The sequence below is a fragment of the Pantoea sp. Mb-10 genome (genome assembly GCF_021272205.1).
GTDB lineage: Bacteria > Pseudomonadota > Gammaproteobacteria > Enterobacterales > Enterobacteriaceae > Pantoea.
In genome coordinates this window covers 1-57,124 of sequence record NZ_JAJSDX010000006.1, presented here as the reverse complement: position 1 = coordinate 57,124, position 57,124 = coordinate 1, and the positions used below count along the sequence as shown (strand labels likewise).

At 53.4% G+C, this 57,124-nt stretch carries 55 protein-coding genes; 36 read left to right on the top strand and 19 right to left on the bottom strand.

Annotated features, from left to right (window positions below; translation table 11 throughout):
• Nucleotides 1-404: 404 nt before the first annotated feature.
• The 5 genes from LU196_RS13520 (at nucleotide 405) to LU196_RS13500 (ending at nucleotide 5,634) form a co-directional block, all read left to right on the top strand.
• Complete coding sequence (locus LU196_RS13520) at nucleotides 405-860, top strand: flagellar protein FlhE (RefSeq protein WP_232760166.1); 456 nt, start codon at nucleotides 405-407, stop codon at nucleotides 858-860.
• A gap of 152 nt (nucleotides 861-1,012) precedes the next feature.
• On the top strand, nucleotides 1,013-1,705 hold the full coding sequence (locus LU196_RS13515) for an ABC transporter ATP-binding protein (protein ID WP_232760165.1): 693 nt from the start codon (nucleotides 1,013-1,015) through the stop codon (nucleotides 1,703-1,705).
• Between the two features lie 126 nt (nucleotides 1,706-1,831).
• Complete coding sequence (locus LU196_RS13510) at nucleotides 1,832-2,935, top strand: ABC transporter permease (RefSeq protein ID WP_232760164.1); 1,104 nt, start codon at nucleotides 1,832-1,834, stop codon at nucleotides 2,933-2,935.
• Entirely contained in the window at nucleotides 2,925-4,391 is a 1,467-nt protein-coding gene (locus tag LU196_RS13505; protein ID WP_232760163.1) for a TolC family protein, read from the top strand. Before LU196_RS13510 ends, LU196_RS13505 begins: the two co-directional genes overlap by 11 nt.
• Nucleotides 4,381-5,634 (top strand): HlyD family secretion protein, encoded by a 1,254-nt coding sequence (locus tag LU196_RS13500; protein ID WP_232760162.1) that lies wholly within the window; start codon nucleotides 4,381-4,383, stop codon nucleotides 5,632-5,634. Before LU196_RS13505 ends, LU196_RS13500 begins: the two co-directional genes overlap by 11 nt.
• A 61-nt stretch (nucleotides 5,635-5,695) precedes the next feature.
• Here the strand turns inward: LU196_RS13500 and flgE are convergent, their stop codons facing one another.
• The gene (gene flgE / locus LU196_RS13495; protein ID WP_232760161.1) at nucleotides 5,696-6,904 is read right to left on the bottom strand and encodes a flagellar hook protein FlgE; all 1,209 of its coding nucleotides are present in this window, start codon (nucleotides 6,902-6,904) and stop codon (nucleotides 5,696-5,698) included.
• A gap of 441 nt (nucleotides 6,905-7,345) precedes the next feature.
• Between flgE and LU196_RS13490 the strand changes: the two genes are divergently transcribed.
• Entirely contained in the window at nucleotides 7,346-8,095 is a 750-nt protein-coding gene (locus LU196_RS13490; RefSeq protein WP_232760160.1) for a MerR family transcriptional regulator, read from the top strand.
• A gap of 624 nt (nucleotides 8,096-8,719) precedes the next feature.
• On the top strand, nucleotides 8,720-8,980 hold the full coding sequence (locus LU196_RS13485; protein ID WP_232760159.1) for a hypothetical protein: 261 nt from the start codon (nucleotides 8,720-8,722) through the stop codon (nucleotides 8,978-8,980).
• Nucleotides 8,981-9,284: 304 nt separating this feature from the next.
• Here the strand turns inward: LU196_RS13485 and ycgZ (LU196_RS13480) are convergent, their stop codons facing one another.
• The gene (gene ycgZ / locus LU196_RS13480) at nucleotides 9,285-9,524 is read right to left on the bottom strand and encodes a regulatory protein YcgZ (protein ID WP_255697868.1); all 240 of its coding nucleotides are present in this window, start codon (nucleotides 9,522-9,524) and stop codon (nucleotides 9,285-9,287) included.
• A 496-nt stretch (nucleotides 9,525-10,020) separates the two neighbouring features.
• On the opposite strand from ycgZ (LU196_RS13480), the gene ycgZ (LU196_RS13475) reads away from it, so the two are divergent.
• The 3 genes from ycgZ (LU196_RS13475) (at nucleotide 10,021) to LU196_RS13465 (ending at nucleotide 10,977) form a co-directional block, all read left to right on the top strand.
• Entirely contained in the window at nucleotides 10,021-10,263 is a 243-nt protein-coding gene (gene ycgZ / locus LU196_RS13475) for a regulatory protein YcgZ (protein ID WP_232760158.1), read from the top strand.
• Nucleotides 10,264-10,369: 106 nt separating this feature from the next.
• Nucleotides 10,370-10,600 carry a hypothetical protein gene (locus tag LU196_RS13470; protein WP_232760157.1) on the top strand — a complete coding sequence of 77 codons (231 nt, stop codon included), beginning with the start codon at nucleotides 10,370-10,372 and terminating at the stop codon, nucleotides 10,598-10,600.
• Between the two features lie 113 nt (nucleotides 10,601-10,713).
• Complete coding sequence (locus LU196_RS13465; protein ID WP_232760156.1) at nucleotides 10,714-10,977, top strand: biofilm development regulator YmgB/AriR family protein; 264 nt, start codon at nucleotides 10,714-10,716, stop codon at nucleotides 10,975-10,977.
• A gap of 53 nt (nucleotides 10,978-11,030) precedes the next feature.
• On the opposite strand, the gene LU196_RS13460 is transcribed toward LU196_RS13465, so the two are convergent.
• The 4 genes from LU196_RS13460 to LU196_RS13445 form a co-directional block, all read right to left on the bottom strand.
• Nucleotides 11,031-11,228 (bottom strand): hypothetical protein, encoded by a 198-nt coding sequence (locus LU196_RS13460; RefSeq protein ID WP_232760155.1) that lies wholly within the window; start codon nucleotides 11,226-11,228, stop codon nucleotides 11,031-11,033.
• A 90-nt stretch (nucleotides 11,229-11,318) separates the two neighbouring features.
• Nucleotides 11,319-11,585, bottom strand: a complete 267-nt coding sequence (locus LU196_RS13455; protein WP_232760154.1) for a hypothetical protein — start codon at nucleotides 11,583-11,585, stop codon at nucleotides 11,319-11,321.
• A gap of 113 nt (nucleotides 11,586-11,698) precedes the next feature.
• A complete protein-coding gene (locus LU196_RS13450; protein WP_232760153.1) occupies nucleotides 11,699-11,947 on the bottom strand; it encodes a hypothetical protein in 249 nt (82 codons plus the stop codon).
• Between the two features lie 258 nt (nucleotides 11,948-12,205).
• Nucleotides 12,206-13,363 carry a diguanylate phosphodiesterase gene (locus tag LU196_RS13445; protein ID WP_232760152.1) on the bottom strand — a complete coding sequence of 386 codons (1,158 nt, stop codon included), beginning with the start codon at nucleotides 13,361-13,363 and terminating at the stop codon, nucleotides 12,206-12,208.
• Nucleotides 13,364-13,878: 515 nt separating this feature from the next.
• Between LU196_RS13445 and LU196_RS13440 the strand changes: the two genes are divergently transcribed.
• From LU196_RS13440 to LU196_RS13430, 3 genes are all read left to right on the top strand, one after another.
• A complete protein-coding gene (locus LU196_RS13440) occupies nucleotides 13,879-14,103 on the top strand; it encodes a hypothetical protein (protein ID WP_232760151.1) in 225 nt (74 codons plus the stop codon).
• A 517-nt stretch (nucleotides 14,104-14,620) separates the two neighbouring features.
• Nucleotides 14,621-14,851: a YgdI/YgdR family lipoprotein gene (locus LU196_RS13435; RefSeq protein ID WP_232760150.1), complete on the top strand. Its 231-nt coding sequence runs from the start codon at nucleotides 14,621-14,623 to the stop codon at nucleotides 14,849-14,851.
• 15 nt (nucleotides 14,852-14,866) lie between these two features.
• Nucleotides 14,867-15,097, top strand: a complete 231-nt coding sequence (locus LU196_RS13430) for a YgdI/YgdR family lipoprotein (RefSeq protein ID WP_232760149.1) — start codon at nucleotides 14,867-14,869, stop codon at nucleotides 15,095-15,097.
• 283 nt (nucleotides 15,098-15,380) lie between these two features.
• On the opposite strand, the gene LU196_RS13425 is transcribed toward LU196_RS13430, so the two are convergent.
• On the bottom strand, nucleotides 15,381-15,587 hold the full coding sequence (locus tag LU196_RS13425; RefSeq protein ID WP_232760148.1) for a DUF3606 domain-containing protein: 207 nt from the start codon (nucleotides 15,585-15,587) through the stop codon (nucleotides 15,381-15,383).
• Between the two features lie 330 nt (nucleotides 15,588-15,917).
• Here LU196_RS13425 and LU196_RS13420 point away from each other — a divergent pair, with 330 nt between their 5' ends.
• The gene (locus LU196_RS13420; RefSeq protein WP_232760147.1) at nucleotides 15,918-16,145 is read left to right on the top strand and encodes a transcriptional regulator; all 228 of its coding nucleotides are present in this window, start codon (nucleotides 15,918-15,920) and stop codon (nucleotides 16,143-16,145) included.
• A 421-nt stretch (nucleotides 16,146-16,566) separates the two neighbouring features.
• Here the strand turns inward: LU196_RS13420 and LU196_RS13415 are convergent, their stop codons facing one another.
• Both LU196_RS13415 and LU196_RS13410 read right to left on the bottom strand, forming a co-directional pair.
• A complete protein-coding gene (locus tag LU196_RS13415) occupies nucleotides 16,567-16,743 on the bottom strand; it encodes a biofilm development regulator YmgB/AriR family protein (RefSeq protein ID WP_232760146.1) in 177 nt (58 codons plus the stop codon).
• A gap of 358 nt (nucleotides 16,744-17,101) precedes the next feature.
• A complete protein-coding gene (locus tag LU196_RS13410; protein WP_232760145.1) occupies nucleotides 17,102-17,719 on the bottom strand; it encodes a TetR/AcrR family transcriptional regulator in 618 nt (205 codons plus the stop codon).
• 422 nt (nucleotides 17,720-18,141) lie between these two features.
• On the opposite strand from LU196_RS13410, the gene LU196_RS13405 reads away from it, so the two are divergent.
• Nucleotides 18,142-18,459, top strand: coding sequence for a hypothetical protein (locus LU196_RS13405; RefSeq protein WP_232760144.1), 318 nt, complete (start codon nucleotides 18,142-18,144; stop codon nucleotides 18,457-18,459).
• A gap of 422 nt (nucleotides 18,460-18,881) precedes the next feature.
• On the opposite strand, the gene LU196_RS13400 is transcribed toward LU196_RS13405, so the two are convergent.
• Entirely contained in the window at nucleotides 18,882-19,274 is a 393-nt protein-coding gene (locus LU196_RS13400; RefSeq protein ID WP_232760143.1) for a YgiW/YdeI family stress tolerance OB fold protein, read from the bottom strand.
• Between the two features lie 228 nt (nucleotides 19,275-19,502).
• On the opposite strand from LU196_RS13400, the gene LU196_RS13395 reads away from it, so the two are divergent.
• Nucleotides 19,503-19,724 (top strand): hypothetical protein, encoded by a 222-nt coding sequence (locus LU196_RS13395; protein ID WP_232760539.1) that lies wholly within the window; start codon nucleotides 19,503-19,505, stop codon nucleotides 19,722-19,724.
• Nucleotides 19,725-19,766: 42 nt separating this feature from the next.
• Here the strand turns inward: LU196_RS13395 and LU196_RS13390 are convergent, their stop codons facing one another.
• Nucleotides 19,767-20,021 carry a hypothetical protein gene (locus LU196_RS13390; protein WP_232760142.1) on the bottom strand — a complete coding sequence of 85 codons (255 nt, stop codon included), beginning with the start codon at nucleotides 20,019-20,021 and terminating at the stop codon, nucleotides 19,767-19,769.
• Between the two features lie 248 nt (nucleotides 20,022-20,269).
• Between LU196_RS13390 and LU196_RS13385 the strand changes: the two genes are divergently transcribed.
• A complete protein-coding gene (locus LU196_RS13385) occupies nucleotides 20,270-20,923 on the top strand; it encodes an NAD(P)-binding oxidoreductase (RefSeq protein WP_232760141.1) in 654 nt (217 codons plus the stop codon).
• Between the two features lie 155 nt (nucleotides 20,924-21,078).
• On the opposite strand, the gene LU196_RS13380 is transcribed toward LU196_RS13385, so the two are convergent.
• On the bottom strand, nucleotides 21,079-22,722 hold the full coding sequence (locus LU196_RS13380; protein WP_232760140.1) for a methyl-accepting chemotaxis protein: 1,644 nt from the start codon (nucleotides 22,720-22,722) through the stop codon (nucleotides 21,079-21,081).
• A gap of 779 nt (nucleotides 22,723-23,501) precedes the next feature.
• On the opposite strand from LU196_RS13380, the gene LU196_RS13375 reads away from it, so the two are divergent.
• The 4 genes from LU196_RS13375 to LU196_RS13360 all read left to right on the top strand — a co-directional run bounded on the left by LU196_RS13375 (nucleotide 23,502) and on the right by LU196_RS13360 (nucleotide 27,159).
• On the top strand, nucleotides 23,502-25,421 hold the full coding sequence (locus tag LU196_RS13375; protein ID WP_232760139.1) for a methyl-accepting chemotaxis protein: 1,920 nt from the start codon (nucleotides 23,502-23,504) through the stop codon (nucleotides 25,419-25,421).
• A 223-nt stretch (nucleotides 25,422-25,644) separates the two neighbouring features.
• A complete protein-coding gene (locus LU196_RS13370) occupies nucleotides 25,645-25,833 on the top strand; it encodes a YjfB family protein (protein ID WP_232760138.1) in 189 nt (62 codons plus the stop codon).
• A gap of 219 nt (nucleotides 25,834-26,052) precedes the next feature.
• Nucleotides 26,053-26,577: a cytochrome b561 gene (gene cybB / locus LU196_RS13365; RefSeq protein WP_232760137.1), complete on the top strand. Its 525-nt coding sequence runs from the start codon at nucleotides 26,053-26,055 to the stop codon at nucleotides 26,575-26,577.
• A 93-nt stretch (nucleotides 26,578-26,670) separates the two neighbouring features.
• Complete coding sequence (locus LU196_RS13360) at nucleotides 26,671-27,159, top strand: DinB family protein (protein ID WP_232760136.1); 489 nt, start codon at nucleotides 26,671-26,673, stop codon at nucleotides 27,157-27,159.
• A gap of 93 nt (nucleotides 27,160-27,252) precedes the next feature.
• Here the strand turns inward: LU196_RS13360 and LU196_RS13355 are convergent, their stop codons facing one another.
• Nucleotides 27,253-28,599, bottom strand: a complete 1,347-nt coding sequence (locus LU196_RS13355) for a D-serine ammonia-lyase (protein ID WP_232760135.1) — start codon at nucleotides 28,597-28,599, stop codon at nucleotides 27,253-27,255.
• An 85-nt stretch (nucleotides 28,600-28,684) separates the two neighbouring features.
• Entirely contained in the window at nucleotides 28,685-29,587 is a 903-nt protein-coding gene (locus tag LU196_RS13350; protein WP_232760134.1) for an alpha/beta fold hydrolase, read from the bottom strand.
• A 194-nt stretch (nucleotides 29,588-29,781) separates the two neighbouring features.
• On the opposite strand from LU196_RS13350, the gene LU196_RS13345 reads away from it, so the two are divergent.
• Nucleotides 29,782-30,255 (top strand): anti-virulence regulator CigR family protein, encoded by a 474-nt coding sequence (locus LU196_RS13345; RefSeq protein WP_232760133.1) that lies wholly within the window; start codon nucleotides 29,782-29,784, stop codon nucleotides 30,253-30,255.
• 66 nt (nucleotides 30,256-30,321) lie between these two features.
• On the opposite strand, the gene glgX is transcribed toward LU196_RS13345, so the two are convergent.
• From glgX to proP, 4 genes are all read right to left on the bottom strand, one after another.
• Nucleotides 30,322-32,397 (bottom strand): glycogen debranching protein GlgX, encoded by a 2,076-nt coding sequence (glgX, locus tag LU196_RS13340; RefSeq protein ID WP_232760132.1) that lies wholly within the window; start codon nucleotides 32,395-32,397, stop codon nucleotides 30,322-30,324.
• A gap of 47 nt (nucleotides 32,398-32,444) precedes the next feature.
• Nucleotides 32,445-34,928, bottom strand: a complete 2,484-nt coding sequence (gene treY / locus LU196_RS13335; RefSeq protein ID WP_232760131.1) for a malto-oligosyltrehalose synthase — start codon at nucleotides 34,926-34,928, stop codon at nucleotides 32,445-32,447.
• On the bottom strand, nucleotides 34,925-36,712 hold the full coding sequence (treZ, locus tag LU196_RS13330) for a malto-oligosyltrehalose trehalohydrolase (RefSeq protein ID WP_232760130.1): 1,788 nt from the start codon (nucleotides 36,710-36,712) through the stop codon (nucleotides 34,925-34,927). The genes treY and treZ overlap by 4 nt, the downstream gene beginning before the upstream one ends.
• A 256-nt stretch (nucleotides 36,713-36,968) precedes the next feature.
• Nucleotides 36,969-38,441: a glycine betaine/L-proline transporter ProP gene (gene proP, locus LU196_RS13325; protein ID WP_370641005.1), complete on the bottom strand. Its 1,473-nt coding sequence runs from the start codon at nucleotides 38,439-38,441 to the stop codon at nucleotides 36,969-36,971.
• A gap of 418 nt (nucleotides 38,442-38,859) precedes the next feature.
• On the opposite strand from proP, the gene LU196_RS13320 reads away from it, so the two are divergent.
• A complete protein-coding gene (locus LU196_RS13320; RefSeq protein WP_232760128.1) occupies nucleotides 38,860-40,197 on the top strand; it encodes an MFS transporter in 1,338 nt (445 codons plus the stop codon).
• A gap of 38 nt (nucleotides 40,198-40,235) precedes the next feature.
• On the opposite strand, the gene LU196_RS13315 is transcribed toward LU196_RS13320, so the two are convergent.
• Nucleotides 40,236-40,955, bottom strand: a complete 720-nt coding sequence (locus LU196_RS13315; RefSeq protein ID WP_232760127.1) for an IclR family transcriptional regulator — start codon at nucleotides 40,953-40,955, stop codon at nucleotides 40,236-40,238.
• 166 nt (nucleotides 40,956-41,121) lie between these two features.
• Here LU196_RS13315 and LU196_RS13310 point away from each other — a divergent pair, with 166 nt between their 5' ends.
• From LU196_RS13310 to LU196_RS13250, 13 genes are all read left to right on the top strand, one after another.
• Nucleotides 41,122-41,814, top strand: coding sequence for an RraA family protein (locus LU196_RS13310; protein WP_232760126.1), 693 nt, complete (start codon nucleotides 41,122-41,124; stop codon nucleotides 41,812-41,814).
• Entirely contained in the window at nucleotides 41,814-42,764 is a 951-nt protein-coding gene (locus LU196_RS13305) for a hydroxyacid dehydrogenase (RefSeq protein ID WP_232760125.1), read from the top strand. Before LU196_RS13310 ends, LU196_RS13305 begins: the two co-directional genes overlap by 1 nt.
• Before the next feature lie 712 nt (nucleotides 42,765-43,476).
• Nucleotides 43,477-43,974, top strand: a complete 498-nt coding sequence (tssB, locus tag LU196_RS13300; RefSeq protein ID WP_232760124.1) for a type VI secretion system contractile sheath small subunit — start codon at nucleotides 43,477-43,479, stop codon at nucleotides 43,972-43,974.
• A 52-nt stretch (nucleotides 43,975-44,026) separates the two neighbouring features.
• Nucleotides 44,027-45,574, top strand: coding sequence for a type VI secretion system contractile sheath large subunit (tssC, locus tag LU196_RS13295; protein ID WP_232760123.1), 1,548 nt, complete (start codon nucleotides 44,027-44,029; stop codon nucleotides 45,572-45,574).
• Between the two features lie 17 nt (nucleotides 45,575-45,591).
• Complete coding sequence (tssK, locus tag LU196_RS13290) at nucleotides 45,592-46,932, top strand: type VI secretion system baseplate subunit TssK (RefSeq protein WP_232760122.1); 1,341 nt, start codon at nucleotides 45,592-45,594, stop codon at nucleotides 46,930-46,932.
• Nucleotides 46,929-47,618 carry a type VI secretion system protein TssL, short form gene (tssL, locus tag LU196_RS13285; protein ID WP_232760121.1) on the top strand — a complete coding sequence of 230 codons (690 nt, stop codon included), beginning with the start codon at nucleotides 46,929-46,931 and terminating at the stop codon, nucleotides 47,616-47,618. Before tssK ends, tssL begins: the two co-directional genes overlap by 4 nt.
• A complete protein-coding gene (locus LU196_RS13280) occupies nucleotides 47,615-49,321 on the top strand; it encodes an OmpA family protein (RefSeq protein WP_232760120.1) in 1,707 nt (568 codons plus the stop codon). Before tssL ends, LU196_RS13280 begins: the two co-directional genes overlap by 4 nt.
• A gap of 4 nt (nucleotides 49,322-49,325) precedes the next feature.
• Nucleotides 49,326-49,817 carry an Hcp family type VI secretion system effector gene (locus LU196_RS13275; protein WP_232760119.1) on the top strand — a complete coding sequence of 164 codons (492 nt, stop codon included), beginning with the start codon at nucleotides 49,326-49,328 and terminating at the stop codon, nucleotides 49,815-49,817.
• A 175-nt stretch (nucleotides 49,818-49,992) separates the two neighbouring features.
• Nucleotides 49,993-52,647, top strand: coding sequence for a type VI secretion system ATPase TssH (gene tssH / locus LU196_RS13270; RefSeq protein WP_232760118.1), 2,655 nt, complete (start codon nucleotides 49,993-49,995; stop codon nucleotides 52,645-52,647).
• Nucleotides 52,644-55,022: a type VI secretion system Vgr family protein gene (locus LU196_RS13265; RefSeq protein WP_232760117.1), complete on the top strand. Its 2,379-nt coding sequence runs from the start codon at nucleotides 52,644-52,646 to the stop codon at nucleotides 55,020-55,022. Before tssH ends, LU196_RS13265 begins: the two co-directional genes overlap by 4 nt.
• Nucleotides 55,023-55,775 carry a DUF4123 domain-containing protein gene (locus LU196_RS13260; protein WP_232760116.1) on the top strand — a complete coding sequence of 251 codons (753 nt, stop codon included), beginning with the start codon at nucleotides 55,023-55,025 and terminating at the stop codon, nucleotides 55,773-55,775. It abuts the gene before it with no gap.
• 86 nt (nucleotides 55,776-55,861) lie between these two features.
• The gene (gene tli1, locus LU196_RS13255; RefSeq protein WP_232760115.1) at nucleotides 55,862-56,377 is read left to right on the top strand and encodes a T6SS immunity phospholipase A1-binding lipoprotein Tli1-KP; all 516 of its coding nucleotides are present in this window, start codon (nucleotides 55,862-55,864) and stop codon (nucleotides 56,375-56,377) included.
• A 152-nt stretch (nucleotides 56,378-56,529) separates the two neighbouring features.
• Nucleotides 56,530-57,123 carry a DUF3304 domain-containing protein gene (locus LU196_RS13250; RefSeq protein ID WP_232760114.1) on the top strand — a complete coding sequence of 198 codons (594 nt, stop codon included), beginning with the start codon at nucleotides 56,530-56,532 and terminating at the stop codon, nucleotides 57,121-57,123.
• The last annotated feature ends 1 nt before the right edge of the window (nucleotide 57,124 follow it).

Here is a 57,124-nt window from a genome sequence, read left to right as displayed (position 1 = left end):
TCACGCACCTTCCCAAGCCGTGCCGCAAGGATACGCTGCGCGAGTGTTCGTAGAGAGGCAAGCGCGTGAAGGTAACCTCCATGGGGATGGCTACGTGCACGCCGATCGCCTGCGGCGTTAAGTGCACGGCAGGGAGAGTCTCGCTGACCCGCATAATCCGACTGCCATTGGCGTAGTGGCGCGCCCGCTGCACGACTTCCTTAAAATGAGTTTGGCCGTTAAACATTCATGATTATTTTATTCAATGAAAATTAATAATGTTGCTATGCCTTAGAAACAGGGTTTGGTAAGGATTACGAACTATCAGTGGTTTGAAAATGTAAAAAGTTTTGTTTGCTATTTATAAAAATAAACATTATTAATGCATCGCTTGCGGTAATTTGACAAAAACTTAAGGAAAAGCTATGAAAATGATTTCTCGCCTGGCGATGGGCGCTGCGTTTGCTCTGGGACTGGCTTCAATGGGCGCTCAGGCGATTGATGGTGGTGCATACCAAAGCTCCCCTAACAAATCGATGATGGTCACCGCTGCGAACAACTGGTACACCTTCGATTTCCCGATTAGGGCCGGTGCGATTCCCGTGACGAATGCCACGGTATCCATCATTTATTATGATTACGCGCTGGGGCAGGTTGACGTGGGTAACCGCGGCACGCTGGTGGTACAACTCTGCCAGGGATCCACCATTAACTGTGTGGATATTTCAGCCGCGAAGTCGGGCACGACCACAGCGTTTAAAGGCCGTTCAGCGAACACGCCATTCTTCCTTTACTACAGCGTTCGCTCCAACAAAGCGACCGGCAGTATTTTCGGTTCCGGCACCACCCAGGTCACCGTGAACTACGACGTTCCGCATTGATTTAAGCGCGATCATTACCAGCAAGGTATCCCCAGAGGGATACTTTGCTGATGTGTAAGACTCACTCGATCATTTATGCTGGTTATCCTCGCCCCAATGCACCTGTTTACGCGGACTCATCAACACGCGGCACTCAAGGACGCGTTTTACGTATGAGCGTCATCCGATGCGACAATGAGGCGCTGCGCCTCGAAAACGTCTGCTATCACTACGGCTCAGCGGATGCGCCGATCAACATTCTCACGAATATCTCACTGTGCATTGCGCGCGGTGAAACGTGCGCCATTACCGGCCCTTCCGGCGCAGGAAAAAGCACCCTGATGCACCTGATCGGATTACTGGAAAGGCCGCGGGCGGGAAACCTTTTTATTGCCGGGCAGGAGACGTCTCACGCCTCTGCTAACGTGCGCGCACAGCTAAGAAACGAACACATTGGTTTTATTTTTCAAGCTTTTAATCTGCTTCCTCGCCTAACTACGCTGGAGAACGTGGCGCTGCCTCTGCTGTACCGTGGCGAAAAGAAACGTGCGGCCTTGCTAAAAGCGGCGGACTGGCTGGATCAAGTGGGTCTGGCTGAGCGGGTGCACCATCGTCCCAGCGAACTTTCCGGCGGCCAATGTCAGCGCGTGGCCATTGCTCGCGCGCTCTGCGGCAATCCCTCTTTGCTGCTGGCGGATGAACCTACCGGAAACCTTGACGATGAAACCGGCAACAAAATTGTGGAGGTGCTATTGGAAAAAAATCGAACCCATCGCACCACGCTGGTTATCGTGACGCACGATAAGGTGCTGGCAAGCCGAATGAACAGGCAGTTTTATGTCACCAATGGCGGCATTCAGGAATGAACACTTGTCAGGTTTTTGCGTTGCGCAGCGCGAGAATCAGGGAGAACCAGTATTAAGTACGGACCGTCTTTTACGCAGATTCTGCTCTCCGCGCTGGAAAGTATTCGGCACCTTGGTCGGCGTGCCGTGCTGGCGTTTGCGGGCATCGCGGCAGGAAGCGCCGCCGTGGTGGCGTTGATCAACGTCGGCAATATGGCGCAGCTCGAATCTGCGAATGTGTTTAAAGGCATGGGCAGCAACGTGCTTATCGCCAATCTCCAGCCTGCACCGGGACAGCGGCCCACTGGAATCCTACCGGGCTCGTTTGATCCTGAGGCGCTGCGCGCGGCAGTGCCTGAGGCAAAACAGGTTGCCGCCACGACGATCACCGCGCATGACGTGGCGAATCGCGGGGGCATGATCCCAACCCTACTGATCGGCGCAAAAGGGGATCTCATGCGTATCATGGGATTATCACTGCAACAGGGCCGCTTTTTAGGGGCCGCCGACGCTGACAGCACCTATATCGTCTTGGGTAACGGCATGGCGCAAGGGAAATCTCTTGGCGACCGCTTTCATATCGGACATTACGTGTATGAAGTGGTTGGCATTCTGGCTCACCGTGACAGCAATCCGCTGTTTCCTTTCGATCCCGACAGCGCCATTTTTTTGTCAGCCAACAGTATGAAACGTGTGATGCCCATGCCTTATCTCTCCACGGTCATCGTGCAATATTCGCGCGATACCTCCGACGCCATGGCTGACCAATTGAAAACGACACTCCTGGCGCTTCAGCCCGCTCTGAATGTCAACGTACAGGTGCCGGCGCTGCTGCTGAACGGCATGGATCGCCAGTCGCAGTTGTTTGGCTGGCTGCTGCTGTCAATGGCTGGGATATCCCTTCTGGGCGGCGGGATCGGCGTAATGAATGTGATGATGATGAATGTTGCTGAGCGCAAAAAAGAGATCGGCATTCGCCTGGCGCTCGGCGCGCGAACGCGTGACATCGCGGTGCAGTTTTTGCTGGAGGCGCTGGTGTTAAGTGCCCTGGGCGCGCTGGCGGGCTGTTTAATTGGCATTGCGGGTGCCGGCGTATTCTATCGCTTGTCTGCCTGGTCGACCTTTTCGCTGTCATTTGCATCTCTGGTGCTTGGCGCGGCAAGCTCGCTCATTACCGGGCTGTTTTTTGGCCTTTATCCGGCGCTGGCGGCGGCTAAAATTGAACCGGTCAGGGCGCTCAATGATGCCTAATCCACGCCGCTTGCGCATATTACTGCTGCTGCTTTTTACCTGCTCCGTTTTCGCACAGCTACCGGACAATGCGGGTATGACGCACCGCGCAAGCGAGCAAAGCATTACGCTGACGTTGAGCGATGCTATTGCGCTGGGCTTGCGAAATAACCGCAGCGTGAAAAGCGCCTATCTCCAGCGCGTGGCGCAAAAATTCGATCTTCGCGTGGCGGAGGACAGCTTCACGCCAAAACTGACGATTTCGGGCAATTATCTTTACGGTAAAAACCAGGATTCACCTTATACAGAGAGAAACCTGGGCCCCGAAACGACGCTGCTCACGCCTTACGGCACGCGCTTGAGCTTGGGCTGGGCACACCAAAATATCCGTAACGGCAGCCAGGAAATGTACAACAATGACGGCGCCAGCTTCACCCTCATTCAGCCTTTGCTACGCGGGGCGGGTAAAGACGTCACGACCGCGCCGCGCGAGCTGGCGAGGCTTACCGAGGCGCAAAATAAGCTGATGCTCAAAGCCACGTTGGCACATACCGTTACCGACATCGCTGCAGCCTACCGCAACGTTCAGCGTGCTTCGGAGGAACTCAACATCATAGAGGTTTCGCTGACGCGGGCTAAAGCGTTGCTGGAGGTGAACACCGCGTTGATTGAGGCCGGTCGAATGGCGCAGGTAGACAGTGTGCAGACTGAGGCCGATGTGGCGAACCAAGAGCTGGCAGTGGAGCAAGCGCGCAATGAGCGTGACAGCACGCGCCTCGCGCTGCTGCAGCTGCTGGCCTTGGATTTGCGTACCCCACTTGTAGTCTCTCGTCCCGCGCGCCCACAATTTGTCCGCATCAATGTTGCTGACGCGCTGAAGCTGGCCAAACAGACGCAACCCGCCTATTTGAGCCAGCTCATCAACAATAAAAAAGACGATCTAAATGTTTTGCTGGCCAGAAATGGTCAGCTTTGGGATATCTCGCTGGTGGCAAGCGCCAGAGACACGCACTCCCGTTCAGCCGGCACGGACAGAAATGTGGGGCGGGATAATTATATCGGCGTTCAGGTTGAAATCCCGGTGGGCGATATGGCGCCGCGTCAGGCCACACTGAATGCGGAGGTCAATCAGAAAGTGCAGCGCCTTGCTTCAGAAGAGAGCGAGCAGCAGCTTACGCGCGATATTTACGCCGCCGTCAACGAGGTGAATACGCGCTGGAAACAGTATGGTATCGCGGTAAGGGCCTATGATCTCACCCGACAAAAAGTGGACATTGAACGACAAAAGCTGGCAGTGGGGCGATCGTCAAATTTTCAGGTGCTCTCGTTCGAGACGGATCTGCGTAATGCGGAGAATGCGCGGTTGACGGCGTCAATACGCTATCAAACCGCAATTACCGCGCTTGATGAGGTCATGGGAACCACGCTGCAGAGCTGGGGTATCACGCTCAATGAAGGTGCAAGCGATGTTAATTAACAGAAAACGCGCGCTGCTGGGCGCGTTTGTCTTGGTGGTGATTGCGGTTGGCATGTCAGGCTGGTGGCGTCTTCGCCCCGATCGGACGAATAGCGAGAGGCCGCAGGCAATCTGGCAAGCGGTAAACGTCGCGGATGTCAAAACTACGCTGGGTCTGGCTGGCCGCATTGCAGCGGCAAAGACCGTCACGCTTACGGCTCCCTTTGAAGGAACGGTGAGCACAATCGCTGCGGTGGCGGGTAGCAAGGTTAACGCGGGAGAGATCATATTTACGCTGGATACCGCGCAACTGGATATGCGTATCAGAAACGCCTTGTCCGACGTGCTGAAAGCCCAGCGCGAGGTGAGCCGCTTTGAACAGTGGAGAAGCACCCCGGAAATTTCTCGCCTGCGGCGCCAGGTTAGAATGGCCAGTGTCCAGTTAAAAAATAGTCAAACCAGCCTCGCGGAAACGCAGGCACTTTACCAGCGGGGGATCGTCTCCCGGAACGAATTAGACGCCATTCGCTTGCAGGTAGAAACGCAAACCGAGGAGCAGCAAAACGCCCGAGACGAGCTCACGCTGGCGGAAGCGGGTGCAGATCGCGATAACCAGCAAATCGCCAAGATGGCGTTGACCAACGCGCAAGCGCAATATGGCCTGCTAATTGAACAGGCAAAACACGCGGTGGTGAAAGCGCCTTTTGGCGGCTTAGTGCTGCAAGCGACATTACCCGGCGGCAATAAAGCGGCGCTGCCGGTGGTGGGTCAACTGCTTACACAGGGGAGTCCGGTTTTCAATTTGGCCGGACTTGAGGAGATCAATATTGTTGCCCGGGTACAGGAAAGCGATACGCGTTTCTTAAAAGAAGGCATGCCCGTTGCCCTCGCCATTGAGGGCATCAGCGCGAAGACATTTTCTGGTCGCCTGACGCATATCAGTGTTGAAAACGCCAACGGCGGCGAGATGGGCGGCCCCGCCGAATATGATGTCGTTGCCTCAATGACCGCCGCGCCCGCCGAGCTGAGCGCATTGCGCCTCGGCATGAGCGCAACCCTTGATGTCATCACGTATCACAACCCCAACGGCATTACCGTTCCGCCTCAGGCGATCGCGATCGACGATAACGGCAGACGCTATGTCATCTACCGGCGCAGTGCAGCAGACGAAGCGAAGCGAGTGTATGTACAGGAGGGCCATGCAACTGCGGCTGGAACGGAAGTCAGTGGTGTGCAAGCGGGTGAGGTATTACTGCAGCCCTAAGGGATTGGATGCTGAATAAACGCTGGCGGCGCAGAGATGCCGCCAGCCGTTCAGTAAGACATTAACGCAGGTTAACCAAGGTGTTGAGGATCTGATCCTGAGTTTTAATGGTCTGCGCATTGGCCTGATAGTTACGCTGGGCCACGATCATATTGACCAGCTCTTTACTCTGATCAACGTTTGAGGCTTCCAGCGCACCTGAGGTCAAGGTACCGAGGTTACCGGTGCCGGCAAGACCCACCAGCGGCTGGCCAGACGCGGCCGTCGCTGACCAAACGTTGTTACCCATGGACTTCAGCCCTTCCGGGTTAGAGAAGTTGGTAAGAACGATCTGACCAAGCAGCTGGGTTTTCTGGTTGGAGTAGCTTCCGGTAATGGTGCCGTCGTCGTTAATCACGTAGGAGGTCAACTCGCCTGGCGCGTAGCCATCCTGCGTGGGGTTACCAAAGGTACTTTTCGCACCGGTGTTCTGCTGTTTAGAACCTGCCAGGCTCAGCGTCATATTCTGACCCGCGGTGGAGCCGTTCAGTGAACCGATGTCGACAGAAATATCACCGGTGCCGATCAGCGTACCGTTGGTGGTAAAGCTGATGCTGGTTGGCGTGCTGGCTGTACCGGTGGTGCTGTCAATGGGACGCACTGTCCAGGTGTTGTCAGCGGTTTTAGTGAAGTACAGATCCAGCGTGTGCTGATTACCGAGCGAATCGAACACCGACATGGATGACTTGTCGCTGTAGGTCGACGCGTCAGTAGGATCAAATGTGGTGGTCGCCGGGATCGCGGTATAGCTTGAGTTGAGCGTAGTGGTCAGTGCACCTTTTGTGGTGGCGTTCGCTGACATCGCGGTATCTGGCACGGTTAACGCAACGGGGTTGGTACCGGTCTGAATGGTCGGCGGTGTACCGGCAGCGGCATAACCCGTCAGCTTCATGCCTTCGGTGTTTACAATTTCGCGATCGGCAGTCAGGGTAAATTGACCGTTACGGCTGTAGTAAGTATTACCCGCGTTATCCTGCATGCGGAAAAAGCCCGAGTTGCTGATCGCGACGTCCAATCCGCGGCTGGTGGTGGTAGTGGTACCGTCGCCGAAGTTCTGAATGATGGCGGCGACTTTGGTGCCCAGACCCACGCCGGAACCGGCAAATACGTCTGCGAAAGCTGCTGTGCTCGCTTTAAAGCCCGCGGTTGCGGAGTTAGCGATATTGTTTCCAATCACATCAAGGTTGCTTGACGCGGCGTTTAATCCGCTGACCGCCTGTGAAAAAGACATAGGTTTGACTCCGCCTGTTATACGTTAATGGCATCTAATGAGTTGTCATATTAAATTCATGCGTATCAGCAGGACGGGTGTACCTGCGCGTGAATTTACACATTGTATCTATACAAGGGCATGACGTTCCTGCGTATGAGCCAGATAAACAACCCGGACGAGGCAACATTCATTGTGGGGATCATACCGTGTGCTAAGGAGGCTTTATGAGGGGAATAGAGGCTAATTAAGGCCGCTTTTCTTTGTATGTGGCGCAGGCGTACGCCGTGAAGTTGTGCGAGGCGCAGGGTGTCTCATTTGGCTTATCCATAACGCGCAACCTTAGGATGTATGCTTATGTAAAGCCGCCTTAATGAGTATCAAAATGCTCAATAAAAGCGCAAAATAAGGGGTCTCGCTAGCAATTTTGCTGGCGTGCACCCACCCCATAAGGGGGCTTTTATGCCACACTATTCTACCGACACAGTATGCGGAATTACCGGCCTACTGCCTGCCATCCTTAAAAATTGGCGCCGTGCGGGGCTGATTTCCGCACCCTCAAGCGACAAAGGCTACAGTAGCGGCCAGCTGACGCGCATTTTTTCCGTGCTGGAGATGACCGATTCGGGCGATACACTATCAGAAGTGCATCAGCGTCTCTATTCGGCCGCCTACATTTCACGCAGCGGCTGGGCGTGCCGCCAGGAAGAGCTGACGCAGCAATTGCGCATCGCTTCAGATAACTTACTGCAAAAACGCTTGCAGCAAGTCGGCAACGATTACAGCAGCGAAGCGTTTGTGAACGATTATCTGCGTCCTCTCAACCTCTGGCTGCGTTCAGATGTCAGTGAAGGGGCTAATGAGCGACAGACGCGCTTCCATGCGGCGGTAATGCATCATGCGCAACGCACCATGTCAGCTGCATTCAGACGTAAATCGATACCGCTTTTCCTTGAGGCCGTTAGCGTAAATGACGCGACGGAGATCTGGATGGAGTCTATCCGCCTTGTTGGGCAAGGCTTTCGCGTCGAGGTTGCCTCGGAAGCCAAAGGCGTGCCGGCAACAGCCTCTTACCGCCACGCGCATCACTTAATGTGGTGCGGTGCAGGGATCTCTCAGCTAATGCAGTGGAATTATCGTCATAAACTCAAAGACGGTATTCCTGCTTTGCTGTGCGGTCCAAATCAAACACTGCTACAGGCGGCTGCCTGACAGCATTACCGCAGACGTTTTCAGCGCCTGCGGTGTCGTTTCTGCGTAACGGTGAAAACCGTATGCCCTTCATGACCACAAGGGTTTTGTGCCGTAACGCCTTTCATTACTCCATCAGGTAAATGCCCGCTACAATCGCGCCTACGGAAATGATATGCAGTAGCTCAGTCATTTTCGGCTTCCTTCATTTAATGCACTTAACCTGAGTCAAGGTGTTAAATGGACAATCGTCAAATGTGGTTTTACTGCGTGATAATGACTCGCGCGGATAGCATGCAACGAAATTAAGCTAGGTCTCGATTACGGGCGGGGCTTTAGGGCGTATATTCGCTTTCTAATTGATTGATATAACATGAATTTATGGAATGTGTTCACTCTCTCTTTTTTACCGGGCGTTCTGTATATCTGGGTAATAATGACGGGTACGCTGCAGGGTCTACGCCAGAATGCGACAAAAGTGAAATGATCGTTCGTTAATAGACAAGTTAAATACTGAATAAATTTCAGGCGTTAGCTAAAAATCGCGCACATTGCGGTCGCTTTAAGAATATTAACGCTGCAAGAACTGCGGTTATGACTACAGTATGACGTGAGATTGTCATTTACGTGTAAAGGAGGTTTCATTTGTCTATTCAACACGACGAGAAAGGCCACGTGATTATTGGCGAAGCAGCGCTTAGCCTTGCGCTTAGCGAAAGAGAGATAAGTGTTCAATCACTTATTGATGAACTCGGCTATATGGCAAAAGCGGGTGGCAGCCCGGCGCGATTGTCTGAAATTTCTGAAGCCAGAAGCTGGCTGAGAAGTTTTGATCAACCGGATGTGGCTGTACTGCATGTGCCTTATCTTAAGACACTTGCAGGCCTGAACGACGAAAAGAACTGACGCCTGTACACGTAGCCGGCTCTGGCCGGATTACGACGACGTAGATGACCTCAACGGTTGCGCGCGTGCGTGCACCGGCTGGAGAAACAGGTCAGGGATGACGCCTCTCCACAATGCTTTAGCAAAGTAGGTAAATGCCATCACGTATGGCATCCCTCACTCTGTAACATTTAAACGCGCGCTGCTTCATCTGTGCAATCAAGCGAAGGCAAAACGAGGTTGGTTATCGGGGGCGGGGGAGAGGTTCCGGTAAACGATCCGTGGACAAGATGTCTATCTTATACAGTTAAAACGCTGGCGCTAATTATCGCATGAAAAGCATTCCAAGCAGCTCGCGTAGATGATGCTGTTCTTCATGATTATCTGACGCATCAAGACGGCCAATCAATTTTAGACATACCGCCGTACGTGTAAGCCGCCTATCCTGACGCAAAATTTCAACCGTGATTCTGCCCAACATCGCAACCTGCGAGGGGTGAGAGACCCGGCTAAAGTAGCCCACGAGCCCGCTATTTTTCTCCGGTGGTGAACCGTCCTGTCGCATTAAAATACCTGAAGTTTAAAAGAGGGGAACGCGTGGGCAAAAGTAAACGATGCCGGGACCGGTGTACAGCAATCATTTGCTACGTTCAGTGTCATTAATTTAGTACCGATAAAAATAACATGCATTTCAAATAACTACCTCGCGCAATGAAAAGCAAGGTCACAATAGCTTGCGTCCTTCGGCTGAGTTGACGTTAGGGATATCCCATAAATTTTCATGACGCGATGCACGCAATAACAGAAAAAAGCGTCAAGCAGGGGCATTTGAACGCCAGTGAAAAGCGTTACGAAAACCACAAAAGGCCCTTATAAGTTGTACAAGGTGTGAGTTTTATCGAAGCCGCTCAATTTTCAAGTTATTGATTTATATTGGCTAGCATTTTATGCACAAAGTCTTAACCAATACATCAACAGAATTGCTGTACAAGTTTGCCTTTCTTGTATAACTTTAGCGGCAGACAGAGAAGATTATATTTTAACCATTAGAGGTGTCATCTATGCGTCAGAACGTGACAAAATTCCCTGATTCTGCCAGCGACATCGCCCATTACTTTAACAAAGTTACCGCGCCCACGCAGCAAGAGACATTGGGTCAGGTTGTAGTGGAGATTTTGCGCAGCGGTAAGAACCTTAACCGCAAAGCCATTTGCACCAAGTTACTGCGCCGTTTAGAGGTTGCAGCCAGCCTGGAAGAAGAGCGTCATTATCAGACACTGATCGGTATGCTGTTTGAGCGTTAATTCCGGTCGTCGCGAAGCCCACTTCTTATCTGCATCGAGAAGAGGGGGAGTCTGGAAAGGCTGCCCTATCACTTTGTCAGGAGTGACACAGAAGTAAGGCGGCAGTATGAAAAGAAGTAAATTTGAAAAACTAACCGACATCATGATTGGCGAGGCCGTTGTAGGGCTACTTGCACAAGAAGGTCGGGTTGATACTCAAAACCTGAGCGCAAGCTTAAGCGCAATGGGAAACCGTGAATCAGACCCCGATCGGCTTGAAGCGCTGCGTATTGCTCTAGATGAAGTTCAACACGCAACGCTAACGACGCCCATCGCTTCGCTAACTAAAAAGCACTGACACTGACCTTTCTGTGTCAAAAGCTTCTTATTAATGCGAGCGCGTTGCGCTGTAGCCTCGATAGGCTGAATCTTTAAATCGTCGCGCTGCGCGCACAAGCTCAGGGATACACAATGCAGCAAGAGATTAACCCTATCAGCGCCGAAGCCGACCTGATACACCACTTCCGCAGTGAAGGCGATAAGTTAACGGCAGAGACTGCCGTACTAGATAGCGTCATTCGGGACATAGTGATTGATGGTAAAAAAGTCACCAGCAAGGCCATTTTGTTGTATCTCATCGCTGAACTGGAGAGCACCACGGATGTGGTCAAGCTGGACGTATTGCGCAATGCGCTGGAAATCGTTGTGGGCCGGACGCCCGATGACGATGCATAACATTTAACGGGATTGTACAGGCTGGAATGCACCGACAAAGGCGCGGTGCGGAATTAATGCATCTGCTTTGAAAGCATCACAACGGCGGCGCGACAGGCGTCGCGAACGGTACGATCTGAGCTATCTTCTCCCATTGCATGTAAGGCAGTGGTAATTTCATGAAGGGTGAGGTGCTGCTCCGGCTTAAGAAGGCGTGCCACAACCGTTCCTATAACGGCGTAGATATCTTCGGCGGTGGTGTCATTCTTCACATAACCTCCGTCCGTAGTGGATAAGCATACAGTATAACAAAAATAGACTTTGATGGAAACGCAACCAGCATGAGGCTATTACGCTGCTTATTAATGAAACTTCTGTTGGCTCGTCTCTCTCTGTTCTAAAGAAGCACTTTCAACCTCATTCCCAGGTTTCAGCCGCATCTCTTTTCTCACATCCTCAATAGCACGCAGTACAGCCCGGACGCGCACTTCATCGGTCTCTTTATCAAGGGCGATATGCAGCTTGTCCAGCAATGCAACCCAAGTGATCGAAGCGTGAGAGTCCAACAGCGATGTGACCGCTTCGCCAATGATAATTTCCGTCATTTTTTCTTCAAAATGGCTATTCATGAACAGGTCCGGCTACTAATTCGGGCATAGAGATTATCATAATGTAAGAACAGAGGCACTTAATCAGGTTCAGGGTTCTTTTACAGATAATAAAATAGTGATTTATCATGACGTTAATCGCCCTTAATCAGGGACTCATCCAGGCGATAAAGGAAAATATCTTTATGGTCGCGATAGCGTGCTGGCCACACCATGGCACCATTACCGTCCTCAACATACTTCATGCCCAGCGGTTCAATGACCGCTAAAGGTTCAGCTAGCGCACGACGGTAACGCAGAATCTCTTGTGCCATTTCAACGGATTCGGGGCTGTTTTCTTCGGGATGATCTGAAATGTACTGTAGACGCTTATCACTGAGCATCGCGTTTCCTCCTGATTGTAGCGGGCATTATTCCTCATTCGAGAGTGTAAACCAAAGGGGACTGCTTAATGTTAAATTCCACGCATTTCAACGTACTTAGTAGACGGTCACCCTCGATGAGCTCTGAGTGTATTCAGCATAAGAAAGTGCGTGTGGATTGCGTAACAGGGGTTCTGAGTGCAGGTGAGCAAGGTATGCAGTGGAGTAAAAAGGGCCGTAAAAGCCCTTTTTGGTCACGGCAGGAGATTTCGCTATTGTTTATATCGCATCACGATATTCTGGCCAGGCGACTGCTGCACCTTCAGGATTAAAAAGGTTGCCCTGAAAATCAATCACGCCAGCCGCTTCAAGCCACATCCACTCTTCCGGGCGTTCAATACCGGCTGCAATAACGTTTATCTCCAGCGCGGAACAGCACCGAATTACCGCTTGAACAACCGCTTGTTTCGGGCCGCTGCGATGAATATCACGAATAATACCGGCATCAATACGAACCCGGTCTGGCTGAATATGTGCCAGCAGTGACAACCCTGCAGAGCCATCGCCAAAATTATCGATTGAGATGCTGATGCCAACCTGCTTGAGCTGCCTTACGGCATTTGAAAAAGCGTCAAGCTGTGAGATCACTTCTGTTTCGCTCACGCCGAGGATCACCTGCTCAGGCACCAATCCAGCCGCATCAATCGCCTGAACGATGTGGTCGAAGGCATTCGTTATCGTTACCAGCGTCATGGGAAGAATGCTTACATACAACGGCATGCCATCCGGACAGGCGCGTCCTGCGCTGTTCAATGCTTCGGTTACTGCGCGTAGATCGTGCTGATACCTTTCCTCACCCTGTAAGCCAGGTTGCGCGTCGGGGATCGCCTGAATCGCTTTTACCTTACGGCCGAGCGGGTCGACAACGGGACGAAAGGTAACGCCGTTGCCGCGTTCAATCAGATCGCTTTGTTCAGGAATAAAGTCCCAATAATTTGTCGGCAGCACTTCAAAGTAGTTCTCTTTTTCACGAGACTCCACAAACGTGCGCAGGAACTGTAGGCCTCGGTCATCGTAGGTGAGGCGATACTTTGAGGTTCCGCGATCCAGTACGGCTTGTAAAACCGTCGCGTGATCGTGCTTGCGCAGGTCGAACAACTCCATACCTGCGTTACCGAAACGGCGAGAAGGTGAGTAATCACGCATTAACTCAACGACGTTATGGTGACGGTTATCTGCACAGATGCGGGCATAAATAGCCATCACACCCTCTTCAGGACCTTCCAGGATCTGGAAAAAATGCGTGCCATTAAAGAGCAAAATGCCGGTCACCTGATGGCTGGCATTCAACGCGCTGGCTTTCTCAACCATCGCGGGAAGAATTTTGACAGGCACATCGTCCGACAGGTGGCTGCGATAAATAATTGTCGTAAGCATAACATGCTCCGTTTTCGTCATTGTCAGCAGCTACTTTAACAGTCCTTAAAGCAAACCGATACCTTGCATTTAAGGTCATAGCCGTACGTTAAGTGAAAGCTATCGACACTTATCATTCTTTCTACACATTTTTACGTCATGCAATGATGTCCCTGTAAAATGCTTTTTCCGGCGCTTTGCGTTTTTAATTGTGTGATCGCGCAGGCAATCTTGATAATAAATAATGTCACTCCAACGGAAAATTGGACGTAAGTTCCGGTTAGAGAATGTTAAATAGTATTATTTTAATGTACCGAAGCACGAGATTGTTGGGGTTTAATGCGCTGATTGAAAAGAACTTTTTTTGTAGGCTGTTTTTTGTCATGTTTGACATGAATCGCTCCATCAATTTGATAAACGAAGATCGCGATTTTTTATTTGATGAAACGCGGCATTCAACATCGGTAGGGCAATAATTCTGTGCGCTGTTCAACTATAATTCATACATTAATGACGACTCTTTTCGTGAGGCTAATATGTCCATCCCGTTAGCGCCAATTTCACTCAGCGATGAAGATAATGAGAATCTGCCCGCTTTCCATACCTTGGTAGGGGAGCTTGTTATTGAGATAGTCAATGATGGAGGAGCCATTAACCGTCAGGCGCTTACCGACCAGTTGTTGCTCAGGCTTGAGCACGTCCATCGACCACAAGAAGCGATCCACTGTACTGAAGCCCTTGAGCTTCTCGGCAAGGAGTAGCACATGCGGGTGTCAGGAAACACCTTTAGCTGCCGCACACAGGGGTTGGCGAGTCACTAAGCTGAAAGACATTTTCCTGAACCGTAGATCGTTGCCATAACGGCGATTAATTTAATTTTTTAGCCAGCTGTTCAATCGCCTTATCACAAGCCCTTCGAATATCAGCATTTTCACTGCGAACACTTAGTCGATATAACGCGCCAATAAGCTGATGGATGTTTACCGTCTCTCCAGGCTCAAGCACGCGCGTGAGAGCTTTGCCTACCACCTCGTGGATTAAAGAGAGTTCCTCTTCTTTGCTTTTCAGATGCGCTCCGCTTATTAGGTATATATTCATTATATCGCGGTTATGAAAACGTACAATAAGGGTTTTCGCATGTCATAAGACGGATTAATAAGCTTATCCCGGCAGGTTTTACCGCACTTTTGGCACCAGTGTGCCAGGCAATTTTGTCATGCTTGCCTATACTAATGAAGAAATTGGTATCAATCGGATGCTTACAGTAGGGACATTGAGATGAAAAATATGCTTTTGACGCTGGTTTTGGCGTCGACCGTTGCTTTAACGCTGAGTGCTTGCTCTTCCAATCAGGCTATTAAAACCACGGATGGCCGGACGATTGTTACGGATGGCAAACCAAAAGTGGATGATGACACGGGGCTTGTTTCTTACAAAGATGCTCAATCTGGTAAGACAGAGCAAATTAACCGTGATGAAATTTCAAACATGAGTGAACTTAATAACTGATAAAAGGATGACATCATGAAAAAGATCTTCTTCTCGACCTTCGCTGCCATTATTGCGCTCTCTGCACTGACCGGCTGTACGCGTACCAGCTACGCTATTCATACTAATGATGGTCGTACCATTATCAGTGACGGTAAACCGCAGGAATCTGATGCGGGATTATTGGGTTACACCGATGCGAATGGTGTAAAGCAGCAGCTCAACAAGGCGGATGTTAAGGAAATCTCTGAAGTTCCTCACAAGTAACTTCCTACTGATACGAAGAAAGCCGCACCGGGTGCGGCTTTTTTTATGTATGCACTGTTTGATTCAATAACGACGACTTTTCTGCCCTGAATATCATCAATATTTACCTGTTGATGCCGGGAACTTAACAAACCACCTTTCTCGTCAATGCGACTACAGCAATTTAATAGAATCAAAAAGTGCAATCATTCTCATTAACATCGTGCTTATTTAGCACTCTTCAGCAGATAGCTTATCCGCATTTGTCAGGAAGCTTAATTCTTAAAATGCCTATGAGTGTCGATCAATTGTAAAGTGAGCGACGCGGTGGCGGGTTCTCGTCGAGCCAGCGTCGGACGCTTTCTGTGTCTGTGCCTACCTCACGTACGGCGCGCACAAGGCGCTCCTGCGTGGTTTGCAGGGTTAGTGTCCAATAGGTTATTTGCCATTGTTCGTGCAGTTCTACCTGCGAGCGGTCCTCAGGGACGCGGCGCTGAATGCGATCTTTCATATTTTTCCTTGGTGTAATACGGCAAGAGATAAAAAACTTCAGATGTGATGCAGCTCCGATTTTGATTATTTTGAACAGCTTCAGTAGCGGAATTTTCCCTAAAGTTAATAAAAGGGTAATAATAAGAGAGTTCTGATCCAGAAAATTGCGCAGGGATGGGGAGTGGCTTGGATTCTCAAAAGAAAAGATCTGTTGCCGCGATAATCGGCAAAAAATGTTATAAAAAATTATTATAAAATTTCAACTTAATGCAGTGCTATTCGCCTGAGTGAATTGACCTACAACACCTCAGCCTAACGTAACATTTGAAGACTCACACCAGAGAATATTATGCCTAAAAATTATATGCAGGCCGTATGTATGCAGACTGACGTAAAAATGCTGCGCGTTGAGGCGGGTTTAACCCAAGCGGACGCCGCCGAACGCTTCAATCTCAGCCTGCGCGTGTGGCAGATGAAAGAATCCCTCACCAAGCCTGTGCCGTTAAGCCAGGGTGAATATGAGCTTCTGCTATTACTTGCGGGCCGACATCCTCATTTTACGCTACTGAGCAAATAACCGTATCGTAGCGCATGTGCTTTCCCCCGCCGCGATAACGCTCCGACTGTTATGACAACCTCTGCAGCATGGCTGCGGAGCTTGTTGGGCATAACGCGAACTCGTCTCATTCGTTATAAGGCGAGAGTTATTCATGTACATAGGCGCGATTTCATTTTAAAACCCGCCTTAGATAAATCGCATGATTTAAATTAATGTTTTGTCAATTTATCAGGCACGATTCATCAACACTATACGGTAAAAAGAATGAACGCCGGACAATGACCCTACAGACAAAATTGGCGAATTGAAGGCGTTTGGAGATACATAATAGTAAGACCTTTTTCAGGCTCGCCAAGAAAATAGAATTTTCAAAAAACAACATTATTCCTAATGATTTCGACAAAGGAAACGCTATTTTCATCGCCGTGATGTGGCGTAATCAATGGGAAAAGATTTTTTTAAATAAACCTGCATAGTGATGCTTCATCTCTGTTTCTTCGCACTGATCAATGCGCGCCAGGAGCGCATAGCAGAGCGTTTTACGACTTAACGCTTTGCCAGAGACTAAAATTTCATTGACGAGGCTACCCAGAATTTCTTCTTCGCTGAACGTCATTTTTGCACTCTCATGAAAGCCAGCGATTGGGCTGGGTGACGTCGTACACTCTTTTCTACGCATAATAGCCTTATTGAATGGTGCTCGCTGGTGCGGCTGGTAGGAATTTCATGCCGTTATTGGCTTTAATCACAGGTTGCTCAGGTGCAGAGCGAAAGAGTCGCGTTCGATGCAGTGCCGTCGGGTAAGCGAATCAGTGTGGAACTCAATCTGTTTAATTGTAAATAACGCTTATACCTCAGTACGGCTCACTTTATGCGGCCACCGCCCCATTTAAAACAGTATGGCAGGCAACATTGTTCTCTAAATTGTCATAAAGCTATTTAGGAAATGCGTATTTCCTAATAGGGCAGATACGCTACTCCAAAATCTTCATAGCCATAGTAATGGTTTTTTCGCCATTAGTCACATCCTGAACTTTCCCCACCACGCGCATGCCAAAAGCAACGCATAAAAGCAGTCCGGCAGCTGTTTCCACATCGGTTGAGGGAGAAAGAGAACCATCCTGTTGGCCCTCGGCAATTAGGGAGGCAAGAAAATTGCGATTCCGCATCACGGCCTGCCGCACCAATCCCGAAAGCTCTTCATCCAGCGTTTGCAGTTCAACGGTGCTGCCAACCACAAGACACCCCCGACGGCCCTCTATCTCTGCAGCTGATTCAAGGTAAAATTGAAGAAGGGTCTCTATTCGGGCTTTACCGTTTTCGCAACGCTGCAATCGAGCGCGTAAATCCGTATTGCGCAATGAGATATAACGCTCGAATACGCGTAAAAAGAGGGTGCGTTTGTCTGAGAAGGCCTTATAGATGCTGCCTGCAGTCAGATTCATCGCTTCACCCAGGTCGGCGACAGACGAGGCATGGTACCCCTTTTGGCGGAACACGACTGTTGCTTTGTCGAGGACATCATCCATATTAAATGCACGCGGCCTACCGCGCTCACGCGTGACAGGCGCGGAAGATTTATCAAGGGACATGCTGAGAACCATTATTAGAAAATAACCACTTCCAATATTACCCTGAAGCGCGATCCAAAAAAACTGTAATGTAGGTATTGGGGACAGGTATTCGTCAGATGCTGGAGGGCGTATACGAAAAGGGATTCAATATGTGCGTTTCATGTCACCGATGGAGAAGCGATAAATACAATAAAATAAATATATCTAATGTGTATTGCAAATGTCACAAAAAGTTACTTTATAAAAAATGTAGTCACTTAATTATTACAAATAGTCATAGCATTTCGATGTTGTGCTTTTTTCATACATGCATTTCATCTGAGTATTCAGATATATCTCTTATTTCGACCAAATAATGACAAGTCATTCATCGTCCTACTTTATTTTTCTGCAATTTATGATAATCATTAGTTGCGGCCAGTAATCAGTAGGAGTTTTTTTTGAAAGAGAATGAGAGTGATATCGAATACTTCGTGCTTGAAATCAGGAAGATAGCGGCCTCTCATCAACTTGGTTTGAGCCTTAATGAGGCAAAGCAGCAAGTTGATGAGATATTGCAAAAAATGAAAGGGACCTTGAGCGACGATAAATCGGACCAGGCAGCTAAATGGCAGGCGCTGCTTGATGCATTGAAGATCTATAATAGAAACACAGTCGACCCGCGATGGGCGAAAATTATAAACCATGCTAATTATAGGATTAAAAGTCGCCTACACACGGCGATGTTTTATAGAAAACGATTTCATCAGTCAAAGTAATCGCTTTGTTGGCGTTAAAAATATTAATGGATTTGTTAAAGTTGCACACTTCGCCGCAATTTGCTCTCGCAATATTATTTGCATGACTTTGCTAACGCGGCAATCTGTAAAAAGATACAGAAAGAAGGCTATCAGCGTGAGTAAGAGGCTGGCGCGTATTCTGTCAGTGAAAAGCCTGACGCCGAGAGATGAACCCGAAAAAGAAAAGCCCGGAGCGATATGCCTCCGGGCGGCGAAAGTCCATCTGCCTGAGAAATTCCAATAAGGGATAGGTTGCTCTCACAGGTAAACACAAGAGACGATGTAATCTTAGCCTGATTTTTTCCGCCCACACGCGCATGCGCACATTATGTTCAGAAGCCTGGAGGCACTCATCTGCGCTCAAGGCTCAAACGCTATTTATGCGATGCCATTTCAGCGTGTTAAGGCTCATCAATACGCGTGACTTTCATGTGCGCGCTGGCGCCTTTGCCATAAACTTTACCGCTTACCCGAATTTTATCTTCAGAGTCGTATTTTTTTCCCTTGAAGGCCGCTTCGGGTGCATCAATCTTGATGGTCCCGGAGCTATCCCGGAACTGATAAGTCTCACCGCTGATTTTTTTTACAATGTAACCTTCCAGCGTGGCATAACCGCCTTGGCGAAAATCTTTGATCAGCGTGACTGGCGTTTGGCCGGTATCTTCAGAGCCTTTGTAGCCTGCGTCCTCTTTGTGCTGCGGCGGTGGCGTTTCACCTGACTCAAATCCTCCTTTTTCGGCAAAGGCGCCAAAGCTCAACGGCAGCATCACTGCAACCCATGCAAGTTTCTTCATGTCACTCTCCATTTGTGATGAATTCCCTTTAAGCCTGGCACAGCATGAGCAAAGTAAGCGCTAACAGTGAAAATTAACCGCGTGTTTGCTGAAAAAGCAGCCACCTGCAACGTACCGCGCTTTCACATAAAGCGGTGGTGATGGCACGCAGGAATGATTAACCATTGCACAAGCCATTACGCGTCAGGTTTAATGCCCACACGAAGAGTCAATATGGAAAGGATAATGATGATTAATGACTATTTTGGCGCCCCGTCAGAGGGTGTCACCCCCGAACAGCATAAGCGCGCGATAGCCGTCGCCGCAGCGTTAGCATTGGCCCAGGAATCCGTGAGTGCGTCAACGTCTGCCAGTGGATCGAAAGTCTCATGGGATTTACAGGCTGTGGGTAATGAGATTGCCAATCTTGCGGATGCTATTCAGGATGCGCTTGAAATCACCGGGGAGTAATTCAAGCTTGCTCTTATGTGGCAGGGACGCCTGCCACGACACTCATTCCGCTGATGCGTTGTCCTGACTTAAATACTGGCGCAACGCCTCATGCCGGACGCGATTACGTTCTTCTTCGAGACCACGGTTTTCATATTCTTTCGCCATCTGAATTAATACGTCGTCGTACTTCCCTTTGAAGGTGATGTTATTTAGCGCGACCTGTTTAATCATTAATTCACGTAAAATATCCGTTTCGACCTGCAAGCGTTTTACCGTCTCTTCAAGAGACTCAATTCTCTCTTCAGCGGATTTCATGTTATGTCCTTTATTTGATCGGGTAATATCACCTTATCAGTGCGCTGTCACTCATGTAAACCTACGGCTAACTGCGATATATCTTAATTTTATTACCCTGCCAGAGAAGTATACTCAACCGAAAATAGGGTAGTGCGTAAGTCGCAAGGGGCTCGGAAAAATTCTGTTTCATTTCCCTCGCTGCACTCACAGGTATTTTAAGCGAAGCGCAGTGCGCTTAATAATAACGTCATTTTTTGGAGTCAAGCATGAGCAACGTTTTTATTATTGGTGGCGCTGGCAATATAGGCCGATATTTATGCCAATATCTTGCACGACATGGGCACGTTGCCCGCCCCCTTCATCGTCGGCCTGAGCAGGCCGAGACACTGCGCGCCTTGGGCGCTGAACCGGTACAGGGTGATCTGCTACACCTTGACGTTAATGCCCTGACCACGCTTATACAAGGCAGTGATGCAGTGGTGTTCACCGCCGGAGCGGGCGGTAAAGGCGGCGAAGCGATGACCAATGCCATTGACGGCGAGGGGCTGGAGAAAGCCGTTAAAGCCGCGCAACGTGCTGGCGTGCAGCGTTTTCTCTTGGTCTCCGCGTTTCCTGAAGCCGCCAGAGGCAAAGCCCTGTCAGAGACATTTGAAACCTACATGCGCGTAAAAAAAGCCGCTGACGTTACGCTCGCCGCGAGCACGCTGGCGTGGGTGATTGTGCGTCCCGGTACGCTTACCGACGATCCCGGAAGCGGTCAGGTGCAGGCCGGACTGGCTATCCCTTACGGAAATATTCCGCGTGAGGATGTGGCCAAATTCCTCGCCGCCCTGATTGACCAGCCCGCGGTAAACCGCGTGATTATTGAATTGACGGCAGGGACAACGCCGATTGCCCATGCCGTGGCTGCTTTTGCCTAACGCGGTGCAGTGAGTCGCAGAGGGGTTTTAGGGCGCCGGGTTGCATAACCGGCGTTTCTGGCATGACAAGAAAAGGGGGCGATTGGGCAGTGCACAAACTTGCCAAGACGCAAAAAAAAATGACCTCCAGCGGAGGTCATTGATGGGTTAAGCGCTTAGAATTTTTCCCAATCTGCGTCATTGGCAAGTACCAGACGCTGAGGTTTCAGCTGAAGCGGAGCGGGGGAGGCCAGTGCAGGTGCAACTTGGTCGACGCCTTCAGCAACACGAAATTGCTTCACTAGCGTATCCAGCGCTGTCGCCTGCGCTTGTAAAGACTGCGAGGCGGCAGACGCTTCCTCAACCAGCGCGGCGTTTTGCTGTGTCACGTCATCCATCTGATTCACCGCCTGCTGAACCTGAAGAATACCCTGACTCTGTTCAACCGCAGCGGCCGCGATCTCACTAACCAGCTGGCTCACCTGGTGGATGGCCTCGTTCATGGTAGTCATATTGCTGCTCACGTCGCCTGCCTGACGTGCGCCGTCTTCGGTCAGGCGGTGTGACGCTTCAATCAGCGTTTTGATTTCCCGCGCGGCAGAGGTTGAACGCTGCGACAGATTGCGCACTTCGCCAGCAACGACGGCAAAGCCTTTGCCGTGCTCACCCGCACGCGCTGCTTCAACGGCAGCGTTGAGCGCCAGAATATTGGTCTGGAACGCGATACCTTCAATCATCGAAACAATGTCATTCACCTTGCGGGAACTGCCGCGAATGTTATCCATGGTCGCGATCATGGTGGAGAGCGAGGCGCTGTTTTTTTCTGACAATGCGCTGGCATTGGCGGCGAGCTGGCTTGCCTGGTGTGTATTCTCGGCGGTCTGACGGACCGTTTCGCTTAACTCCGTCATGCTGGCGGCCGTTTGTTCCAGAGAAGCGGCCTGCTGCTCGGTGCGTGACGAGAGATCTTCGTTACCGGCGGAAATTTGTACCGATGCGCTGCTCACCGACTGTGAAGCGCGGCTGACAGAAGACAATGCGGCGGAGACGCGCTGCATCAACGCGTTAAATGAACGTGCCATGTTGCCCACTTCATCCCGGCGGCTGTCGTCAGCGTTGAGCGTTAAATCGAGATTTTCGCTGGCACGCGTCATGACGTCTGCGGCGGCGTTCAAGCTGCGGCGAATGCGCAGCACGGTAAACAGCGAGAACAGGCCAAACAGCAGCACGGTGGCCGCGACACCGGCAATGGTCATCCAGAGCACAAAATGGAAGGTGCTACGGTTAGTGGCGCGCAGTTCATCGCCAATAGTAATATTCAGCGCGAGCTGCTTTTGATAATCGCTCACCAACTGGCGGATTGCGGCGCCAATGCCGCCGTTGCCGTCAAGTTGCGCCAGACTGGCGTCGTGCTGATGTGCACGTGAAGTGGCAAGGAATCCCGGCAGGGCAAGGGTTACACGCTGAATATTGTCATAAGCAACGTTGGTGAGGCGTTTATCTTCGTCGCTGGAAATATCATTGGCCATATAATAATCGGTCAGTGATTTGAGCTCATTGATTTTGCCGTTGATCTGCTGTTCCACCGCCGGCAGATTGCTGTCCTGCGTTTGGCTTTGGTGCTTATAGAGCGTCAATGCGAGCTGGTTGCTCTGATCGATCATGTTGCTCAGATCTTTGATTGAGGGAATGGCGTTACTCTGCACATACTCAAACCGCGCCTGAAAACTGGACAGGAGCGAAATGGCCAGCACCGCCTGCAGTATGATGGCACCGAACAGCATGGTAAACGTGAGTAACAGACGTTGTGAGATATTCATCTTATTATCCTTAATCTACACCTTGAAAAGGGACGTGAGGCTGAGCTAACAACATCGGCAGGAACCGCTAATTAGTTAATAATTTTTACCAACCCATAAAATCTCGATAACGCGTGCGGCCAGCAGTCGCCTAAATCGTTCCGGAACAGCAGGGTAGACAGGGCGGGGTATTTAAGGCCTCGGTCAGTAAGCGATCTCGCTGCTCTGTACGCGTGAGAAGTGCGTTTGCTCTCACCGGACAATAGAACGCGCCATTCTCTGTCTATCCCCACTCCAGGCGTGATTTTTATACTGAAACACCTGCGTCGAAACCTGAGTGATTTTTCCCCGATGAATCTTGATGGTTGTCACGCTCTTATTGTTTGGCTGCAGAATTCATCGGTTGATAAGCGAAGCCGCCTGTTTCACGAGTCCGGGCAATGCTTTTGTCGCGACATTAAAAAGCGCAGTAATCGCCGCTTCGTTTATAAGCAGTGTCGCGATAATCTGAAGGTCAAGAAAAAAGAGAACATTTCAAAGTGAGAGGGTTAGGGCCTAACAATTGATTTTTTAATCAATAAACATTGATCACGATCAATGACGCGTTTGATTATTTAATAAATAAACGTTGAGGCCAGATAATTACACGCCTAAACACTAGACATCTAACTAATTATTTACGCTTTTTATTAAGATTCCTTATCAAGATTTATGTCGACGCGGCGATAACCTTTATACAGCAGCGCTTCTCTGGGTGCCTTTCCGCTGTCTATTCTAATGCCTCACTAAAGGTGAATAATATGGGTCTTGTTCAACGCCTTTCCGATATAAAAATCGGGAAAAAACTGGCTGCCGGCTTTGTGATTGTTATTGCCGCCTCGTTAGCTATTTCGATTATTGCATTTGATTGCTTCCGCAGTATTAAAGACAACTCGGCCCGGCGTACCATAACCGTTAACATGGTGAATACGTTAAGTCAGGCGCGTCTGAACCGCACCCTGTATCAGTACACGAAAGATGACAGCTTTTCCGTTAAAAATGCTGAAGCGCTCAAGCAGTTAGACGGCTTGTTTCAGACGCTGCAACGTTACCCGTGGGATGCCATCGGGCAGCAAAAAGTGGCGCAGCTTGGCCAGCTATTGAATGGGTATCAGCAGCAGCGTCAGATCTTTGTCAGCGCCGCGCAGCAAAATACGGCAGCTGCCAGCGCCATAAAGCCCGACGCAATTATCGCGCTGGCGCGCCAACTTGAATCTTTCAACCTTGCCGCCACGCCTGAAGCGGCGCTGACAACGGCGCGTCTGGCGTCATCGCTGTATGCTATTGCGCTCGCGGAGAATGCGTTTCTGGCAAAACCGTCCGACACCGCAAGAAATGCCCTCACCGACAAATTCGACAGTGCCAGCTCGCTCAGTGAGCAATTGGATAACGTTGCACAAAACGATCTCAGCGCGGCATCACGTGCACTCGTTGGTCTGCTCAACGCCCAGCGACTGGCGTTGACGACCTATATCGATGCCACCAGCAAAGAGAAAAATGAATCCGCCACCCTTACGGCCGCTGCAGAACGTTTAAACGGTGCCGTGGCGGATATGTTCGCCTTCCAATCCTCGCTTTCATCGTCCTTTATTCAAGCTGCTGAATGGCGCATTGCCGCAGCGGCAGCCCTTTGCGTGCTGTTGAGCCTGCTGATTGCCTGGCGGATCACCCGGAGCATCACGCACCCGTTAAAAGAAACCCTGAGCGCCGCCCAGCGCATTGCCAGCGGCGATCTTACGGTGGCGCTGCATACGTCGCGCGGCGATGAATTGGGTCAGCTGATGCAGGCGGTAGATGCCATGAATCAGAGCCTGCAGAACATTATCGCTAACGTGCGTAACGGCGTAAGCAGCGTGGCGCGCGCCTCGGCCGAGATTGCTGCAGGCAATACCGATCTCTCTTCACGCACGGAACAGCAGTCCGCGGCGGTAGTACAAACGGCTGCCAGCATGGAAGAGCTGACGTCAACGGTGAAACAGAACGCGGAAAACGCCCATCACGCCAGCCAGCTTGCTACCGAGGCGTCGACGAACGCGGCGCGCGGCGGTGAGATCATTCACGATGTCATCACCACCATGGGCGGTATTAGCCAAAGTTCCGGTAAAATTGGCGAAATTATTAGCGTGATTAACAGCATCTCTTTCCAAACCAATATCCTGGCGCTCAATGCCGCCGTTGAAGCGGCGCGTGCGGGTGAGCAAGGGCGCGGCTTTGCCGTGGTAGCAGGTGAAGTGAGAAATCTGGCGCAGCGCAGTTCCGTGGCGGCCAAAGAGATTGAACTGCTGATCCGCGAGTCGCTCGATCGCGTTAACGATGGCACCGAGCTGGTGGACCGTGCGGGCTTAACCATGAACGACATCGTGCAGTCGGTGACGCAGGTGAAAGACATTATGGGTGAAATTGCCGCCGCTTCTGATGAACAGAACCGTGGCATTTCACAGATTGCGCAAGCCATGGCTGAAATGGACACCACCACACAGCAGAACGCCGCGCTGGTGGAAGAGTCGTCTGCGGCGGCCAGTTCGCTGGAGTCGCAGGCCGAAGAGTTGGAAAAAACCGTGGCGGTATTCCGTCTTTCCGCACAGCAAGCATCCAGCGTGCCTCAGCTAGCTGAGCCGCTGCGCCGTCCGGCTGTGGCACCACGGCGGTCGGTGAGCGAGGCGAGCTGGGAAAGTTTTTAAGTCAAGATCCCGGTCGTCTTTAGCGCGTGATGTGGAGGCAAGAGGGGTTCCTTGGGGTGCGAGCACGAGGGCCCCTCGGCGGTCATTCCTTGACGAGAAATGACGTGAAACGCGTCAGAGTGCGCTAACGTAAAAGTACAGTCTGGCGAAATACTGCCGATAGAATGATTAGGCTTATTTAAGCCGCTTCCCGACCTTCTGTCTGCAATGAAAGGAGAATACGATGGATGTATCGCAAGTTGCTGCTCTGGCAACCGGCCTGGATAATTTGGATCTTAACAGCAAGGTGAGCACGCTGGTGCTCAAAAAATCGTTGGATAATCAGCAAGCGGTGGCGGAGGGCATCCTGGCCTCCATTCCTTCTCTGCCTGCTAATCCCGCGATTGGTCGTAATATCAATACCACTGCCTAATGGCGTGATCGCCGTTTAACTGTGTGTGCCGGGCATCGTCATCTGACGATGCCCAAACGCTCAATGCACTGCGCGTCCGCCTCTTTTACACGCTATCCAAACATCCTTGGTGGTGCTTTCACGCGCGCAACGTGCCAAAACGGCACGCGCGTTTCGCCTTAATGCTTCGCTAATAATGGACGGCTATCCTGCAATCAATGGAGTTCAGGAGCCTTCACCATGACCGTCAAATACTCGCGTCCGCAAATGTTGTTTCACTGGTTAACGGTATTATTACTTGCTGTCGCTTATGCCACGATTGAGTTCCGCGACCTGGCTGAAAAGGGCACCTGGCAGCGCAATGCCATGATGGTCACGCACTTCTCTGCCGGTTTTTGCGTGCTGGTGATCATGGCGACCCGTCTCTATTTACGAACGCGACACCGCACTCCGCCGATCCAGCCTGCCGTCGCGCACTGGCAAACCGGGCTGTCGCATCTGGTACATACGCTGCTTTATGCCCTGTTTGTGGTTTTGCCGGTTTTGGGATTAATGTCGCGCTACCTGCGGGGAAAAGCGTGGTCGCTGTTTGGCATAGCCATGCCAGTGGCAACGGCGCCCGATCCGGCAACGGCCGCCATGCTGATTGACTGGCATGTGACGCTCGCTCCCTTGGGGTACTGGCTCATTGGTTTGCATGCCGTCGCCGCGCTGTTTCATCATTATTGGTTGCGCGACAACACGCTCCGGCGCATCATACCTTGATCCTGTAACATCAGGGAGCGGAGTGAACGTGAAATGACGCGTTTTCTTTCACGTCAATGATAGGATAGCGCGACAAAATACCCGGAGACGCACATGAACACGGACACGTTGATTACACTGCTGGCATTCAAACGCTGGAGCGATGCACACACGCTCCAGGCTATCCAAACCCTTGATGCGTCACGCTACGCCGAAAAGCACCATCTGATGCTGCGACTGATGAATCACATTTATGTTGTCGACAGAATTTTTAGCGCGAATATGCTTGGGCAGTCCCACGGTTATACCGCGTTAAATACCCCGGAAACGCCAACAGCAGAGGCGCTCGCCGTGAGCATGGCTGCATGTACTGATGACATCATAGCGCGCGTGAGCGGTATGGATGCTGCTGCGCTGGATGTGCGCATCGCGTTTACTTTCGTCGATGGCGGTCAGGGTGAGAGGAGCGCGATGGAGATGCTTAATCACCTGCTTTTCCACGGCGCCTACCATCGCGGCGCGGTTGGCTGGCTCATCGGCGAATGCGGCGGCGTGCCGCCAAAAGAGGTGTTGACGGTCTTTCTTCGCGATCACCACGCCTGAGGCGGTGCGGCCCCTACGCGATGAGCGGCGGCTTTGAGCGCTGTCCCGTCCGCTTTTACGGGCCTGAACCCCGCGGTTGCCCCACTGCAGCTGTTACGATCCCTGCGTTCCGCCAGTCTGGCCTCTGCCCTGCGCAAGATACTGCTGCATCTCCGCGCTCGGCACTTTGCCGCCGCCGGTCGCCCACACCAGATGCGTAGCGTGCTGCATCTGTGCTGGCGTGATGCCGCGCTGCGCCAGCCAACTGCTGCTGGCGGTGATGCGCTGGGGGCCGCTCATGCCTGCCAGGGCAGACGGCTCCAGTTGAATGCCCTCGGTTGCGTCCAGTAAGCTGAGCAGACCAAGTAGCGTGCTGTCGTGCAGCGTATAGCAACCTGCGAGCAACGGTTCCATTACGCGACCAACAAAGCCTGAAGCGCGCCCCACGGCCAAACCGTCGGCCACCGTTTTGTTATCCAAACCGATGTCCTGCACAGCGATGCGTTCATGCAGGCCGGTGCTCATGCCTAACAGCATGCAGGGCGCGTGGGTGGGCTCGGCAAAAAAACAGTGAACGTTATCGCCAAACGCCTGTTTGAGTCCAAAGGCTACGCCGCCCGGTCCTCCGCCCACGCCGCAGGGCAAATAAACGAAAAGGGGATGATCGCCATCAACAACAATGTTTTTCGCCCTCAGCTGTTGCGGCAAGCGCAGGCCGGCCACCGCATAGCCTAAAAACAGCGTGCGTGAGTTTTCATCATCAATGAAATGGCAGCGGGGATCGCCTTCTGCCGCCTTGCGGCCTTGGGCCACCGCGACACCGTAATCGTGTTCATACTCAATGACCGCTGCACCGTGCTGGCGCAGCAGCGTTTTTTTCCAGGCTCGGGCGTCCGATGACATATGCACCGTGACATTAAATCCCAGTCGCGTGCCCATAATGCCAATCGAAAGTCCCAGGTTGCCGGTGGACCCAACGGCGAGGGTGTGCTGCTCAAAGAATGCGCGATACGCGGGCGTGAGCAGGCAGCGGTAGTCATCGTCCACGCTGAGTAATCCCGCTGCCAGCGCCAGTTTTTCAGCATAAGCGAGCACTTCATAAATGCCGCCGCGCGCTTTAATTGACCCGGACACCGGCAAGTGGCTGTCTTTTTTGAGCCAGAGCGCGCCTGAGAGCGGCGCGGACTGCGCAAGCCTGGCCTGCATGGCCGGAATAGGCACCATGTCCGATTCGATAATGCCGCCGCTTGCCGCCGTTTCAGGAAAGGCCTGGGCCAACAGCGGCGCAAAGCGTTGCAGTCGGGCTTCGGCCTCTTCTACGTCTTGCCGCGTGATCCCCGAGCGCGCTAAGCCTGCGTCTGCGGAAGTAAGTCTATCGTTGAACCACAGGGTCTCACGCCGCGCTTTCAGCGCATCGATCACCGGCAATGACAGTGGGGTTGCCGGTATTTCATTTAACATTGGCATAGTCAGTTACTCGCGTCAGGCGGATCAATACAACCCGCAGAGCGCTCAGGCAGGTCAAGGGTATCTCAGATAGCATACCTTAACGCCGACGGGCGGTCCGCACCCAGTGAATATGCTGGGCGATCTGTTTGCTGCTGTTGAACAGGCAATCCAGATGTGTGCTCTCGGCAACACGCTGGCAACGGAGGTGACTACCACAGTGGGAAATTATCTCTGCCATTGCGTTAACGTCATAGAGTTCGTCCTGTTCAGCCACTAATACCGTCACCGGAAGCGGCAAAGCAGCCACTTGCTGTTGGGGATGGCGTGGCGTCAATGCATTTGCCAAGCTGACGCTATAGCGTGCGACAACGTTCGTGTTACGGTGGCGCACCTCTGCAGGAAAATGCAGCGTGACGGCGGGGTAATGGCGAAACAGTAATCCGCCGCTCAAGAGATTGACGACAAAAGGCCACTGCTTCGCCGTGGCAAACGGCGCAGCATCACGTTTGCGTACCTGAGCGGGTGCGAAAGGTCCCAATTCGGGCGCCAATAAGAGCAGGCTGTCACTTTTTGCGCGCGGGGTGTAACGCGTAAAGTAGTTGATCAACATACCCGCTCCGCTTGAATGGCCTAACAGATGCACGTTGGCTGCAGGAAATCGCGAACATACACTTTCGAGTACCGTATCCACATCCCGCCAGAGTTGTCGTGGCGCGGCGGCGTCACCCCGGTTGCCCGCTGAGCGTCCGTGGCCGCGCAGATCCGTAAGCACCACGCGGGTGGCAGCACACTGGATCAGTTGACGGGCAAGGATGTCGTAACCGGCATCCATATTCACACCGCCGCCGTGATAAATCAGCACCACATCCTCGACGGCTTCCTCCGGTTCATAGACGCGCACGAACAAGCCCTGAACGTAAAACTCGGTCACTTTTTTAGCGTGCGGTAATGCAGCGGCTAGCACGTGGAGACGGTGTTCAAACCCGATAAAATCAATCATGCCTTCGATCCATTTAAGGCTCACTCACAAAACGAATGCCGACATTAAGACTTTTTTTTCAGCAATATGCCAGTTGAATGCGACTCACGTCCGCGCAAGGGAGACGCCAGCCCCTTTTTTACTGCGGAAGTCCATAAGGCGCGGTTTCTTTTTGTATAGTTAATCTGTCCACTTCTGCATAAGGAATCTGCATCATGTCACTGCCTCGCACGTTAATTACAGCCTTGCTCGCGGGTGCGCTATGCGCGACACCGGTGTGGGCCAATCCGGGCAACGGTAACAACGGTAATCACGGCAACAACGGTAATCATGGCAACAATGGCCATTCGGCCGGGAAAGGGCACGGCAAGCCCCAGCGAGACGACGATCCTCGCGCGGGATACAACGATGACGGTATTCGCGTGGATCTGAACTATACGCGGGCGCGAGCATTGGCCGTCAATCACGGAGCGGTCGGCTACCGTGCGCTGCCGCCTGGCATCGCCAAAAACGTGGCGCGGGGTAAACCGCTGCCGCCGGGTATTGCCAAAAAGGCGCTGCCCGCCGGGATGCTGCGCGATCTGCCACGCTATCCTGGCTATGAATGGCGCGCAGTAGGCGATGATTTAGTGCTGATTGCGCTCAGTACCGCAGTCGTCACGGCAGTGATTAACGGCGTGTTTGATTAGCCCATTCGGGTTGATGCACCGCAGAAAAAAACAGGGCGCCTTGTTGGCGCCCTGTTTGCGTCGTGCTTACGGCCTTCTAAACAGCGCCATGCTGCGGCCTTCTAACTCAAAATCCTGCTCTTTGGTAATCACCAGGCCTTTTTTCTCGCTGTCGGACGTGGTCAGCTCCAGCACCCAGCCGCCTTCACCAAACTGCGGAATACGGAAAGGCACATTGCCCTCAAACGGATTGAACAGCATCAGTACGTCATGCCAAATTCCCTCTTCGGGTTGCAGGTCAGGGCGGCCAATGTAGACGCCGAGCGTCGATCCTTCTTCCCACTGTTCCGCCTGCTGGAAACCGCCACCGGCGTTAAACCACTTGATTTCCATGCCGTCCCGCCAGTTTTCCCGTCGCAGCAGCGGCTGTTTGGCGCGGAGCGCCAGCAGGTGCCGGGTGAAATCACGTAGCGCGTCAGCCGAGGCCGGCAGGTTCTCCCAATGGAGCCAGGAGATCTCGCTGTCCTGGCAGTAACCATTGTTGTTACCCATCTGGCTGCGTCCAAATTCATCACCGGCTAACAGCATCGGGGTGCCGTGCGAAAACAGCAGCGTTGCGAGGAAATTGCGTTTTTGCCGCTCGCGCACCGCGATGATGCCTTCGTCTTCGGTTGGGCCTTCCGCGCCATAGTTGTAAGAGCGATTGTCGTTATGACCGTCGTTGTTGTCTTCGCCGTTGGCATCGTTGTGCTTCTCGTTGTATGACACCAGGTCATTCAGCGTAAAGCCATCGTGCGCCGTGATAAAGTTGACGCTCGCCCAAGGCCGACGACCGCGTTGATCGTACAGATCGCCGGAGCCCAACAGGCGCGCAGCGAAATCGGTAGAGACGTTGTCGCCCTTCCAGTATTCACGCACGGTATCGCGATATTTGTCGTTCCACTCGGCCCAGCCCGGCGGGAAGCCACCCACCTGATAGCCGCCTGGGCCAATATCCCACGGCTCGCCAATCAGCTTCAGCTTAGACAGCACCGGGTCTTGCGTTACCGCATCAAAGAAGCCGCCGCGCTGGTCAAACCCTTCTGGTTCGCGCCCCAGAATGGTGCCGAGATCGAAACGGAAACCGTCGATATGCATTGATTCTGCCCAATAGCGCAGAGAATCTGTCACCAGCTGCAACACGCGCGGATGCGAGGTGTTTACGGTGTTACCCGTGCCGGTGTCATTGATGTAGTAACGATGCTGGTCGGGCAGGGTGCGATAATAGGAGAAGTTATCGATACCTTTGAATGACAGCGTTGGGCCCAACTCGTTGCCTTCGGCCGTGTGGTTGTAAACCACATCGAGGATGACCTCGATGCCGGCATCATGAAAAGCGCGCACCATGTCGCGGAAGCCCTGAATGCCACGCGGTCCGAAGTAGCGGCTTGCAGGCGCGAAGAATGCCAGCGAGTTGTAACCCCAGAAGTTTTTAAGGTTTTTGTCCAGCAGGTGTTGATCATCAGGGAACCAGTGCACCGGCAGCAGTTCTACCGACGTCACACCGAGGCTTTTGATGTAATCAATGCTCGCCTTGTTGCTCAGGCCGTCATAGGTCCCGCGCATCTCCTGCGGCACCGCGGGATTCAGCATGGAGAAGCCTTTGACGTGCGTTTCGTATATCACCGTTTGCGGCCAGGGAACAACCGGGCGATTTTGATCTTGCCAATCAAACGCATTGGGATCGATTACGCGACACTTTGGCGTGAAGGGCGCGCTATCGCGCTCGTCAAAGGTGAGATCCTTGTCTTCATGCAGCAGGTCATAGGCAAAGTGCGCCTCGTTCCAATCAATATCGCCCTGCAGTTCGCGCGCGTAAGGATCGATTAAAAGCTTGTTGGGATTGAAGCGGTGGCCATTCTCCGGGTCATAGGGGCCGTGTACGCGATAACCGTACAGCGCACCAGGCTGTAAGCCCGGCACATAACCGTGCCAAATTTCATGAGTGTATTCGGGCAAATCAAAGCGGGCAATTTCATGCTGCCCGCTGGGATCGTAAAGGCACAGTTCCACGCGCTGGGCGTGGGCGGAAAACAGGGCGAAATTCACACCGGAGCCGTCAAAATTGGCACCCAGCACCTGACCTGAACCCGCTAAAATCTCTGAAGGCTTACCGTATGACATACATCTTCTCCCTTTCCACAGAACAGATTGCGATGCGCGAAGGTCTGTTATTCACTGAACAGCACCAGCGGCGTAGCCGTATCCAATTGCAAAACGTCGTCAATCGCTATCGTTGCCCCGCTGAACACGTGACGATAATGGCGATGTGCCAACGATTCGCTTAAGGCGATATGCGTATTTCCCCACTGCCCATCGGCGAAGATCAGCCGAGGGACAATCACCAGCAGCGCGTTGCCGTTAAACTGGCGCGCAAAAGCGATAACGTTGTGTTGATGCTCACCTTCAGCAGGCAACGGTTGATAGTCACTCATGCGGAAAAACAGCGGCTGCGCTTTGCGCAGATGCAGAACGCGCGCAATCAGCTGTTGTTTGAGCGCGCCGCTTAGCCAATCTTGATGGTTATCAAAGTCTGGCTCTGCCTCTGGCGTCAGCTGCTGAAGCAGTGTGTAATCGGGTTCGCGACGGTTATCTGGATCGACCAGGCTGAAATCCAGCCGCTCACTGCCCTGATAAATATCCGGTACGCCGGGCGCCGTCAGCTTGATCAGCGTTTGCGTGAGGCTGTTGATCAGCCCGGCGCGGATAAACGGCTGCAGGGCATGCGTAAAGTCTTTCAAAAACGCCGGATTCTCGCGGGAAAGCAGATGGCGCACATAATCCAGTACGGCGGTTTCATAGGCTTCGTCACCGTCTGCCCAATCGGTACGCAGCTTGGCTTCGCGTAACGCTTTTTCCATAAACGGCAGGAAGCGCTGCTCCAGTGCGGCAATCCCTTCGCCATCCTCAGGGTGCAAGGTGGTCGGCCACGCACCCGCCAGCGCTTGATAAATCATCCACTCAACAGCAGCTTCGGGTGCCGGTCCCTCTTTAAGCGAAACGATATGGGCCTGATTCATCTGACGCCAGCGTGCCACGTGATCGGCCCACTGTGCGGGTGCTTCGGTCAACGTGTAAAGGCGTGCACGGGCATCCTCGCCGCGCTTGGTGTCGTGAGTGGATGTGGTAGAGATCGCATCGGGCTGTTTTAGCTGACGAATACGCATCTCTTTATGGAACTGCGTCAGCGAGAAGGTGTGCGGCAGGGGTTCTGCACCCACTTCGTTTACCGCCAGCAGCGCGTGATTGCGGAAGAACAGCGTGTCTTCAACAGATTTGGCCATCAGGGGGCCGGTAAGCTGTTGGAAGCGTGCGCGGAACTCTGCAGCGTCGTGTTCACTCTCCTCAGAGACCGCACCCAGCAGGATCGCCTGCAGGAAACTCAGGGCGGCCGGAGAGGCGCTGTCTTTCACCTTGTTTAGCACTTCAGTGAGCAGCGTTTCTCCTGCCAGCGGCATGCCCGCCCGATTGCCATAAGTGCGGTAAACCGGGAAGGCGATCAGCAGTTCACGCAGCGCAACGTGCAGTTCGGCTTCACCAAAATTACGGTGCTCAACACCCACCACCCCGGTTGCCAGGGTTAGCAGGCGGGTAAATTCACCCGCGAAATTGCGATCAACCATCAGTTCGCGCGCCGCTCGCATCCCGGCGGCCACATCGTTGCGTTCCTCCGTCACGGCTTCATAGGCCAGACGCAATTCGTCTATATGCCTGTCGTCTATCAGCGCGTGGGAAAGGGCGGCAATAAATTCGTAGCCGGTGGTACCGGAGATAGGCCATTCGTCTGGCAAATGCTCGCCTTGCGCCAGAATTTTCTCCACGGTGATATAACAATCAGGTCCGGTCGCGTCGCGCAGGCGTTGCACATAGCCCTGCGGATCGGCTAAACCATCGATGTGATCAAGGCGCAGGCCATCCACTTGGCCCGACTTCACCAGATCGAGAATCAATGCATGGGTCGCCTGAAAGACCTCTTCATCTTCAACCCGTACGCCCACCAGTCCGGTAATTTCAAAGAAGCGGCGGTAGGAGAGCGTCCGCCGCGCATCGCGCCAGCTGGTAAGTTGCCATGACTGCCTGTCGTGCAGCGCCGCAATCTCGGCGGGTGACGTCATCGCCAGCACCTCTGCCTCACGCCCCTGCCAGCTCTGAGGATTGAGCGGATAGAAGCTGTCGAAATAGGCCAGTGCGGGATGGCCGGTATGCGGATGGGGTTTGATGCTGATTTCGCCGCTGGCGAGCACCCGGTCAAAATCGTCCCCTAAAAACGGCAGCGTCAGGCGGCGCGAGGGGTCAATGTCGAAATAGCGCGCATAGCGACTCTCCGGGCCATGCGCGATCACATCCTGCCACCAGGCGTTTTCCAGCGAGGCCGCCATGTGGTTAGGCACAATATCCAGGATAAGCCCCATGCCTGCCTGTTGCAGTGCGCTGGCAAGACGATCAAAACCTTCACGCCCACCGATGGCCGGGTCAATTTCATTGACGTTCGTGACGTCATAACCGTGCGTGGAATCGCGCGTGGCGGTAAAGATCGGTGACGCGTACACATGGCTGATGCCGAGCGTTTGCAGGTAGGGCACCAGCGCCACAACGCGATCAAACGTCATGCCGTTGCGGAACTGAATGCGGTAAGTCGCGGTTGGAATGGTCATGCTTTCTCTTCTCCCTGGGCCAGGCGCACCACAATGGCATGCTGCGGCAATTCATCTTGCTGCGACGGCCAGGCGAACAGTGTGTCACCTTTCATCGCCGGCATTGGCTGGGGCGCGTCACCAATATTGAGCGCTAACGACAGTTCGCCCTGAGGGAACTGCCAGCTAACCGCCACAAAGCCCGGCGCCGTTTTCAGCACGTGGCCGCGCGGCGCACCCGCGTTCGCCAGCAGCGGAACGATGTGCTGGTGGCGCACCTGCAAAAGTTCACGCGTCAGCGCCAGCCAGGCACGTCCTTGTTCAGTGTCACGCGTTTGCCAGCTCAGTTTAGAGCGCGTGAAGGTGCTTTCCGCATTGGGATCGGGCACCTCTGCATCGTGTCCGGCATGGCCGGTAAACTCTTTGGCCCGTCCTTCGCGAACGGCTTTGGCTAAGTCACCGTGAAAATCAGTAAAAAACAGGAACGGATTGGTTTCACCGTACTCTTCACCCATAAATAACAGCGGAATGTGCGGTGACAGCAGCAGCATCGCCAGCAGCACTTTGGTGCGCTCGACGCCGGCCAGCGTGATCAAGCGCTCGCCCTGGGCGCGGTTGCCCACCTGATCGTGATTTTGAATAAAATCGACAAACGCTACGGGCGGCTGTGAGGCGCTGGGCACGCCGCGTGGTTCACCGCTTTGCGGCGAAACCTCCCCCTGATAGGCAAAGCCTTCGGTGAGAATACGCGCGATCAGCTTCTCCGGCGCGTTGGCAAAGTCCTGGTAGTAAGCGTGTGTTTCGCCGGTGGCAAAGACGTGCACCGCGTTGTGAAAATCATCGTTCCATTCAGCGGTAAACAGCGGCGCCGCACCCTGTTCATCGCGCGGGTGCAGGAAGATGACATTGCGGCAGTCCTCCGTGGTGAGATGCGCGGGGCGATCCGAGATCTCGCGGCGGATGCGCTCTGCAATCTCAATCAAGGCGTGTTTACGGGAGGAATCTTCAATCTGGTCGATGGCGTCGAAGCGCAGCCCGTCCAGATGGTACTCCTGCAACCAAAACAGCGGCGCTTCCACAATGTAACGACGGGCCGCGTCCACGTCATAAGCAATGCCGGCGCCCCACGGCGTTTGGCGCTCTTTGTGGAAGAATGCCGGTGCCAGCAGCGGCAGATAGTTGCCTTCTGGCCCAAAGTGGTTAAGCACGATATCCAATACCACCGAAAGGCCATGGGCGTGGGCGGCATCCACCAGTGCTTTGAAATCATCGGGCGAGCCATAAGCGGAATGGGGCGCATACAGCAACACACCGTCATAGCCCCAGCCGCGCCGACCGCCAAACTGCGACAGCGGCATGATTTCAAGCTGCGTGATGCCTAGCGCCGCCAGCTGGGGCAGTTTATCGATTGCAGCGCGGAAAGTCCCTTCCGGCGTGAAGGTACCGATATGTAACTCATAGACGACGGTTTCGTGCCACGGCCGGCCGTGCCAGCCGCTGTCCTGCCAGCGATAGCGGCGAGGATCAACCACCAGCGACGGGCCGTTAACGGCATCTTGTTGCGCCCGTGACGCGGGATCGGGGACACAGGTGCCATCGGCAAGCTGATACTGGTAAGTGGCGCCGGGCTGAATGCCGCTGCGCTGCAAAACGAACCAGCCATCCTGCTCGCGCTGCATTGGGTAATCGCCATCGGCGAGTTGCAGCGTGACCTGCTGCTGCCCGGGCGCCCACAGGCGAAAGAGCACGCTACCATCGGCCTGAATCTCAGCGCCCCAGGATTTTTTAAATGATCTGAATTCCATTCAATAGCCTCGTTTAGCCCACGCAAGGGCGAAGGGACGACATCAAGCGATTCACGTTCCGTTAAAAGTTACTGATTAAAAATTTGGGAATTAGTACGGGCCGGAGAAAAGATCATAGTTCAGATTTGCGGCTTTTCTGGCTTGGGCAAAGGATTTAAGCCGTCTTTTAGAAATTAACGAAGCGCGCGCGCTTCGCTTGAGAAAATAACGGTAGAAAAAGATAAAAAAAAGGGCGTACCGCAGTACGCCCCGAGCATTAAGCGGGTTTTGTATTCCCTGGTTTTCGGCGGCGCTGTTTACGCAGCTTATCCACCAATTTATGGGCTTCTGCCTGCGTGGCCACAGCGGGCGAAGAGCCTTTAAGCGGCTTGCGCGCCGTTTCACTCAGCGTGAGAACGGTAATGAGGCCGATTAGGCCTGCGCCCACCATATAATAGGCCGGCATCATTGCATTATGCGTGGTATCAACCAGCCACGCGGTAATTAACGGCGTGGTTCCACCAAAAAGTGATACCGATAAATTAAAGCCGATAGCCAGGGCGCTATAGCGAATATCCGTAATAAACAGGGCCGGCAATGTCGCAGGCATGGTGCCGCTAAAGCAAGTATGGAGTAGGCCAAGAATGGCCAAGCCAACAAATACCCATACCATGTTGCCAGAGCCAATCAGCATATAGCAGGGAATCGCCAACACAATTAAGCCCAGCGCACCCAATCCAATCACCGGTTTACGCCCCATGCGGTCAGTTAAATGGCCCCACATCAGGGTCAACGGCATCATGATAAACATAATCACCATCACCAACAGCAGGCCCGATAATTCACTGAAGCCCATCACGCCCGTTAAATAGCTGGGCATATAAGCGGTCAACATATAATTGGAGACGTTGAACAACAGCACCAAGCCAATGCATTTCAGCAGGGGTTTAGCGTGCACGCGCAGCATCGTAATGACATTCATCTGCGGTTTGCTGTGCTCAAGCTCCTCACGCTTATCCATATGCTCTTTAAATGCCGGCGTCTCTTCCAGTTTTAGGCGAATATAAAGGCCAAATAATCCCAGAGGCGCAGCGAGGAAAAAGGGCACACGCCAACCCCATTCAAGCATGGTTTCATGGGGTAAATAGGCGATCATGGCTGTCACCAGGCTCGCGCCCAGCAAATAGCCCGCCAGGGTACCAAACTCCAGAAAACTGCCCATAAAGCCGCGGCGCTTATCGGTGGAGTATTCGGCAATAAAGGTCGCGGCGCCGCCGTATTCGCCACCGGTGGAGAAACCCTGAACAAGACGTGCGGCAAAAAGAAGTATTGGCGCGGCGATGCCAATGCTGGCATAGCTGGGAATTAAGCCAATTGAAAAGGTCCCAATCGACATCATGATCATGGTGACGGCAAGGATTTTTTGGCGGCCAAAGCGGTCACCCAGCGGGCCAAAGACCATACCGCCAATGGGGCGCACTAAAAAGGCCGCGGCGAAGGTGCCAAAAGAGGCGATCAATTGTGCCGTGGCGCTGGCATCAGCAAAAAACACCTGGCCGATAATCACGGCGAGATAACTATAAACGCCGAAATCGAACCACTCCATGGCATTACCCAGCGCCGCCGCGCTGACGGCGCGCTTCAATAATTTGTTGTCGATGACGGTAATATCGTCAACGGTGATTTCGGATGCGTTGTTTGTCGTTCCTGTGCTCATTGATTCCCCTGAATGAGAGTGGCGCACTCTCATAGCTTTCACAGCCGAATACGCTAATCATGGAAAGGAAAGCTATAAGATGCAGAAAGGCGGACACCTTAAGAAATAATCGTAGGTGATTCAAGTTTGTGACTTGAATCACAGGGCAAAGCGTAGCGTGAGGGAAAAAACCTGTCAAAGACGGGCCATTGTTCAGGCTGTACGCGCTGACGCCTGGAACGTTTTCCTGTTGTGCGCGTCCTCTCCTCACTTTCCTTTACCCGTCGGCGGTGAGCGCGTTGGGGAGTTAACCACGATAAGCTCACATTTCAGACATGCTTCCCGCTTAAGAATGTGACGTTCTCCGCAACGCTGACGGTCAGCGTATTTTGTGGCAGACGCTTTTTGCTAGTGTATTTAGTACAACGCAGTTTTACAGAATAAAACATCACCGGCGAATTCCGAGGATACTATGTCTGAAAATACCTTAAAGCACGCGCCAGCCTCCGCGCTGGAGCAAGAAACCATGCGGCGCGTCATCTGGCGCATTCTGCCTTTCCTGGTGGTGAGTTATCTGGTTTCCATCATCGATCGCGGCAATATCGGTATGGCTGCGCTACAAATGAATGAAGATCTGGGACTCAGCAAAGCGGCATTCGGCTTCGCCAGCAGCCTCTATTTTGTCGCCTACTTTTTGTTCGAAGTCCCCAGTAACTTAGCGATGCAAAAAGTGGGTGCGCGTTTATGGATCCCGCGCATTATGATCAGCTGGGGCATTATCTCGATGTGTATGGCGCTGGTAGAGAGTACAACGTCGCTCTATGTACTGCGCTTCTTGCTTGGGGCCGCCGAAGCAGGTTTCTTCCCGGGCGTGGTGCTGTATCTGACGTGGTGGATCCCGGCGCGCTACCGAGCCCGTATCATTGCGTCCTTTATGGTTGCCATCCCGTTAGCGAATTTCATTGGCTCGCCGCTTTCCGGTCTCATTCTCACGCTGGATGGTTGGCTGGGGCTGCGCGGCTGGCATCTGCTGTTTATCATTGAGGGGCTGCCCGCCGTACTATTGGGGATTGCCGCCTGGTTTGTATTGAGCAATCGCCCACATGAGGCACGCTGGTTGAAGCCCGAGCAGAAGCAGTGGCTGGAAGCGACGTTGCAAGCCGAGCGGGAAAAAAAGAAAAATATTGGGCACATTTCAACGTGGCAGCTGCTGAAACATAAACACATTTGGCTAATGGCGCTCATCTATTCAGGCGCGTCTGCGGCGGGCACCACATTGAGCGTGTGGTCGCCGCAACTGCTAAAAAGTTTCCATCTGGATAGTCTTTCAACGGGTCTGCTCAACGCCATTCCTTACGGCTTGGCCTCGGTATTGATGATTGTTTGGGGGCGCAGCTCCGATCGCACTGGTGAGCGGCGCTGGCATACTGCACTCACGCTATTCATGATCGCTGGCGGGATCTTTGCGGCCTTTATCAACCTTTCGCTGCCAGCCACCATCATTATTTTGAGTTTGATTTTGGTGGGCGCTTACTCTATGAAAGGGCCGTTCTGGGCGTTGGCTTCAGGCTGGATGAGCAGCAGTTCCGCCGCCGCAGGGCTGGCCGCCATTGGCGCGATCGCTAACCTTATTGGCGGTGCCGTTATGGTCAATGCTTACGGCATTATCAACGAAAAAACCGGTAGTCACACGCTCGCGTTATTGCCGCTGGCGCTGCTGTGCCTGGCAGGCGGGGTGGCCGTGGTCATGATGGGACGTAACCTGTCCCGCCCTTCACCTCACGATGCACATGCCCCCAGTCAATCCTGAAGCTTACGCTCACCGGCACGCCTAAGTCGGTGAGCGCGTTAATGAGCCAGCAGGCCGAAAAGGGTGTCGCACCACGCTTTAGAGGCACCGAGTTTCTGCGAAAGACGAGATGCGCTCTCTGCCATCAGCTGGCTGAGGCCCAACTCTTTGCGCGCTTCTGTCAGTCGCGAGGCGGGGCCTGTCAGGGCCAGCGCTGCAATCAATCGGTCGTTCACGCCAAACACCGGTACCGCAAACGCAGCGGTATGAGGATCGCGTGCGCCCGACGTATAGAGCGGTAAAACGGGGGGTGTTTCAAACAGCGCTTCGTTTTTTCCCCAATAGCGCAGCACTTGGCTGATGGCAGATTGGTCAAGTGGGAAGAGTGTGCCGGGCAGGCGGCTGTGGCGCAAACCTTCCGAGGCTTCGGCACGGAAGAGGCACAGGCGCTGCTCGCCCTCAATCACGTACCAGCTGGCACTTTCGCTAGAGGCTTGCGCCAGCTGGTGCAGTTCAGGCTGAACCACGCTCGCAAGGTGGAAAGACTGTTCGTAAAGTTTACCCAGATAAAGAAGGCGGGGACCCAATCCATAGCTGCCGTTTTCGTGCCGCACCACATAGTTCATGCGCTCCAGCGAGTTCATCAGGCGATAGACCGTGGTTTTGTGGTAGCCCGATGCTTGCGACAGGGCGGTCAGCGTCAAACTGTCATCACCGGGGCGAAAACAGTCCAACAGCGCAAGCGCCTTTTCAACCGCAATAACGCCTTCATTTCCCATGCATTCCTCCTTTTTGAACAGCGCAGAGTGTACCGCAATTTTTGTGAGTCACCTCGTATTTACATCACAAACCTTGGCGCGGCTCTGGCTAACGACAAAGGCCTATAGCTATAGTTGTTTTATATTGTACACATCTGTTTTACAGGGTAAAACAAGCGAGGCAGCAATGCAGCAGAATGAAAAGGCAATGATTAACCGTGATTTCACCCGCGTAACGGCAGAGGAAGTGCGTCAGGCCGCCGAATATCAGGCTGCGATTTTGGCCGATGTGGCGGGCAGACGCGGTACTCTGCATGGGCGCGTGAAACCCCTGGCGGCAGGGATGAAAGTCGCGGGGCCAGCGATTACCGTTGAAGTGCGCCCCGGTGACAATCTGGCAATCCATGCCGCGCTGGCTGTCGCGCAGCCAGGCGATGTGCTGGTGGTGGATGGCAAAGGGGATCTGACCTGTGCGCTGTTGGGTGAAATCATGGCGACTCAGGCAGAAGCCAGCGGCATTGCCGGCATTATCATTGACGGTGCGGTACGCGATGCCGACACGCTCGCCCGGCGAGATTATCCGGTTTTCTCCGCAGGCCTGAATCCGTGCGGCCCGACCAAACTGATCGCCGGTAGAGTCAATCACCCCATTTCGTTAGCGGGGGCACAGGTCAACGCAGGCGATTTGGTGGTGGGTGACGTTGACGGCGTGGTGGTAATCCCCCGCGAAGATGTACAAACCGTGATTGCGCTGGCGCAAAAAAAATTAGCGGTAGAAACCCAGCGTCTGGCCGCCATTCGGCGTGGCGATCTGCGTCCGGGCTGGTTAGACGCGGCGCTGCGCCAGGCGGGCATGCTGTCCGATGGCGAGGTGCTCTAATGAAAAGATTACCTGTTGTGCTAATCACCGGCAGCGATATCGCGGCAGAGGCGGTGACGCTACTAAAAGACTTTACGCTGGTATTTGCCGGTAAACAGCCCACCGAAGCGGGGCTCATCGCGCTGTGCCAACAGCATAATCCGGTCGCTATTTTGGTGCGTTACGGCAAGATCTCCGCCGCGGTGATGGATGCCGCGCCCGCGCTGCGGGTCATTTCCAAACACGGCAGTGGGATTGACGTCATCGACCAACCTGCGGCAGCGGCGCGCGGTATTCGCGTATGCGCTGCCCCAGGTGCCAATGCGGCCGCCGTCGCAGAGCATACATGGGCGATGATTCTGGCGTGTGCCAAAGCGGTACTGCCGCTGGATGCTCGCATGCGCAACGGCTTTTGGGACAAAGCCACACACAAATCTCTCGAGCTGGAAGGGCGCACGCTCGGTCTGGTGGGATTAGGCGCCATTGGGCGTCGCGTCGCCTGCGTGGGGCACGCGCTGGGCATGCGTGTGCTAGCCTACGATCCTTGGGCTCACTCTCTGCCGGAAGGGTGTGAGCCCAAAGCGTCGCTCGAAGCCCTGTTATGTGAAGCAGATGTGGTATCACTGCACTGTCCCCTCACAGAGACGAACCGCGAGATGATCAACGCCGAGACGCTCGCGCTGTTTAAACCCGGCGCGATATTGGTGAATACTGCACGCGGTGGCTTGATTGACGAGGCCGCGCTGGCCGAGGCGTTGTCCAGTGGTCAGCTTGCCTGGGCGGCGCTCGACAGTTTTCCCGTAGAACCGCTCAGCGCCCCGCACCGCTGGCAATCTGTCAAGAATGTCATTCTCTCGCCGCACATCGGCGGCGTCAGCGATGCTTCCTTTATCAAAATGGGGACAGTGGCAGCAGAGAATATTCTACAGACGCTGGCACATGCGCCAGACAAAGAAGGCGTATCCTCATAACGTTTTGGCGTAACCACAGGTGCGTAAAGTAAAGCGCGTATCTGGCCACCGCTCTCCCTTGTGAGCGTATTTTCCGGGTGAGTACGGACGGTAAATAACCGCAAGAAGTGAGTAGATTGTTGGCACGGGAATAGCGAGCGACTGATGCAGTCCTGATAAATGTCGGGATTGCATCAGTTGATTTTTTTTTTGTTACTGGCGATGTGTCACAACATAGAGCGATTTTGGGCCTCATAAGCCGACAGCATTCAAGAAAATATCCCAGTGGATGGCGTTGCAGCCTTTAGAATATCCTCCCCTTTCTGCCCACAATAACCCAGCGGCGTCTCTGATGTCTGCTTAATCGCCATTGTAACGTCTCTCATCTTAAATTTAGAACCAGCCTCCAAAAATAATATTCCCCTCCCGCGATCTCCCTTCCAGTGGTATCAGATATAGCAACGTTATTTTATAACCCTATGAATCTTAAACTACCAATTATTTTTTGTTGATTAATTACTGGGGTATTGATTTTTTATTCTGTATTTTATATTGGGTTTGCTGGTGAACCGTGCTGGTTAGTTATTAATGGTTTGTGTAAAGCTCTTGAGACCTGTCTTGTTTTGGGTAATTTATGGGTTATTTATATCCTATCTTTATCATTATTCTATTATTGTGTGCGAATGGATTTTATTTGATAAGTGTACGCAGCGTTAAATCAAGGGATGATGAAATGATTGATAGTTTCCAAAATGAAGTGCCAAAAGCGCGTATTAATCTAAAGCTTGATTTGCATACAGGAGGCGCTAGCAAGAGAACTGAACTTCCACTGAAATTACTTTTGGTGGGCGATTTCAGTAATGGCGGCGAAGTCACCCCCTTATCTGAACGCATAAGAATTAATGTCAATAAAAACAACATTGATGCCGTGATTTCCGAATTTTCCCCAAACGTTAACCTGATCGTTGAAAATACCGTTTTAGGTGACGGCGGCAAAGAAAACATCAGTCTGCGTTTTCGCTGCATGGACGATTTCACCCCGGAGCAGGTCTCCCGTCAAATCCCTCAGCTCAAAGCCATGCTTTCCATGCGCAATTTATTGCGTGATTTAAAGGCTAACCTGCTCGACAACCAACGTTTTCGAAAAGAGCTTGAAAAAATCCTGCTTGATCCGGCTTTACGTGCAGCGCTCAAGGCGGAACTTTCAGCATTAGCACCTAAACAGCCGTAACGGTCCCAGTGATTTAACGGATTAACGATGGTTTAACGGATTAATAAGGAAGATGTTGATGTCGGTAATAAAAGAGAATGCCATGGGTGGTGAGGCTTTAATTCTGGAAGGTCCTGCTGCTGGTGGTGTTTATGCCTCACTGTTTAAAAAAATCAATTTAAATCCCGTTTCCGAGCTAAGCGCGCTAGATATTTGGCAGGACGCGCAGACAATGTCTGATGCAACGGCGGATGAGCGATTAACGGCCGCCATGCAGGTATTTCTGGAGTGCCTGACACATTCGGGCTCAGCGGTCGAAAAACTCGATAGAAACTTAATTGACCACCATATCGCTGAGTTGGACTGTCAAATTAGTCGTCAGCTTGATGCGGTCATGCATCATACAGACTTTCAGGCAGTGGAGAGTTTGTGGCGCGGCGTGAAATCCCTGATCGATAAAACCGATTTCCGTCAGAATGTAAAAATTGAACTGCTGGATATTTCAAAAGACGATCTACGTCAGGATTTCGAAGACAGTCCAGAAATCACCCAAAGTGGGCTCTATAAACACACTTATATTGATGAGTATGATACCCCGGGGGGAGAGCCGTTTGCTGCCCTAGTTTCCGCTTACGAATTTGATGCCTCTACCCAGGATGTTGCGCTGTTACGCAACATATCCAACGTGTCCGCTGCAGCGCATATGCCGTTCATTGGCTCCGCCGGTCCGAAATTCTTCCTCAAAAACACCATGGAGGATGTCGCCGCCATCAAAGATATTGGTAACTACTTTGACCGTGCTGAATACATCAAATGGAAATCTTTCCGCGAGACGGATGATGCCCGCTATATCGGTCTGGTGATGCCGCGTGTACTGGGTCGTCTGCCTTATGGCCCGGACACTATGCCGGTGCGTAGCTTCAACTACGTTGAAGAAGTAAAAGGCCCCGATCACAGCAAATATCTGTGGACCAATGCCTCGTTTGCTTTTGCCGCCAACATGGTGCGCAGCTTTATCAATAACGGCTGGTGTGTGCAAATCCGTGGCCCGCAGGCTGGCGGTGCGGTTCAGGATCTGCCAATTCATCTGTATGATCTGGGCACCGGCAACCAGATGAAAATCCCGTCTGAAGTGATGATCCCGGAAACCCGCGAATTTGAATTTGCGAACCTGGGGTTTATACCGCTAAGCTATTATAAAAATAGAGATTATTCTTGTTTTTTCAGCGCTAATTCTACTCAAAAACCGGCATCGTACGATACCGCTGATGCGACAGCGAACAGCCGCATCAACGCCCGTCTGCCCTATATTTTCCTGCTGTCGCGTATTGCCCATTATTTGAAGCTCATCCAGCGCGAGAATATCGGCACCACAAAAGACCGTCGTCTACTTGAGTTAGAGCTTAATACCTGGGTGCGCAGCCTGGTAACAGAGATGACCGATCCTGGCGATGAGCTGCAGGCTACTCACCCACTGCGCGATGCGAAAGTGGTGGTCGAAGACATTGAGGACAACCCAGGCTTCTTCCGCGTGAAGCTTTACGCCATCCCGCATTTTCAGGTTGAAGGGATGGACGTCAACCTGTCACTGGTTTCCCAGATGCCGAAAGCGAAATCATAAGCTAAGGCAGGAAGCTAATGAAAACGGAACAACCTTTGTGGGGAAGGGGCGTCATGGTTTCTCCCCAGCACTTCCAGCAGCAGGCCGCGTATGCGGCTTGGACTGCGGAAGCCATTGCCCGGTTGGGGTTATCACACCCATGGGGCGTGATAAATGTCGCGTTCGAATCCGATGCACTGAAACTGGGGCGTCTGCAGGCTCGTCATTTGCACATCCGTTTCCCCGACGGCACGCTTATTGATACGGATAATGCCGACGATCTGCCACCGGTGCTGGCGCTTGAGGGAGAATCACAGGATGTAGTTGTGGTTCTGGGCCTTCCGCTGCTGAGGGCGAATGGCGGTAATTGCCTCAAACCGGATGAGGTAGCAGGACGTCCTGTTCGCTTTCGTCAGCAGTGGCGAGATGTTCGCAATAGCTTCGGCGATGATACCCGCCAAATTGCGGTAATGCGCCCAGAGTTGACGCTGCGTTTCGCCCATCAGAACAACAGCGATTATCTGACCTGCCCGATCGTTCGTCTGCATCAGGATTCGCAGGGGGCGTGGCAATGTGATGAAACGTTTCTCCCTCCGCTCCTGACCATTCAAGGCAGTCGCTGGCTGGTGACCCAGTTGGAACAACTGATGACGCAGCTGCACGTCCGCCTGAGTCGGCTGATGGCGATGCGTCGTGAAAGCAATGAGCGCATGGCAGATTTTGCCGTGGCCGACGTGTCTCTGTTCTGGTTGCTCAATGCCCTGAACAGTGCTGCACCCGTGCTCGGCCAGTTCCAGCGCCATCTGCAAAGCCCTCCTGAGCGGCTGTATCCGGAGCTGGCAAGGCTTGCGGGCAGCCTTCTGACCTTCTCACTGCAACATCAGGTGAGTGCTATTCCCGTCTGGCAGCATGAAAAGCTCAATGATGTCTTCCCGCCGCTGTTTGATTTACTGGGCGACCTGCTAGAAGCCAGCTTGCCGTCGCGGGTGGTGGCGATTGAGCTCAAGCATGATGCCCGGTTGCATTTCTGGCAGGCCCGTCTGCATGACCCACGCCTGCGCGCAGGAGCGGATTACTACCTCTCTGTACGTTCATCGGTGCCGGTGGCACAACTGCAGGAACAATTTCCGCGTCAGTGCAAGGTCGGCAGTCCCGATCACGTCAGGAGCATCGTCAACTCATCACGGATGGGAATACCGCTGACGCCACTTCGTCATGTACCGGCAGCGATTCCGCTTCGCCTGGAAAACCAATATTTCAGCCTTGATGTCTCTCATTCTCTGGCTATCGAAATGCTTCAGGGCGGCACCTGTATGTTTTACGTGCCGGGCATGCTAGGCGAGCCTGAGCTTGAACTCTTTGCGGTGTTGAGAACATGAGTAAGCATCAACGCGGTACGACCGCGTCCATTGATATTGACGCCCTGCTGCAGCAGACGTGGCTGCAGGTTATTAGCCTGCGTCACGGTCCCACCTTCCAGGAGGGAGAAGGGCGCTCGCTGTGGGAGCGCTGCGTGGCGGATATTGAGCATGTGCAGCGTGAACTGAAAGCGAGCGGCCTCGATGAAGCAAGCTGTCAACATATTCTCACCGCACAGTGTGCGCTGCTTGATGAAGCGGTCAAAGGGCGCGGTGTGGAAGATGATGCCTGTGTGCAGTGGTATGACATTCCCCTGCAGGGACACTTCCTCGGCACCATGGACGGCGGCGATACGCTGTGCGACAGGATGCGCGATGTGCTGCGTGAATCGTCGCCTGACCCCGCAGTCGTGACCTGCTTCCAGCGGGTCATGATGCTGGAATTTCTCGGCAGTTTCCGCTCCCTGAGCGACCCGGCGCGCCAGAAACTCGTTAACGCACTCAGTGAACAGGTTACGCCGTTCAGCTACTCACAACCCCATCCGGTTCTGGCGGAATGCGTTACCGGACGAGGAATAGGCGGCTGGGTGGCGTCATGGCCCGTGCGTATCGGCCTGAGTGTAGTGGGGGTGGCCGCGCTGTGGTGGGGGCTGAGTTACTGGCTGGATCAGATACTGCTGAGCCTGCTGCCGGGAGCGGAGAAATGAGTCTTGCACAACAGCGCGGGCTTGTGCTGTGGGCCGTACTGCTGAGTGCGGTGGTCTGCCTGGGATTTCTGCCGTTCCCCCGTCAGGTTTCTGTGCCCGTTATGCTGGCGATGCTGGGTCTTATCGTGATGTTTTGGACTATTGCCCGTCGTCGCGGGGTGCATAAGGTAACGCTGCATTTGGATGACCTCCCGGAAGCCACTTACCGCCAGCCCGTGGTGCTGGTCTGCGGCGATCTACCGCTGGCCTGGCCGCAGCAGTCACCGGTGTTCACTGTCACACAGGGATGCTGGATCCGCGTGAAGGATCACCAGGATCTGGAGCAGACAGCGCGGCAGCTACTGTGGCTGCGTCCTGACTGGGGGCGTCAGCTCACGGTGATGATCACTGTTTGTCCGCAGCAACACGTCGACAGCGTGTACCTTACTCATCTTCTGTTGAACCTCCGCTGGCAAATCAACCAGTTGCGTAAAAAAACGGGCCATTCTGTGCCGGTGGTTCTGAATGGTCAGGTTGGCAGCGCGATGGCGAAAGACAGGCTCTGGCAGGCCGCTATTCCGGGAGAAGGGGTGAGAGTGTGGCGTGCGTCGTCATCGCCCAGCGCAATTGCAACATGGATCACCACTGGTGGTGCGCCTGCAATGCAACAACAGGTGCTAATAAACAGTTTGATGAGTTGGTTCCATCAGCATGTTCAGGCGGTGTTTATGGATGAGAGTCCCGATGTTCCAGTCATTGCACCTGTTGCGGTGCTGTGGGGGGTGGGACCGATCCTTGCCGGAAGTCTGGTTACATCGGCCTGGACAGCATGGCTTTCCCGACAAACTGGAATGCAGCAGGTAGCAGGCTGGCAGCCGATGGGGGCCGACAGTACGGTTAACTCCCCCTTGCCTGATTTTATCCTGCCGCTGCTGCCCGAAGGACGAGGGCTGACGCCGCGAGGGCGCACCTTGCATTATGCATTCGGGATTTTCACGCTGGCGGCCCTTGCTGCGCTGATCGGCAGTGGCTGGAACAATCGCCAATTGTTGCAGCGCGTGAGCTTTGATATCGCCCGATATGATCGTATTCCGATGCATGATTTCTGGTCAAAAGCCGCCGCCGTTGCCGTTCTGCGTGACGATGCCGCGGATCTGGATAATTGGGTGCGCAATGGCGTACCGACACGGATGGGCCTCGGTCTTTTTCAAGGAGAGCGTCTGCGCACACCTGTGCTGGATGCGATCCGCTCTTGGGTGCCTCCGCCATCTAAACCACCGCCAGAACCTCAACCGCTGCCGCAGATTGTTCGCCTTGACAGCATGTCGCTGTTCGATTCGGGAAAATCGACGCTGAAAGCCAGCTCCACCAAATTGCTGGTGAAGGCGCTGGTCGACGTAAAGGCGAAACCGGGCTGGCTGATCGTCCTATCCGGCCATACCGATAACACCGGGAACCCGAAACGCAATCAGACGCTATCCCTGGAACGTGCCGAAGCGGTGCGTGACTGGATGCGTGACACCGGTGACGTACAAGCAAGCTGTTTTGCGGTGCAGGGCTATGGCGAAAGCCGCCCTGTCGCAACAAACGACACGCCGGAGGGCCGTGCGCGCAACCGTCGTGTCGTAATCAGTCTGGTTCCACAGGCCAATGCCTGCCAGATACCGGGCAATCCCAACGCGTTGTCGCAGGATGATGACGCACCACAACACAATGGAGAGTAATACCATGGCAATTCCTGTTTATCTTTGGCTGAAAGACGACGGCGGCGCGGACATCAGGGGGGCGGTTGACGTTCAGGACCGTGAAGGCAGCATCGAAGTCGTGGCTCAGGAACATAACCTGTACATCCCAACCGATAACAATACGGGCAAGCTGACCGGTACCCGCATCCACACACCGTTTCATTTCACCAAAGAAATCGATTCGTCCACTCCGTACCTTTATAAGGCCGTAACCACCGGCCAGACGCTGAAATCTGCGGAGTTCAAATGGTACAAAATCAACGACGCGGGCCAGGAGGTAGAGTACTTCAACACCAAACTGGAAAACGTGAAAGTCGTGAAAGTTAATCCTGAAATGTATGACATCAAGGATCCTTCAAAAGAGAAGCACAACCACCTCGAGCGTATTGAACTGCGTTACGAAAAAATCACCTGGACCTACAAAGACGGCAACATCATTCATTCCGATTCCTGGAACGAACGCGCCACCGCATAAACGCCTGATGCGGACAGGGTTTCCTGTCCGCAGTTTTTTGCTGAGTGCCTGTCTTACGCGGGCTCTCAACAAAGAAACCCACAAACTGCCAGCCTGACCGTATGCGCTTTGGTCCCCTTCATGGGAAACAGCGATGGGCGGTAGCGTGTCAAGGAACCGACAAAGAGAGAGAGTCATGGAAAATCTAGCCATCCTGCTGCGACGTTTGAATCCTTACTGTGCCCGTGCGATGGACGGCGCAGCATCGCTCTGCCAGACCCGAGCCCATGCGGAAATTTTGCCGGAGCACTGGCTGTTGAAGCTGCTTGAACAGGGTGAAGGTGACCTGACGGTGCTGGCGCGCCGCTACGAATGGGATATGGACACCTTGTGGCAAGCGTTGCTGGCTTGGCTGGATAAGCTTCCCCACTCTGTTCACGGTCGCCCTCAGCTTTCACACAGCATTCAGACGTTAATTCAGGAAGCGTGGCTGATTGCCTCTCTGAACACCGAAGCGCATATTCGCAGCGTGCATCTGCTGATGGCGCTGGTTGATAAGCCTAAACTGGCGCGCTGCGAGGGGCTGTGGCCGCTGCTAACCCTCGGGCAGAGACAGATCGATCGTCTCCGCCCGCTGCTGGATGCACAGTCGGATGAACGCCCGGATGTGCAGCAGGAAGCAGAGCTGGCACGCCATGTTGGGGGTAGCGTGGAGTTTATCGGTCTCCCCATTGGCGCGGGGGTAACAGAAGGCGAACTTAACCCGACGCTGCAGAACGCGCTGGATAAATTCACCCTTGACGTTACCGCCAAGGCCAAAGCAGGAAAAATCGACCCGGTGTTTGGTCGTGACTGCGAAGTACGTCAGGTAATAGATATTCTCTCACGCCGCCGCAAAAACAACCCGGTGTTGGTGGGTGAGCCAGGCGTGGGCAAAACCGCGCTGGTGGAAGGTCTGGCTTTGCGCATCGCGGAAGGTAACATCCCGGAATCGCTCAAGCCTGTGGTACTGCGTACGCTCGACCTCGGTCTACTGCAGGCAGGTGCGGGTGTGAAGGGTGAATTTGAACAGCGTTTAAAAAACATTATTGACGCTGTGCAGCAGTCACCGGTGCCGATTCTGCTGTTTATTGATGAAGCCCACACCCTCATCGGTGCTGGCAATCAGGCGGGGGGCGCGGATGCCGCCAACCTGCTGAAACCTGCCTTGGCACGCGGCGAGCTGCGTACCATTGCCGCCACGACTTGGTCCGAATATAAGCAATATTTTGAGCGCGACGCCGCGCTAGAACGCCGCTTTCAGCGGGTAAAGGTTGACGAGCCGGATGACGACACCGCGTGTCTGATGCTTCGCGGCCTGAAATCCCGCTACGTTGAGCATCATAACGTGCATATCACTGATGATGCGATCCGTGCGGCAGTCACGCTGTCCCGTCGCTACCTCACTGGCCGTCAGCTACCGGACAAGGCCATAGATCTGCTGGATACCGCCGCTGCGCGCGTACGTATCAGCCTTGATACCGTACCGGAGGCCATCGTTCGTCTGAAAGCGCAGCGGACCGCCCTGGAAATGGAAGATCAGGCGTTACGGGAAGACTGTGTCATCGGCAGCCGCTGCCAGGATGAACGTCTGAGCGTTATTGCGCAGCAGCGAACCGCACTTGATGCGCAAATTCAGGAGCAGGAGCAACGGTTCAGCAATCAAAAAGCGCTGGCACAGCAGCTAATAGCCAGCCGACATGACATCAGCCAGCAGACTGAAGGGGCCGATCTACAACAGCAGCTGGAGCAGGCACAGCTGGAGGAAGCGTTGATGCAGGTGGATGTGACTGCGCGAACAGTAGCGAATGTCATTGCAGACTGGACCGGTGTACCGCTTTCTTCCGTGATGAAAGACGAGCAGAGTGAACTGCTACGCCTGGAAAACGACATCGGCAGACGTGTCGTCGGTCAGAATGTTCCCCTCGAGGCCATTGCCCGGCACTTACGCGCGGCGAAGACCGGGCTGACGTCAGAGAATGGGCCGCAGGGCGTATTCCTGCTGGTTGGCCCGAGTGGTGTGGGAAAGACCGAAACCGCGCTGGCGCTGGCGGATGTACTGTATGGCGGCGAGAAGTCGTTGATTACCATCAACCTGTCCGAATATCGGGAACCGCATACCATTTCCCAGCTGAAAGGCTCGCCTCCGGGTTACATCGGCTATGGCCAGGGCGGTATCCTCACCGAGGCCGTACGCAAGCGCCCCTACAGCGTGGTGCTGCTGGATGAAGTGGAAAAGGCGCACCGTGACGTCATAAACCTGTTCTATCAGGTGTTTGACCGCGGGTTTATGCGCGACGGCGAAGGGCGCGAAATCGACTTCCGAAACACCGTTATCCTGATGACCTCCAACCTCGGCAGCGCCCCCCTGGTGCGGCTGCTTAAAGAGCATCCTGAAGCCACTGACGGTGACCTGCACGAACTGCTGCGCCCGATATTGCGCGACCATTTCCAGCCAGCGCTGCTGGCCCGCTTCCAGACCGTGATTTACCGTCCGCTGACGAAACCCGCCATGCGCACCATCGTTGAGATGAAACTGTCGCAGGTCAGCAAACGCCTGCACCGTCATTACGGCCTGACTACGCACATAGATGAAAAGCTCTATGACGCCTTAACCGCTGCCTGCCTGCAGCCGGACAGCGGCGCACGCAACGTTGATTGCCTGCTCAACCAGCAGATTCTGCCGGTATTGAGTCAACAGCTGCTGGCTCAGAGGGCCGCGAAACTCAAACCCCAGTTTTTATGCGTTAGCTGGCGTGAAGAAGAGGGCATCGGGCTCGAGTTTGATGTGCCACAGGGAGTGAACGCATGACGACTCATCCTCCGTTACGATTCAGCCATAGCCATCACCTGCTGGTAGTGAAAGGCTGTGAGGCAGCACTTGACGTGCTGGCGTTTGAAGGTGATGAAGCCCTCAGCAGGCCGTTCAGCTACCGCATTGAATTTACCAGTGACAACCACGCGATTAGCAAAGAGGTGATGCTGTTAAAAGCCGCCTCTCTAACGCTGCAGGCTCATGTTGACCAAGGTTACGGCATCAAAGTGCAGCAGGTTGTCCGGGTGATCCAGGGGGTGGTGACGGGGTTTGAACGTCTTAGTACCTCAACGGACGAAACCCGATATGCCCTGACGATCCAGCCACGTCTGGCGCTCCTTAACCGCTCACAGCAGAACGCCATTTACCAGGACATGGCGGTACCGCAAATCGTGGAAAAGATCCTGCGCGAGCGCCACAGCATGCGTGGCCAGGATTTTCTGTTCTCGCTGTCAAAAGCCTACCCACGCCGTGAGCAGGTGATGCAGTTCGGCGAGGACGACCTGCACTTTATTACCCGCCTGCTGGGTGAGGTCGGCATCTGGTTCCGCTTCACCACCGACATGCGGCTGAACATTGACGTTGTGGCATTTTACGACAGTCAACTGGGGTATGAAAAAAGCCTGACGCTGCCAGCAGTACCGCCATCAGGGCAACATTCGCAGGGCATGGATGCTGTCTGGGGCATGACGATCCAGCATAACGTGGTACAGAAGCAGGTTAGCACCTGTGATTACAACTACCGCAAGGCTACAGATGATATGAACACTCAGGTCGATGCGACGTGCGGGGATGCCACCACCTACGGTGAGGCTTATCACTATGCTGATAATTACCTGACAGCGGGCAGCCCCAGTGAACGCAATCCGGCCCCGGAGTCTGGGGCGTTCTATGCCCGCATTCGTCATGAGCGCTATCTTAATAGTCAGACCCAAACCTGTGCTATCACCAGCTGCCCAAGGCTTTCCCCGGGCCAGGTCCTGAAAGTCATCGGCGGTTATGACGTAGCAGAGGTGTTTGCTCATGGCATCGTCATCACGGCGATTCATAGCCATGCGCGGCGTGATGAAGATTTTGGCGTCAAGTTTAACGGTATTCCGGACAGCGCTGATTTTTGTTTCCGTCCTGATCCAGGATCACGCCCGGCAATGGCTGGCACACTACCGGCTCGCGTCACCAGTACCACTGAAAATGACACCTACGGGCACATCGATAAAGATGGCCGCTATCGCGTCAACATGCTGTTTGATCGTGATAACTGGGATACCGGTTTTGAAAGCCTATGGGTCCGCCAGTCACGGCAGTACGCAGGCGACACCTACGGTCTGCACTTGCCGCTGCTGGCGGGAACCGAAGTGGCGATTGGCTTTGAAGACGGTAATCCGGACCGGCCGTACATCGCAGGCGTGCTGCATGATTCAGCACACAGCGACCACGTCACTATCCGCAATTACAAACGTAACGTACTGCGCACACCGGCGAACAACAAAATCCGCCTCGACGATGAGCGCGGGAAAGAGCACATCAAGGTCAGCACGGAGTACGGTGGAAAGAGTCAACTTAACCTCGGGCATCTGGTTGACAGCGAAAAACAGAAGCGCGGTGAAGGATTTGAACTTAGGACCGACAGCTGGGGCGCCATCCGTGCACAAAAAGGGATATTTATCAGCGCTGACGGCCAAATCGAGGCGCACGGCGCGGTATTGGAGATGCAGCCAGCAATCAGTTTGCTAAAAGGGGCGCTGAATCAGCTCATTGGGTGGGGAACAATTACGCAAACTCACCACAACATTACGCCGGATGCCGAGCCATTAAGGACATTTGTTTCCGGTGTCTGTGAGCTTAAAGAGCCGGCGTTACTGTTCTCTTCACCTAAAGGTATTGCCGCCGTCACGCCGGAAACGGCCCTGATGCACAGTGGAAAAGGGCTGTACCTGCAGAGCTTAGGGGACGTTAATATCACTGCCGCACTGCGTTATTCGGTGAACGCGAGCCAGGCGGTCTCATTGCTTGCACAGCAGGAGGGGATGCGGCTGGTATCTGCTAAAGGTCCGCTGGAGATTGAGTCACATAGCGATGTCCTGTCGCTAACCTCCCTGAAAGATGTCGCCGTTCAGTCAACACAGGGACATCTGCAGTTAACAGCAAAAAATGGCATCACTTTAGGCTGTGGCGGGGCTTACCTTCGCCTCACACCACAGGGTGAGGTGCATATTCACGGGCCGGGGTTAATCAGTCTCAAAGGCATGCACGATTTGCAGGGGCCAGCAAGCGAGGATTTTCCCTTGCCAGAATTACCGGCATCAGTCTGTAGAGAGTGCCTTAAAAAAGCCCAAGCGCTGGGGCAGGGCTTTGTACCCAGGGAGGCTTAAATGACCGCGCAATGGATTGAGGACGTCGCTATTACCTGCCGGACATCCGGGACGGATTATCTCGATATTATCGTTGATCAGGCAGGGCTGGATTTCAGTGTTATTTCGGCCCTGAACGCACTGTCGGTGGAGTGGCAGTCACTTTACCACGGGCTACCGGAGGCGTTTATCCTCGATGATGCTCCGCTGGTTGCACGTATCAGGGTGGATGATGTTCAGCAAATGCAGTGGCTAAAAGACATCAGTCAGCAAATGGTTGTTAAGGCACCGATACTGCTGTTGTGTTCACACTGGTCTTTTTCTGCCTTGGCCGCTTGGTTCACGCAGTGTATAGATATTTTTCAGGAAGGACGGAGTGGCATATTACGCTTTTACGATACGCGGATTTTCCCCGTGCTATTTACGCACGTTCTCAGTGAGGAGCAGAAAAAGGCGTTGTTACGCCCTGTACTGTTCTGGGCATGGCAGGATAGGGATGGTCATGCCAAAGGTATAAAAGGCAGCGGTTTGCCCCAGAACCGTGATGAAAAACCTCCAAAAATTGACCTCAATGATCGCCAGCTCGAACATCTGATGTGCGTATGCGATGTCATGACCCTTCTTTCGCACAGTGCGCCTCCAGCTGGCAGGTATGCATCAACTCAGGCGCTTTTTACTGATTGTTATAAGGGCATGGTGGAGGCAACCGATCAGGGAATTATCTTGGATGAAGCCCGCGAGGCGTGGGTCATGAAAAAGTGGCTTGCCGAATAACCAGGATTCTTATCCTGAAAAGAAACCGTATGCCCGCTGTTGCATCGTCCTCCCCTTGAGAAGTTATTTCATACATGGAACGTCAGATGAAACACGTATTCCTGAGCCTGCTGCTGCTAACCGGCTGCTCGCAGCCCGCCGCGCAGGCGGGAGGCGGGGGTGGCGGAACGATTAAAGCCATCAACCACACAAAATGGGCCATCAACCACTTCAGCGTGGATAACCAGTCGGGTATCGACATTATCGGCCCGTTTCAGGGCGGCGGCGGTGGCTGCTGCTACGGCGTGCCCGCCCGCTGGACGCCGGGCATGACGGTGCGTATTGACTGGGAGACCGGGGTAGGTTCGTCTGCGGGTTTTCCGGGATTTGCTGATAGAGCTAAATACAAGGCATGGATTGTAAAAATTGATGCCCAAAAACGCCAGCACAGCAAAACCGTTCCGCTGCCCGACTACAACGGTCAGGATGTGTGCGGCATCACCGTGCACTTTCTGCCCTGCGATGAGGTGAAGGTCACCACCAGTTGCTGGTCGCCGAGAAATGCCGGCTATCCGATCAAAGAGCCCCTCATGATGAAGGAGCCCAAAGTATGTCCGAGATAAAAACCGACCTGGCCTGGGTGCCGCCGCCGTTCCCGGCGCAGGGGCGCCTCCCCGTCAACGCGCTGCAGGTCGGGCAGCGTTGCCCTCAGCACAACGGCGCTATTTAGCCTGATCTTACCTCTTTAAATTCCCTCTTCTACAAGGAACGTCAGATGAAACACATATTCCTGAGCCCGCTGCTGGCGGGCGTACTGCTGTTAACAGGCTGCACCCAGCCTGCCGCGCAGGCGGGAGGCGGAGGTGGCGGAACGATTAAAGCCATCAACCACACGAAATGGGCCATCAACCATTTCAGCGTGGATAACCAGTCGGGTATCGACATTATCGGCCCGTTTCAGGGCGGCGGTGGCGGCTGCTGCTACAGCGTACCCGCCCGCTGGACGCCGGGCATGACGGTGCGTATTGACTGGGAGACAGGTGTGGCATACGCAAGCGATGTACCCGAAATACCTGCACCGACTCACCCACTATATAAGGGGCAAAATAATAAAACGTGGACTGAAGAAATATCAAAATACAACCAGCAAAGACGCATTTGGTTTAAAAAAATTAATGCCTTAAAACGCCAGCACAGTAAATCCGTCCCGCTGCCCGACTACAACGGGCAGGATGTGTGCGGTATCACCGTGCACTTTCTGCCCTGCGATGAGGTGAAGGTCACCACCAGTTGCTGGTCGCCGAGAAATGCCGGCTATCCGATAAAAGAGCCCCTCATGATGAAGGAGCCCGCAATATGTCCGAAATAAA

Coding starts and splice junctions, on each gene's coding strand:
- LU196_RS13520 (WP_232760166.1), top strand. CDS start 405: ATGAAAATGATTTCTCGCCTGGCGATGGGCGCTGCGTTTGCTCTGGGA.
- LU196_RS13515 (WP_232760165.1), top strand. CDS start 1,013: ATGAGCGTCATCCGATGCGACAATGAGGCGCTGCGCCTCGAAAACGTC.
- LU196_RS13505 (WP_232760163.1), top strand. CDS start 2,925: ATGATGCCTAATCCACGCCGCTTGCGCATATTACTGCTGCTGCTTTTT.
- LU196_RS13500 (WP_232760162.1), top strand. CDS start 4,381: ATGTTAATTAACAGAAAACGCGCGCTGCTGGGCGCGTTTGTCTTGGTG.
- flgE (WP_232760161.1), bottom strand. CDS start 6,904: ATGTCTTTTTCACAGGCGGTCAGCGGATTAAACGCCGCGTCAAGCAAC.
- LU196_RS13490 (WP_232760160.1), top strand. CDS start 7,346: ATGCCACACTATTCTACCGACACAGTATGCGGAATTACCGGCCTACTG.
- ycgZ (WP_255697868.1), bottom strand. CDS start 9,524: ATGCGACAGGACGGTTCACCACCGGAGAAAAATAGCGGGCTCGTGGGC.
- ycgZ (WP_232760158.1), top strand. CDS start 10,021: ATGCGTCAGAACGTGACAAAATTCCCTGATTCTGCCAGCGACATCGCC.
- LU196_RS13470 (WP_232760157.1), top strand. CDS start 10,370: ATGAAAAGAAGTAAATTTGAAAAACTAACCGACATCATGATTGGCGAG.
- LU196_RS13465 (WP_232760156.1), top strand. CDS start 10,714: ATGCAGCAAGAGATTAACCCTATCAGCGCCGAAGCCGACCTGATACAC.
- LU196_RS13455 (WP_232760154.1), bottom strand. CDS start 11,585: ATGAATAGCCATTTTGAAGAAAAAATGACGGAAATTATCATTGGCGAA.
- LU196_RS13450 (WP_232760153.1), bottom strand. CDS start 11,947: ATGCTCAGTGATAAGCGTCTACAGTACATTTCAGATCATCCCGAAGAA.
- LU196_RS13445 (WP_232760152.1), bottom strand. CDS start 13,363: ATGCTTACGACAATTATTTATCGCAGCCACCTGTCGGACGATGTGCCT.
- LU196_RS13440 (WP_232760151.1), top strand. CDS start 13,879: ATGTCCATCCCGTTAGCGCCAATTTCACTCAGCGATGAAGATAATGAG.
- LU196_RS13435 (WP_232760150.1), top strand. CDS start 14,621: ATGAAAAATATGCTTTTGACGCTGGTTTTGGCGTCGACCGTTGCTTTA.
- LU196_RS13430 (WP_232760149.1), top strand. CDS start 14,867: ATGAAAAAGATCTTCTTCTCGACCTTCGCTGCCATTATTGCGCTCTCT.
- LU196_RS13425 (WP_232760148.1), bottom strand. CDS start 15,587: ATGAAAGATCGCATTCAGCGCCGCGTCCCTGAGGACCGCTCGCAGGTA.
- LU196_RS13420 (WP_232760147.1), top strand. CDS start 15,918: ATGCCTAAAAATTATATGCAGGCCGTATGTATGCAGACTGACGTAAAA.
- LU196_RS13415 (WP_232760146.1), bottom strand. CDS start 16,743: ATGACGTTCAGCGAAGAAGAAATTCTGGGTAGCCTCGTCAATGAAATT.
- LU196_RS13410 (WP_232760145.1), bottom strand. CDS start 17,719: ATGTCCCTTGATAAATCTTCCGCGCCTGTCACGCGTGAGCGCGGTAGG.
- LU196_RS13400 (WP_232760143.1), bottom strand. CDS start 19,274: ATGAAGAAACTTGCATGGGTTGCAGTGATGCTGCCGTTGAGCTTTGGC.
- LU196_RS13395 (WP_232760539.1), top strand. CDS start 19,503: ATGATTAATGACTATTTTGGCGCCCCGTCAGAGGGTGTCACCCCCGAA.
- LU196_RS13390 (WP_232760142.1), bottom strand. CDS start 20,021: ATGAAATCCGCTGAAGAGAGAATTGAGTCTCTTGAAGAGACGGTAAAA.
- LU196_RS13385 (WP_232760141.1), top strand. CDS start 20,270: ATGAGCAACGTTTTTATTATTGGTGGCGCTGGCAATATAGGCCGATAT.
- LU196_RS13380 (WP_232760140.1), bottom strand. CDS start 22,722: ATGAATATCTCACAACGTCTGTTACTCACGTTTACCATGCTGTTCGGT.
- LU196_RS13375 (WP_232760139.1), top strand. CDS start 23,502: ATGGGTCTTGTTCAACGCCTTTCCGATATAAAAATCGGGAAAAAACTG.
- LU196_RS13370 (WP_232760138.1), top strand. CDS start 25,645: ATGGATGTATCGCAAGTTGCTGCTCTGGCAACCGGCCTGGATAATTTG.
- cybB (WP_232760137.1), top strand. CDS start 26,053: ATGACCGTCAAATACTCGCGTCCGCAAATGTTGTTTCACTGGTTAACG.
- LU196_RS13360 (WP_232760136.1), top strand. CDS start 26,671: ATGAACACGGACACGTTGATTACACTGCTGGCATTCAAACGCTGGAGC.
- LU196_RS13355 (WP_232760135.1), bottom strand. CDS start 28,599: ATGTTAAATGAAATACCGGCAACCCCACTGTCATTGCCGGTGATCGAT.
- LU196_RS13350 (WP_232760134.1), bottom strand. CDS start 29,587: ATGATTGATTTTATCGGGTTTGAACACCGTCTCCACGTGCTAGCCGCT.
- LU196_RS13345 (WP_232760133.1), top strand. CDS start 29,782: ATGTCACTGCCTCGCACGTTAATTACAGCCTTGCTCGCGGGTGCGCTA.
- glgX (WP_232760132.1), bottom strand. CDS start 32,397: ATGTCATACGGTAAGCCTTCAGAGATTTTAGCGGGTTCAGGTCAGGTG.
- treY (WP_232760131.1), bottom strand. CDS start 34,928: ATGACCATTCCAACCGCGACTTACCGCATTCAGTTCCGCAACGGCATG.
- treZ (WP_232760130.1), bottom strand. CDS start 36,712: ATGGAATTCAGATCATTTAAAAAATCCTGGGGCGCTGAGATTCAGGCC.
- proP (WP_370641005.1), bottom strand. CDS start 38,441: ATGAGAGTGCGCCACTCTCATTCAGGGGAATCAATGAGCACAGGAACG.
- LU196_RS13320 (WP_232760128.1), top strand. CDS start 38,860: ATGTCTGAAAATACCTTAAAGCACGCGCCAGCCTCCGCGCTGGAGCAA.
- LU196_RS13315 (WP_232760127.1), bottom strand. CDS start 40,955: ATGGGAAATGAAGGCGTTATTGCGGTTGAAAAGGCGCTTGCGCTGTTG.
- LU196_RS13310 (WP_232760126.1), top strand. CDS start 41,122: ATGCAGCAGAATGAAAAGGCAATGATTAACCGTGATTTCACCCGCGTA.
- LU196_RS13305 (WP_232760125.1), top strand. CDS start 41,814: ATGAAAAGATTACCTGTTGTGCTAATCACCGGCAGCGATATCGCGGCA.
- tssB (WP_232760124.1), top strand. CDS start 43,477: ATGATTGATAGTTTCCAAAATGAAGTGCCAAAAGCGCGTATTAATCTA.
- tssC (WP_232760123.1), top strand. CDS start 44,027: ATGTTGATGTCGGTAATAAAAGAGAATGCCATGGGTGGTGAGGCTTTA.
- tssK (WP_232760122.1), top strand. CDS start 45,592: ATGAAAACGGAACAACCTTTGTGGGGAAGGGGCGTCATGGTTTCTCCC.
- tssL (WP_232760121.1), top strand. CDS start 46,929: ATGAGTAAGCATCAACGCGGTACGACCGCGTCCATTGATATTGACGCC.
- LU196_RS13280 (WP_232760120.1), top strand. CDS start 47,615: ATGAGTCTTGCACAACAGCGCGGGCTTGTGCTGTGGGCCGTACTGCTG.
- LU196_RS13275 (WP_232760119.1), top strand. CDS start 49,326: ATGGCAATTCCTGTTTATCTTTGGCTGAAAGACGACGGCGGCGCGGAC.
- tssH (WP_232760118.1), top strand. CDS start 49,993: ATGGAAAATCTAGCCATCCTGCTGCGACGTTTGAATCCTTACTGTGCC.
- LU196_RS13265 (WP_232760117.1), top strand. CDS start 52,644: ATGACGACTCATCCTCCGTTACGATTCAGCCATAGCCATCACCTGCTG.
- LU196_RS13260 (WP_232760116.1), top strand. CDS start 55,023: ATGACCGCGCAATGGATTGAGGACGTCGCTATTACCTGCCGGACATCC.
- tli1 (WP_232760115.1), top strand. CDS start 55,862: ATGAAACACGTATTCCTGAGCCTGCTGCTGCTAACCGGCTGCTCGCAG.
- LU196_RS13250 (WP_232760114.1), top strand. CDS start 56,530: ATGAAACACATATTCCTGAGCCCGCTGCTGGCGGGCGTACTGCTGTTA.